The sequence below is a fragment of the Halobacillus litoralis genome (assembly GCF_009856445.1).
Classification (GTDB): Bacteria; Bacillota; Bacilli; order Bacillales; family Halobacillaceae; genus Halobacillus; species Halobacillus litoralis.
Genome location: NZ_WMFA01000002.1, coordinates 740302 through 797972, shown reverse-complemented (window position 1 = coordinate 797972; position 57671 = coordinate 740302). Strand labels below are relative to the sequence as shown.

The 57671-nt window shown below is 43.5% G+C and carries 55 protein-coding genes (2 of these 55 only partly in view); all 55 read right to left on the bottom strand.

Annotation, left to right across the window (positions count from 1 at the left end):
- A protein-coding gene (gene recA, locus GLW00_RS09275) for a recombinase RecA (protein WP_160913310.1) crosses the window boundary here: on the bottom strand, positions 1 to 738 show its 5' portion. Its footprint begins 306 nt before the window's first position; only the first 738 of its 1044 coding nucleotides appear in the window; its start codon is at positions 736 to 738; its stop codon lies beyond the left edge, outside the window.
- A 166-nt stretch (positions 739 to 904) separates the two neighbouring features.
- The gene (locus tag GLW00_RS09270; protein ID WP_160913308.1) at positions 905 to 2143 is read right to left on the bottom strand and encodes a competence/damage-inducible protein A; all 1239 of its coding nucleotides are present in this window, start codon (positions 2141 to 2143) and stop codon (positions 905 to 907) included.
- A complete protein-coding gene (pgsA, locus tag GLW00_RS09265) occupies positions 2140 to 2718 on the bottom strand; it encodes a CDP-diacylglycerol--glycerol-3-phosphate 3-phosphatidyltransferase (RefSeq protein ID WP_160913306.1) in 579 nt (192 codons plus the stop codon). Before pgsA ends, GLW00_RS09270 begins: the two co-directional genes overlap by 4 nt.
- Positions 2719 to 2834: 116 nt before the next feature.
- Positions 2835 to 3755: a helix-turn-helix domain-containing protein gene (locus tag GLW00_RS09260; protein ID WP_160913304.1), complete on the bottom strand. Its 921-nt coding sequence runs from the start codon at positions 3753 to 3755 to the stop codon at positions 2835 to 2837.
- A gap of 18 nt (positions 3756 to 3773) precedes the next feature.
- Positions 3774 to 4565, bottom strand: a complete 792-nt coding sequence (locus GLW00_RS09255; protein ID WP_146816339.1) for a DUF3388 domain-containing protein — start codon at positions 4563 to 4565, stop codon at positions 3774 to 3776.
- A gap of 193 nt (positions 4566 to 4758) precedes the next feature.
- The gene (locus GLW00_RS09250) at positions 4759 to 5019 is read right to left on the bottom strand and encodes a DUF3243 domain-containing protein (protein WP_160913302.1); all 261 of its coding nucleotides are present in this window, start codon (positions 5017 to 5019) and stop codon (positions 4759 to 4761) included.
- 67 nt (positions 5020 to 5086) lie between these two features.
- Positions 5087 to 5791 carry an elongation factor P 5-aminopentanone reductase gene (gene ymfI, locus GLW00_RS09245; RefSeq protein WP_335808456.1) on the bottom strand — a complete coding sequence of 235 codons (705 nt, stop codon included), beginning with the start codon at positions 5789 to 5791 and terminating at the stop codon, positions 5087 to 5089.
- Between the two features lie 7 nt (positions 5792 to 5798).
- Positions 5799 to 7091, bottom strand: a complete 1293-nt coding sequence (gene yfmH, locus GLW00_RS09240; protein WP_160913298.1) for an EF-P 5-aminopentanol modification-associated protein YfmH — start codon at positions 7089 to 7091, stop codon at positions 5799 to 5801.
- Positions 7091 to 8377: an EF-P 5-aminopentanol modification-associated protein YfmF gene (gene yfmF / locus GLW00_RS09235; protein ID WP_160913296.1), complete on the bottom strand. Its 1287-nt coding sequence runs from the start codon at positions 8375 to 8377 to the stop codon at positions 7091 to 7093. The genes yfmH and yfmF overlap by 1 nt, the downstream gene beginning before the upstream one ends.
- 140 nt (positions 8378 to 8517) lie before the next feature.
- Positions 8518 to 9477 carry an ABC transporter permease gene (locus tag GLW00_RS09230; RefSeq protein ID WP_202412419.1) on the bottom strand — a complete coding sequence of 320 codons (960 nt, stop codon included), beginning with the start codon at positions 9475 to 9477 and terminating at the stop codon, positions 8518 to 8520.
- Entirely contained in the window at positions 9478 to 10524 is a 1047-nt protein-coding gene (locus GLW00_RS09225) for an ABC transporter permease (RefSeq protein WP_202412418.1), read from the bottom strand.
- On the bottom strand, positions 10524 to 12050 hold the full coding sequence (locus GLW00_RS09220) for an ABC transporter ATP-binding protein (protein ID WP_160913293.1): 1527 nt from the start codon (positions 12048 to 12050) through the stop codon (positions 10524 to 10526). The genes GLW00_RS09225 and GLW00_RS09220 overlap by 1 nt, the downstream gene beginning before the upstream one ends.
- A 128-nt stretch (positions 12051 to 12178) precedes the next feature.
- Positions 12179 to 13294, bottom strand: coding sequence for a BMP family lipoprotein (locus GLW00_RS09215; protein WP_160913802.1), 1116 nt, complete (start codon positions 13292 to 13294; stop codon positions 12179 to 12181).
- Positions 13295 to 13409: 115 nt separating this feature from the next.
- Positions 13410 to 14135, bottom strand: a complete 726-nt coding sequence (locus tag GLW00_RS09210; protein WP_160913291.1) for a GntR family transcriptional regulator — start codon at positions 14133 to 14135, stop codon at positions 13410 to 13412.
- 672 nt (positions 14136 to 14807) lie between these two features.
- The gene (locus GLW00_RS09205; RefSeq protein ID WP_160913289.1) at positions 14808 to 17105 is read right to left on the bottom strand and encodes a DNA translocase FtsK; all 2298 of its coding nucleotides are present in this window, start codon (positions 17103 to 17105) and stop codon (positions 14808 to 14810) included.
- A 127-nt stretch (positions 17106 to 17232) separates the two neighbouring features.
- On the bottom strand, positions 17233 to 17439 hold the full coding sequence (locus tag GLW00_RS09200; RefSeq protein ID WP_160913287.1) for a YlzJ-like family protein: 207 nt from the start codon (positions 17437 to 17439) through the stop codon (positions 17233 to 17235).
- Positions 17436 to 18155 (bottom strand): ClpP family protease, encoded by a 720-nt coding sequence (locus GLW00_RS09195; RefSeq protein WP_160913285.1) that lies wholly within the window; start codon positions 18153 to 18155, stop codon positions 17436 to 17438. The genes GLW00_RS09200 and GLW00_RS09195 overlap by 4 nt, the downstream gene beginning before the upstream one ends.
- 226 nt (positions 18156 to 18381) lie before the next feature.
- Complete coding sequence (dapA, locus tag GLW00_RS09190) at positions 18382 to 19254, bottom strand: 4-hydroxy-tetrahydrodipicolinate synthase (protein ID WP_160913284.1); 873 nt, start codon at positions 19252 to 19254, stop codon at positions 18382 to 18384.
- Positions 19251 to 20492 carry an aspartate kinase gene (dapG, locus tag GLW00_RS09185; protein WP_160913282.1) on the bottom strand — a complete coding sequence of 414 codons (1242 nt, stop codon included), beginning with the start codon at positions 20490 to 20492 and terminating at the stop codon, positions 19251 to 19253. Before dapG ends, dapA begins: the two co-directional genes overlap by 4 nt.
- 25 nt (positions 20493 to 20517) lie before the next feature.
- Positions 20518 to 21564, bottom strand: coding sequence for an aspartate-semialdehyde dehydrogenase (asd, locus tag GLW00_RS09180; RefSeq protein ID WP_160913280.1), 1047 nt, complete (start codon positions 21562 to 21564; stop codon positions 20518 to 20520).
- 104 nt (positions 21565 to 21668) lie between these two features.
- Positions 21669 to 22268: a dipicolinate synthase subunit B gene (locus tag GLW00_RS09175; protein ID WP_160913278.1), complete on the bottom strand. Its 600-nt coding sequence runs from the start codon at positions 22266 to 22268 to the stop codon at positions 21669 to 21671.
- Positions 22265 to 23158, bottom strand: coding sequence for a dipicolinic acid synthetase subunit A (dpaA, locus tag GLW00_RS09170; protein WP_160913276.1), 894 nt, complete (start codon positions 23156 to 23158; stop codon positions 22265 to 22267). The genes GLW00_RS09175 and dpaA overlap by 4 nt, the downstream gene beginning before the upstream one ends.
- Positions 23159 to 23269: 111 nt before the next feature.
- Positions 23270 to 23497 (bottom strand): YlmC/YmxH family sporulation protein, encoded by a 228-nt coding sequence (locus tag GLW00_RS09165; protein WP_202412449.1) that lies wholly within the window; start codon positions 23495 to 23497, stop codon positions 23270 to 23272.
- A 27-nt stretch (positions 23498 to 23524) separates the two neighbouring features.
- Positions 23525 to 24445 (bottom strand): polysaccharide deacetylase family protein, encoded by a 921-nt coding sequence (locus tag GLW00_RS09160; protein ID WP_160913272.1) that lies wholly within the window; start codon positions 24443 to 24445, stop codon positions 23525 to 23527.
- Positions 24446 to 24607: 162 nt separating this feature from the next.
- Entirely contained in the window at positions 24608 to 26731 is a 2124-nt protein-coding gene (gene pnp / locus GLW00_RS09155; protein ID WP_160913271.1) for a polyribonucleotide nucleotidyltransferase, read from the bottom strand.
- Positions 26732 to 26853: 122 nt separating this feature from the next.
- Positions 26854 to 27123 carry a 30S ribosomal protein S15 gene (gene rpsO / locus GLW00_RS09150; RefSeq protein ID WP_128522718.1) on the bottom strand — a complete coding sequence of 90 codons (270 nt, stop codon included), beginning with the start codon at positions 27121 to 27123 and terminating at the stop codon, positions 26854 to 26856.
- A 198-nt stretch (positions 27124 to 27321) separates the two neighbouring features.
- A complete protein-coding gene (truB, locus tag GLW00_RS09145; RefSeq protein WP_160913269.1) occupies positions 27322 to 28218 on the bottom strand; it encodes a tRNA pseudouridine(55) synthase TruB in 897 nt (298 codons plus the stop codon).
- A 69-nt stretch (positions 28219 to 28287) separates the two neighbouring features.
- Positions 28288 to 28638, bottom strand: a complete 351-nt coding sequence (gene rbfA, locus GLW00_RS09140) for a 30S ribosome-binding factor RbfA (RefSeq protein ID WP_075037583.1) — start codon at positions 28636 to 28638, stop codon at positions 28288 to 28290.
- 26 nt (positions 28639 to 28664) lie between these two features.
- Positions 28665 to 28943 (bottom strand): DUF503 domain-containing protein, encoded by a 279-nt coding sequence (locus tag GLW00_RS09135; RefSeq protein ID WP_089652373.1) that lies wholly within the window; start codon positions 28941 to 28943, stop codon positions 28665 to 28667.
- The gene (infB, locus tag GLW00_RS09130; RefSeq protein ID WP_160913267.1) at positions 28940 to 31000 is read right to left on the bottom strand and encodes a translation initiation factor IF-2; all 2061 of its coding nucleotides are present in this window, start codon (positions 30998 to 31000) and stop codon (positions 28940 to 28942) included. Before infB ends, GLW00_RS09135 begins: the two co-directional genes overlap by 4 nt.
- A gap of 7 nt (positions 31001 to 31007) precedes the next feature.
- On the bottom strand, positions 31008 to 31322 hold the full coding sequence (locus GLW00_RS09125) for a YlxQ family RNA-binding protein (protein WP_160913265.1): 315 nt from the start codon (positions 31320 to 31322) through the stop codon (positions 31008 to 31010).
- Complete coding sequence (gene rnpM / locus GLW00_RS09120) at positions 31319 to 31594, bottom strand: RNase P modulator RnpM (RefSeq protein ID WP_160913263.1); 276 nt, start codon at positions 31592 to 31594, stop codon at positions 31319 to 31321. Before rnpM ends, GLW00_RS09125 begins: the two co-directional genes overlap by 4 nt.
- Before the next feature lie 14 nt (positions 31595 to 31608).
- Positions 31609 to 32718 (bottom strand): transcription termination factor NusA, encoded by a 1110-nt coding sequence (gene nusA, locus GLW00_RS09115; RefSeq protein WP_160913261.1) that lies wholly within the window; start codon positions 32716 to 32718, stop codon positions 31609 to 31611.
- Between the two features lie 14 nt (positions 32719 to 32732).
- The gene (gene rimP, locus GLW00_RS09110; protein ID WP_160913259.1) at positions 32733 to 33206 is read right to left on the bottom strand and encodes a ribosome maturation factor RimP; all 474 of its coding nucleotides are present in this window, start codon (positions 33204 to 33206) and stop codon (positions 32733 to 32735) included.
- Between the two features lie 535 nt (positions 33207 to 33741).
- Positions 33742 to 38034 carry a PolC-type DNA polymerase III gene (locus tag GLW00_RS09105; RefSeq protein WP_160913257.1) on the bottom strand — a complete coding sequence of 1431 codons (4293 nt, stop codon included), beginning with the start codon at positions 38032 to 38034 and terminating at the stop codon, positions 33742 to 33744.
- Between the two features lie 89 nt (positions 38035 to 38123).
- On the bottom strand, positions 38124 to 39827 hold the full coding sequence (locus GLW00_RS09100) for a proline--tRNA ligase (protein WP_160913255.1): 1704 nt from the start codon (positions 39825 to 39827) through the stop codon (positions 38124 to 38126).
- Between the two features lie 145 nt (positions 39828 to 39972).
- A complete protein-coding gene (rseP, locus tag GLW00_RS09095) occupies positions 39973 to 41229 on the bottom strand; it encodes an RIP metalloprotease RseP (protein ID WP_160913253.1) in 1257 nt (418 codons plus the stop codon).
- A 106-nt stretch (positions 41230 to 41335) separates the two neighbouring features.
- On the bottom strand, positions 41336 to 42481 hold the full coding sequence (gene dxr, locus GLW00_RS09090) for a 1-deoxy-D-xylulose-5-phosphate reductoisomerase (protein WP_160913252.1): 1146 nt from the start codon (positions 42479 to 42481) through the stop codon (positions 41336 to 41338).
- Between the two features lie 20 nt (positions 42482 to 42501).
- Positions 42502 to 43299 carry a phosphatidate cytidylyltransferase gene (locus GLW00_RS09085; RefSeq protein WP_160913250.1) on the bottom strand — a complete coding sequence of 266 codons (798 nt, stop codon included), beginning with the start codon at positions 43297 to 43299 and terminating at the stop codon, positions 42502 to 42504.
- 16 nt (positions 43300 to 43315) lie between these two features.
- The gene (uppS, locus tag GLW00_RS09080; protein ID WP_160913248.1) at positions 43316 to 44083 is read right to left on the bottom strand and encodes an undecaprenyl pyrophosphate synthase; all 768 of its coding nucleotides are present in this window, start codon (positions 44081 to 44083) and stop codon (positions 43316 to 43318) included.
- Between the two features lie 270 nt (positions 44084 to 44353).
- Positions 44354 to 44911 carry a ribosome recycling factor gene (gene frr / locus GLW00_RS09075; RefSeq protein ID WP_089652385.1) on the bottom strand — a complete coding sequence of 186 codons (558 nt, stop codon included), beginning with the start codon at positions 44909 to 44911 and terminating at the stop codon, positions 44354 to 44356.
- A gap of 2 nt (positions 44912 to 44913) precedes the next feature.
- Entirely contained in the window at positions 44914 to 45636 is a 723-nt protein-coding gene (gene pyrH, locus GLW00_RS09070; RefSeq protein WP_089652386.1) for a UMP kinase, read from the bottom strand.
- A 116-nt stretch (positions 45637 to 45752) separates the two neighbouring features.
- A complete protein-coding gene (gene tsf / locus GLW00_RS09065; protein WP_160913246.1) occupies positions 45753 to 46637 on the bottom strand; it encodes a translation elongation factor Ts in 885 nt (294 codons plus the stop codon).
- A gap of 121 nt (positions 46638 to 46758) precedes the next feature.
- Positions 46759 to 47496 carry a 30S ribosomal protein S2 gene (rpsB, locus tag GLW00_RS09060; protein WP_074734064.1) on the bottom strand — a complete coding sequence of 246 codons (738 nt, stop codon included), beginning with the start codon at positions 47494 to 47496 and terminating at the stop codon, positions 46759 to 46761.
- 145 nt (positions 47497 to 47641) lie between these two features.
- A complete protein-coding gene (locus GLW00_RS09055; RefSeq protein WP_160913244.1) occupies positions 47642 to 48130 on the bottom strand; it encodes a DUF6115 domain-containing protein in 489 nt (162 codons plus the stop codon).
- An 87-nt stretch (positions 48131 to 48217) separates the two neighbouring features.
- Complete coding sequence (locus tag GLW00_RS09050; RefSeq protein ID WP_160913243.1) at positions 48218 to 48994, bottom strand: FliA/WhiG family RNA polymerase sigma factor; 777 nt, start codon at positions 48992 to 48994, stop codon at positions 48218 to 48220.
- A 43-nt stretch (positions 48995 to 49037) separates the two neighbouring features.
- The gene (locus GLW00_RS09045; RefSeq protein WP_160913241.1) at positions 49038 to 49328 is read right to left on the bottom strand and encodes a hypothetical protein; all 291 of its coding nucleotides are present in this window, start codon (positions 49326 to 49328) and stop codon (positions 49038 to 49040) included.
- The gene (locus GLW00_RS09040; protein ID WP_160913239.1) at positions 49325 to 49828 is read right to left on the bottom strand and encodes a chemotaxis protein CheD; all 504 of its coding nucleotides are present in this window, start codon (positions 49826 to 49828) and stop codon (positions 49325 to 49327) included. Before GLW00_RS09040 ends, GLW00_RS09045 begins: the two co-directional genes overlap by 4 nt.
- Positions 49815 to 50459, bottom strand: a complete 645-nt coding sequence (locus GLW00_RS09035) for a chemotaxis protein CheC (protein ID WP_160913237.1) — start codon at positions 50457 to 50459, stop codon at positions 49815 to 49817. Before GLW00_RS09035 ends, GLW00_RS09040 begins: the two co-directional genes overlap by 14 nt.
- Positions 50452 to 50919: a chemotaxis protein CheW gene (locus GLW00_RS09030; RefSeq protein ID WP_160913235.1), complete on the bottom strand. Its 468-nt coding sequence runs from the start codon at positions 50917 to 50919 to the stop codon at positions 50452 to 50454. Before GLW00_RS09030 ends, GLW00_RS09035 begins: the two co-directional genes overlap by 8 nt.
- Positions 50920 to 50937: 18 nt before the next feature.
- Complete coding sequence (locus GLW00_RS09025; protein ID WP_160913233.1) at positions 50938 to 52944, bottom strand: chemotaxis protein CheA; 2007 nt, start codon at positions 52942 to 52944, stop codon at positions 50938 to 50940.
- Positions 52945 to 52948: 4 nt separating this feature from the next.
- Positions 52949 to 54001: a protein-glutamate methylesterase/protein-glutamine glutaminase gene (locus GLW00_RS09020; protein WP_160913232.1), complete on the bottom strand. Its 1053-nt coding sequence runs from the start codon at positions 53999 to 54001 to the stop codon at positions 52949 to 52951.
- 4 nt (positions 54002 to 54005) lie between these two features.
- Positions 54006 to 54866, bottom strand: coding sequence for a MinD/ParA family protein (locus GLW00_RS09015; protein ID WP_160913230.1), 861 nt, complete (start codon positions 54864 to 54866; stop codon positions 54006 to 54008).
- A complete protein-coding gene (flhF, locus tag GLW00_RS09010; protein WP_160913228.1) occupies positions 54850 to 55956 on the bottom strand; it encodes a flagellar biosynthesis GTPase FlhF in 1107 nt (368 codons plus the stop codon). Before flhF ends, GLW00_RS09015 begins: the two co-directional genes overlap by 17 nt.
- On the bottom strand, positions 55953 to 57671 hold the 3' portion of the coding sequence (gene flhA, locus GLW00_RS09005) for a flagellar biosynthesis protein FlhA (RefSeq protein WP_160913226.1). Its footprint extends 312 nt past the window's final position; the window shows 1719 of its 2031 coding nt (coding positions 313-2031); its start codon lies beyond the right edge, outside the window; it ends in the stop codon at positions 55953 to 55955. Before flhA ends, flhF begins: the two co-directional genes overlap by 4 nt.

Genomic DNA, 57671 nt, shown 5'->3' with positions numbered 1-57671 from the left:
TTTGACCACTTTCAAACGGGTTTTGTTTCCGACCATTTCGTTTCCTTGTTTCAAAGTCTCCGCACGACGGACTTCCAGACGAACAGAAGAATAGAACTTCAAGGCACGTCCACCAGGGGTTGTTTCAGGGTTACCGAACATTACTCCCACTTTTTCACGAATTTGGTTAATAAAGATGGCCGTCGTTTTCGATTTGTTGATAGCTCCGGAAAGCTTACGAAGCGCCTGAGACATCAAACGGGCCTGCAAACCGACGTGGGCGTCACCCATTTCCCCTTCAATCTCAGCTTTTGGTACAAGTGCTGCTACAGAGTCGATGACAACCATATCTACTGCACCACTACGGACTAGGGCCTCTGCAATTTCAAGCGCCTGCTCTCCCGTATCCGGTTGAGATAGTAGAAGCTCTTCAATATCTACGCCCAACGCTCTTGCATAGACAGGGTCTAAGGCATGCTCCGCATCGATGAAGGCCGCCTGGCCGCCTTTTCTTTGAGCTTCAGCAATCGCGTGAAGCGCGACTGTTGTTTTACCAGAGGATTCTGGTCCATAAATTTCTACAATTCTACCTCGCGGGTATCCTCCTACTCCAAGTGCCACATCAAGAGCAAGGGATCCACTTGGGACCGTGTTCACTCTCTGCTCAGCACTTTCACCAAGCTTCATAATGGAGCCTTTTCCGAATTGTTTTTCTATTTGACGCAATGCCATATCTAACGCTTGTTTACGATCGCTCATTATATACCGCCTTTCAATATTTCTAACCCTATCATAACTTGTTTTGGATCGTTTGCCAACTAAAAAGCGAATAAATGTTCCCTTTTTTTATAAAGAAGAAAAGGTGCAATTTTTTTATTTCTCCTACGTGAAATTATCAAAACTGCACCTTTTTATCAATGAAAAATCATTTTTTCAATCTTAGGAAAATCATTTCGTACGCCTTTTTCACAGCTCTCACTCTCACTTGTTCCCGTCCACCGTCGAAATGAAATTTATGAACTTCAGGTTTCCTCTCCCCTATTTGAAGACCGATGAAGACAGTGCCTGGTTCATGTCCTTCACTGGCATCCGGACCTGCAACACCCGTGAAACTGACCACCACATCTACATCTAAGTTCGCTTGGGCATTCAAAGCCATCATTTCCGCACATTCATGACTGATGGTTCCATATTTCTTTATGAGGAATTTGGGAACCTGAAGTATTCTTTCTTTCATCTCAGGAGTATAGACGGTATAGCCACCCTGACAGACGGATGAAGCACCAGGAAGTGCGATCAGACGTTCCAAGAACCTCCCACCGGTAAAGCTTTCTGCCGATCCGATTTTGAGACTCTTTTCTTTAAGAAGATCTCTAACCTTCTCTTCAATGGTAATCGCATCACTGCCGTAATAATATTTGCCGACATGGGTTAGAATTTCAGTTTTAAGCGAAAGGATTTTTTCCTTCGCCTGCTCAGTGGATTCCCCTGTCGCCGTCAGCCTTAGACCCACTTCTCCCTCAGATGCAAGCGGGGCAATGGTTGGATTGGTTTGAGATTTAATGAAAGACTGAAGCTTCGTTTCTAAATCCGATTCACCGATCCCGATAAAACGCATCATTTCTGACACGATTTGGGATTCAATATGGTAATTATTCTGTAAGTAAGGAATGATATACTCATCCATTATATACTTCATTTCTCTAGGGACACCTGGCAGGAAGACCCACACGGTATCCTCATGCTTTACCAGTTGACCAGGAGCCATCCCCTCTAAATTTTGAAAGACGGAAGCACTCTCAAACACACGCGCCTGTTTACGATTGTTCTCTGACATAAACTTTTGATTTCGTTGATAATAGCTCTTGATCTTCTCCATAGAATCTTCATGTTCGACCAATTCCTGATCAAAAACGAGTTGAGCGGCATCCAGTGTCAAGTCATCTTCGGTAGGGCCGAGCCCGCCTGTGACAATAACAAGATCAGCCCTTTTTTCCGCCAATGCGAAAGAATCAGTTACCCTCTTCAGGTTATCTCCAACAACAGTGTGATGATAAACGGAATGCCCAAGTGTCGCAAGCCGGCTTGAGATCCACTGAGCATTTGTATTCGCAATTTGACCTAATAGTAATTCTGTACCGACGCCTATTATTTCTGCTCTCATTTAGAATCCCTCATTACATGCCAATTTTTTTTGAAGTAATCGTAACCAGAGTACACGGTAATTATTAAAGCCAAGTATAGCGCGATCATTCCCAGAGGGAACCCGATGAAAGCGAAAGGCCAATTATGCAGGAGCAGAAGGGAAATAGCGATGATTTGGATCCATGTCTTCAGTTTTCCCATTTGGCTTGCTGCAAGGACACTGCCCTCTCCTGCGGCCACCAGACGAAGCCCCGTCACTGCGAACTCACGACTGATAATCAATATGACGATCCAGGCGGGTGCAAGACCGATCTCAACTAGTAAGATGAGGGCTGCACTGACTAATAGCTTGTCAGCTAAAGGATCTAGAAACTTTCCTAAGTTAGTGACAAGGTTATACTTCCTTGCAATATACCCGTCAATCCAGTCAGTTGTAGAAGCTATAATAAATAGCAAAGCACCTGCTAAGTGGGCGACGGGTAACTCACGCCCTTCCATTTGGAAGGTACCCCAGTCAAATGGAACACTCATAAGGATGATAAAAATTGGAATAAGGAAAATTCTTGATAAAGTAATTTTGTTTGGTAAATTCATACGTTCACTCTCCTAACAGTCATTTCAATACATCAAAGGCTGCCCGTCCAAGAAGAATGGTTTTCATTCTTCAAATGAAACGCAGGGGCAGCCTAGTCATGATTATATTCAGTTTCTTAGTTGAATTGCAACAATAGTTTCTGCGTGGATACTTCCGGGTTAGGATAAGGGACTTTCTTACCGCCGATCGTAACGATAGTTCCCGGTGCATTTCCAGTCTTAATGTACAATTCAGCTTTGTCTCCTAAATCAAGGGTGATAGGCGAATCCTCGGCGGTGTATTCCTTTGCTGTCACAAGGTCTTCACCACTCTTAGGAGCTTGTACTTCCATGTAGGCTCTCCCTGTCAACTCGATGTTAACGGTACGTTCAGTCGTGCCGCTGACATCGTAGGTGTGCTCCGGAAAAGAACCTGTCCCTTCCTGAACCAATTGAATATCTACCTCTTCTTCTTCTTCCTCTACAGGAGTTTCCTCATCTTCTTCAGCTGATGTTTCTTCTTCAGCTGATTCTGTAGATTCACTTCCATCCTCAGTGTCTTTCGCTTCTTCCTGATCGGCGGAAGTCTCGCTCTCAGAATTCTCAGGCACACTGATTTCATTGTTGGAACCATTGTCTGTTGCTGGATTTTCACCTTCAGCCCCGCTCATATTCTGCCATACGAGCCACACGACAAAGATTAAACCAATGATTAAGCCAACGGTTAAAATCGTAGGCAGAACACGGGAGGATGGCCCACTTTTCTGTGTCGCTTCCTTTTTAGTCCTCTGGACACGGCTGTATTGTACCGAACTCTCCTCATCGAAGGTCGGAAGCTCCCCTTTGTGTTCTTCCATGACCACTTCTGGATCTAATCCGACCGCAGAGGCATACTCCCTGATAAACGCCCGAGTATAGAATTTTCCAGGCAGCACTTGAAACTCATTCTTTTCAATTGCCTGTAGGTAGCGTTTTTGTATTTTTGTCGTCTCTTGCAGCGATTCTAAAGAAAGGCCCTTCGATTCACGGGCTTCCCTTAGTCTTTCTCCAATCTCCATGTTAACACCATCCAATTTCTAAAAATCGAACATGGAAAAACCTTCATTCATAGACATCTCTTGTTTTTCCACAGGTTCATAAGTAATTTCTTCATCTTCGTTATTCCGAAGTTCGATAATATAATCAAAGTCATCCATCGTATATTCTGTTTCCTGAACAAAAATGTCCGGATGTTCAATGACTTTCGTTGCGGGAAGTCTCATGATCTCGCGCACAAGCTGCCAGTGTTTTTCATTCGCTCTTTTAGCAGATACAATCCCATCGATGATGTATAGGTTGTCTTCACTGTACTCTTCGTCGATCAATTGGTTACGTACGGTCTGCTTTAAAAGCGTACTGGAAACGAATAACCATCGTTTGTTTGCACATACACTCGCTGCCACGACAGACTCCGTTTTTCCTACTCGGGGCATCCCACGGATCCCAATCAGTTTATGCCCATCTTTCATAAAGAGCTCTGCCATGAAATCAACCAGTAACCCCAGGTCCTCCCGGTTGAAACGGAATGTTTTACGATCATCCACATCGCTATGTATATAACGTCCATGCCTCACTGCCAAACGATCTCTCAATTTCGGCCGGCGTAACTTTGTCACCTTAATTGTATCCATTGTATTTAAAATCGATCTCAACCGTGTGATTTGTTCTTCATCTTTACATAAGAGCAGCATGCCACGGTGTGAATTTTCTACACCATTGATGGTAACGATGTTAATCGCCATCATCCCAAGCAATGAGGAGATGTCCCCAAGCAATCCTGGGCGGTTATATTGGATTTCATATTCTAAGTACCATTCTTTTTTTTCCATAATACAACTCCTCTGAGAAATTGTCGTTATTTGTCAAAGTCGAGTGATTTATGGAATTTTTCACTCTCTATCTATCATAAAGGATTTTTTCTAAATAGGAAAGGACGATCCCCCATAAACATACAAAAATTGAAAAAGCTTGGGTTCACCAAAAAAAAATCCGCACAGACATCTGTGCGGATTGATGACGAGGTTAAGCTTGGTTTCCTTCGTTTTGGACCATCTTCACCATCATATTAGCGATGGCGTGTTGCTCTTTTTCATCTGCTACGTTCCAAAGATCACGCAAGACAGCTTCCTGCTCATTCTTCGCATCAACGGAGTTGGCTAAATAACCACCAATTTCATAAGCAAGTTCAGAAACCGCTTGTTCTTGCATCCCTTGACCTTTCGCCTGATGTAAGCGATCCCCCAAGAAATCCTTCCAAGAATCGAAATTATCGAGAACAGACATGATGTAACCTCCTCTGAATTTTTTCATGCTTAGTATGAGAAGGAAACAGGGATCTTATGCAACAGAATTAAGTCCAACCACCATCGACTTGGATCACTTGCCCCGTTATATAACTGGATTTGTCACTCAACAAAAAGCCAGCCAGGTCTGCGACTTCCTCAGGTGTTCCGGATCGTCCAAGAGGAATGTCGTCCTCAAGGAAGTCCAATTCTTCCTGATTAAGATGTGCGTTCATCTTTGTCGCAATTAAGCCTGGGGCAATACTGTTGACTCGAATTCCACTTGGGGCCACTTCCTTTGCAAGACCTTTCACAAAGCTGTTCTGCGCACCTTTTACAGAGCTGTAAATAACCTCCATACTGGCACCTTCAAGACCGAAAATCGAACTGATGACAAGAATATTGCCCTTCTTCTTTCGAATCATATATGGAATTACTTTGTGAGCAATCATCCACAAAGATTTAACGTGAACCAAATAAAGTTCGTCCATCTCACTGGATTTCATATCCTGGAACAAACCACTGTACATTTGACCACCAGCAAAGATCATAGCGTCCCAATCTTCATCAATTTGATCTAAAAGTACATGAATACCTTCTAAGGTAGAGAGGTCTGCTCCATATGCCCCGGCCCACTGAGCATCAGGGATCTGCTTTTTGCTTTCTTTAATGGTTTTTTCACTATGATTGTAGTGCAGACCAACGGAATAGCCCTGCTCAACCACACGTTGCACGATTGCCTGACCAATTCCTCCGCTGGCCCCAATGATCAAGCACCTCTTAAGCATCAGCTTGAGGTTTGATTTGGAAGACAGTGATGGCGTCTTCTTTCAGCCAGTGTTGCAGATATTCTTCCGCATCATCAGCGGTCAAGGATTCAATGATCGGCAGTACTTCGAATAAGTCTGTACCAAGTGTATGGTAGTGAGTAAACTGATTAGCAATAAACTCCAAGGAGTTCATAGCTCTCATAAACTGACCGATTTTTTTCCTTTTCATCCTTGTGAAATCTTCATCAGAAATCCTTTGTTCCTTTAATTCATGCAACATTTCCTTAATTCGAGAAGCCATTTCGTCAGGCTTTCTGGAGTCCCCGCCTAGAATAGTGAAGCCAAATTGGCGATCAAGCTCCGTTTCAAACTGGAAACTGTCATCAATGAGGTCGTTTTTGTACAGTTCTTCGTAGAAAACGCCGCTTCTTGAAAAGTAATAATCAAGAATCATACCGGAGAGAAGTTCTCCACGTACCAATTCTTCACCTGTTAACCCATCCACATTTTCCTTGACCCCGACCATAGCCTTTGCTGTGGTCACAGGCATCGTAATGGAGTGTTCTTTTTTAGAAGCAGAAGGCGGTTCTTCAGGATAAGAACGATTGATTTCAGGTGCCTCAGGGAATTCTTTTTTCGCTTGATTGTCCCTGATCATTGTCATCATTGATTCAGGTTCAATATTTCCAGCTACGAACAAGACCATGTTTGATGGATGATAAAACGTCTCATAACAGGTATAAAGATCATCTTTGGTTATTTTCTGTATGCTCTCAACTGTCCCTGCGATGTCTACTTTCACAGGATGGTCGTGGTACAAACTTTGGATGGTTCCGAAAAAGGAACGCCAATCAGGCTGATCATCGTACATGCGGATTTCCTGAGCGATGATTCCTTTTTCTTTCTCCACAGACTCTTCTGAGAAATAAGGGTCCTGAACAAAATCAAGAAGCGTCTTTACGTTCTTATCTATTTGACTGGTTGCAGAAAACAAATAAGCCGTTTTGGTAAAGGAGGTAAAGGCGTTTGCCGAGGCGCCGAGTTTAGTGAAATCCTGAAACACATCACGATCTTCTTTCTCAAACAATTTATGTTCCAGAAAGTGTGCAATCCCTTCTGGTACCGTCACTTTCTCATTTTTCCTGATAGGTGTGAACGTTTGGTCGATCGATCCATAATTTGTTGTAAAGATCCCAAATGTTTTAGCCATTTCAGGCTTAGCAAGTAAAAACACTTTCAATCCGTTATCCAATGTCTCCTGATATACTGTTTCATTCAGTTGAGTATAGACCAGTTCCTCCATTAAGATTCCCCTCCTTCTTTGCTCGTCAAAAAGTAAATCGTGTCCAATTCAATCTTTTTAGCCATCTGGACAACTTGTTCTTTCGTAACTTTTCGGATATTATCGATCAACTCATTCGCAGGCATTTCTGCACCTGATAACATTTGATGATAAAGGACTTCAATCATCCCATTCGCATTATCCATCGTTTCTTGAAGTTGGTGAATAACCTGTTCTTTCGTTTCTTCGACTTGCTCCTCTGTAAAATCCCCGTTTTTCATAGCATCCATCTGCTCCAGGATGATTGATTTCGCCTGATCAAAATCTTTAGGATCAACGCCACTGAAGACAAGCAGAAGCCCTTTATGACTCTCGAACCTTGAAGCGGCATAATAGGCTAAACTGTGTTTTTCACGAACGTTCATAAACAATTTGGAACTAGGGAATCCTCCAAAAATGCCATTAAAGATTTGGAGTGCATAATAATCATCATCACCGAATTTCGTGTATGTCCGATAGCCAAGATGAAGTTTACCCTGGTTCACTTCTTCCCTTTCGACAACTTCTTTTGCTTCCTTGACTTCTTTCGTCACAGCTACCTGATCGTCATCCGCATTTGTGCTTCCTTTTCTAGCGAAATACTGATCTGTAAGCTTTTCAATTGCTTTTTGATCCATATCACCAATCACATATACGTCAAGCATATCCTTGGAAATCATTTCCTTATAATAAGCGTACAGCTTTTCAGATGTAATGGTTTTAAGATCCTCGAGGTATCCATGGACATGCAGAGCATAAGGTTCGTCTTTACACATATGATCCATGAGCCTCATATTGGCATAACTCATTTTGTCATCTTTGATGCTGGTGATTTTTTGCTCAAGTGTCTGCTTTTCACGCTCGACGATGGAGGGATCAAAACCTTCTCCTTCTGTCTTCGGATCAAACAAGACTTCGTTAAACAATTGGACGGCTTCCTCAAGAATCGGTTCCTGGTCATTTAAGTACGCCTCGTTGACAACTTCCATGCGGAAGCTGATCACATGGTTCTCACCTTTCTTTGAGCCATCGCTAGAAAGAGCGGTTCCATAAAGGTTTTCAAAAGCAGACTGCAGCGAGCGTACATTAGGATGGTTATTCGTGGCTTTTTGCAGGACATGAGGTAATAGCGCCCGTTCTGTAATCCCTTCTCTCTTTAAAGGGGCTTTGAATTTTGCAACAATCGTAATGGTTTTGTATTTTTTACTTGGTAAAATATGTAGACGATACCCTTCTTTTTCGAGTAACGTTTCTTCAGTTATTTTCATATTCATCCTCCTTATCATTCTCTTCTATTATAGACCTACATGTCCATATTCATCCATTCGAACTAAGTCTTATGCTAAGGTATATGTATGAAAAAGTAAAAAAATTAAGCCCGGCACGTTTGTGCCGGACTTTAAAACCCTTAACGATTCCCTTTTACATAAGCTTCTCCTAAAGACTTTGGTGCTTCTGCTCTTCCGATAAAGCCTGCCAAAGCAAGGATTGTCAGGACATATGGAGCGATAAGCATAAAGACAGAAGGAACATTTTCCAAAAAGGTGATATCTGATGAAACAATACTTAAACTTTGAGCGAATCCGAAGAAAATAGCTGCGCCGAGTGCTCCCAGCGGGTGCCATTTCCCGAAGATGACTGCTGCCAATGCAATAAACCCCTGACCTACGATCGTACCATGAGAGAAATTATGTGTGACTGTTAAAGCATAGACAGCACCACCAAGGCCACCGAAGGCTCCAGAGAGCATCACTCCGATGTATCTCATCTTGTATACATTAATTCCGTTGGTATCTGCAGCCATTGGATGCTCACCTACCGAACGTAAACGAAGTCCAAATGGTGTTTTGAAAATAATGAACCATACAAGAAAAGCCATAGCAATCGCTAAGTAAGAAGTCCAGTACCACCCGGTGAAAAACATGTCCCCAATAATAGGGATCTTATTAAGTAATGGGACATTTGAAGAATAGATCGGACTTTCGATGAAATCTGTCTGCCCCTTGTCGTACCATTGCTTAGTAAGAAATAGACCGATTCCTAAAGCTAGAAAGTTTATAGCTACTCCACTCACCACTTGATCTGCCCGGAATGTAATGGAAGCGACCGCATGCACGAGTGCAAAGATAGCGGATACGACCATAGCGATAATCAGCGATACAACCGGAGTCGCGGCACCGAAAACACTATAAAAAGTCAAATTAGAAACAATCGCAACGAAAGCTCCCATAATCATTAAGCCCTCAAGACCAATGTTGATGACTCCAGACCGTTCACTGAACACTCCCCCTAAAGCGGTAAAAATAAGAGGGGTTGCGAATACAACAGATGCGCCGAGAATACGGCTGATCAGTTCAATAATCTCCATTTACTTCCCCTCCTTTTTAAACCGAAGAATGACCCAGCGGATCATATAACTGGAAGCTACGAAAAATATAATCAAAGCAATAATGATTTCTACTAGTTCAGTCGGAACACCCGCAGCTGTGGGCATATTTAACGCCCCTATTTTCAGGATACCGAAAAGGAAAGCTGCAAGAATTACCCCAAAAGCTGTATTCGCACCGAGTAAAGCAACGGCGATCCCGTCAAACCCGATATTGGTAAAGCCAGACTTGATCGACATAAAACCAAATGTTCCGAGACCTTCCATCGCACCTGCAAGACCTGCAAAAGCACCGGAAATGACCATTGCTAGGATGATGTTTTTACTAACATTCATGCCGGCATACTTGGATGCATGCTGGTTAAACCCTACAGATCTCAATTCAAATCCAGTTGTCGTCCGGTTAATGATGAACCACATAATGAGTGCCATAAGTAACGCGACAATAAAACCGTAGTGGATCCTTGAATAAAAGGTCATTTCTGCAAGCCAGGTAGATTGTAAAGATGCCGTTTCAGCAACGTTTTCTGTTCGATCCGCACCGTCGCTTAGTAAATTACGGACGATAGAATTACTTAAATACAAGGCAATGTAGTTCATCATGATGGTGACGATAACTTCATGGACCCCTAATTTCGCTTTCAAAAGGCCCGGAATAAAGCCCCAGAAGGCACCCGCAACAGCCGCAGCTAATATAGCTAAAGGCAAATGAAGGATCATCGGCAGTTCAAAAGAAATACCGATCCAGACCGAAGCCAGCCACCCCATAAATACCTGGCCTTCCACTCCAATGTTCAACAGCCCAGACCGAAGAGCAAATGCAACTGCAAGACCTGAAAGAATATAGGGAGTCACCTGCCTGATCGTCTCTCCAAAGAAGTAAGCATCACCAAACGCCCCATTCCAAAGGGCAGCAAAGCCTGCAATCGGATTATAGCCGAAGATCAGCATAATGATGGCACCGGAAATCAGACCGAGCAAAACAGAAATGATCGGTACTAATATATTAAAAAGTCGATTGGAAAACATCATTGCTCACCTGCTTTCTCTGTGGAATTACCAGCCATCAGCAGCCCTAGCTTCTGCTCATTCGTTTCTTCCGGTTGGACATCAGCAATGATCCGTCCGTCGAACATGACGGCAATCCGGTCACTTAAGTTCATGATTTCATCAAGTTCAAATGACAGAAGAAGAACGGCGCGCCCTTTGTCTCTCTCTTCAATCAATTTTTTATGGATAAATTCAATGGCACCTACATCCAAGCCACGTGTGGGTTGAGCAGCAATAATCAAATCCGGGGATCTGTCCACTTCGCGGCCAATGATGGCTTTTTGCTGGTTTCCACCTGATAAGGCTCTGGCTGGAGTATAAGCATCTGGAGTACGGACATCATACTCCGCAATTAAATCTTTGGCCTTTTGATAAATATTCTTAAAGTTCATGACACCTTTTTTTGAATATGGTTTTTGATGGTAACTTTGCAGCACCATATTTTCACCAATAGGAAAATCAAGTACAAGACCGAATTTATGACGATCTTGAGGGATGTGTGAAACACCGGATTGAGTGACTTTACGAGGCGTCAAATTAGTAATTTCCTTATCATGAAGACGGATGGTTCCCGACTCACTTCTCCTTAGGCCTGTAATAGCTTCGATTAACTCGGACTGACCATTTCCATCAACACCCGCAATTCCAACAATTTCGCCAGCACGAACTTGCAAGTTCAACCCTTTGACCATTTCGACACCGCGGACATCCTTCACCCGTAAGTCCTTTATAGAAAGATAGGATTCTTTCGGTTCAGCTTTTGTTTTCTCTGTTGAAAAATTGACATCACGACCCACCATTAAAGAAGCAAGCTCTGTAGGGTTGGTTTCAGACACATCTACAGTTCCGATCCCCTGCCCTTTCCTTATGACGGTACAGCGGTCACAGACTTCCATAATCTCCTTCAACTTGTGAGTAATCAGGATTATTGATTTCCCTTCTTTTACAAGGCTTTGCATAATATCAATCAGTTCTTTAATTTCCTGAGGAGTAAGAACCGCTGTAGGCTCGTCAAAAATCAAGATTTCCGCACCACGATAAAGCGTTTTCAGGATCTCGACACGCTGCTGCATACCTACGGATATATCTCGGATTTTCGCTTTTGGATCGACATTTAGACCGTATCTTTCCGAAAGCTCTCTCACCTGCTCTTCTGCATGTTTTAAGTTCACGGTTCCCGCCTTCTTCGGTTCGCTTCCTAAAACAATATTTTCAGTAACTGTAAACGTGTCCACGAGCATAAAGTGCTGGTGGACCATCCCGATCCCCTGTGCGTTCGCCACGTTGGGATCTGTGATGTTGACTTTCTCTCCACGCACCCTGATTTCTCCTCTTTCCGGCTGATAGAGGCCAAACAGGACGTTCATCAGTGTAGATTTACCCGCTCCATTTTCCCCAAGAAGAGCGTGGATTTCTCCTTTTTTCACCTGCAAATTAATATTGTCATTCGCTACAATACCCGGGAATTCTTTTCTAATGTTCAACATTTCAATAACATAGTCCATTCGTCTCTCTCCCTCCCCCGTTCACCTTAAAAAATCACCAAAGGAAAAGGGCCGGAACAATCTTTTCATTTGATGACTTTCCTTGACAGAAGAAAAGGCCGGCTCTCACCAGCCCTTTCTGACAATTGTTACATTGAATCTAAGAATGTTTGAAGATCTTCACGTGTGCTTGGCACTTCAACGTCACCGTTGACGATCTTCTCTTTCCACTCTTCAACAGCAGAAACGATTTCTTCTGTCATCGCTTCTTCGTTTGTGCGGGCAATGCTGATGGCATCATCAGCAAGACCAAACTCAAGAACTTCCCCTCCAGGGAACTCTCCGTTCATCGCTTGGTTTGCTACTTCTTGAACAGCAATATCTACACGTTTAACCATGGAAGTCAGTGTGACGTTGGAGTCACCGATCTGACCTTCTTCATGTTGGTCACGGTCTACACCAATGACCCATACCTCTTCATCAGGGTTACTGTTCTTGATATCTTTCGCCTGAGCGAATACACCGTTACCTGTACCACCAGAAGCATGGTAAATGACATCGATATCTTTGGAGTACATGTTGGACGCGATCGCTTGTCCCTTTTGGGAATCATTGAAACTCTCTGCATACTCTACTTCTACTTCAATTTCAGGGTTCACAGATTTAACACCTGCAACGAATCCTGCTTCGAACTTGTTGATCAAGCTTCCATCAACGCCACCAATAAAGCCGACTTTATCCGTGTTTGTCTTGTTGGCTGCAGCTACACCTGCAAGGAAAGAACCCTGGTGCTCTTTAAACACGATACTCGCGACGTTATCGCCTTCTTGGACGGAGTCTACAAGCGCGAAGTTTGTGTCTGGATATTGTTCAGAAACTTCAGCGATTGCCGGTTGAAGAAGGTATCCGATTCCATAAATCAAATCATAATCCTGACGAACAAGACGGTTCAGGTTTGTCGCGTAATCGGCATCACTCTCAGATTGAGCGTAATCAATCCCTTCCCCTTTGCTCATGTCATTTTCTTCACCGAAAGCCTGTAAGCCTTCCCACGCGGATTGGTTGAATGACTTATCATCAACCCCACCCACATCTGTAACCATAGCTACAGAGAAATCGCTGTTTTCTTCTCCAGAAGATTCCTCACTGCCAGAATCATCACTGCTGCCACTGGACTCACCCTCTTCTTCTGAAGAACCACAAGCGGCTAAAAATACACCAAAAGTTAAAAGAAATACTAGAACCATAAGAAAACGACTTTTCAACAAAACGATTACCCCCTAATTGTTTAGTATGACGTTAATCAAAATCCAGCAGATTTCTAGAATCTATGACCAGCCTCACCTCCCTAAAATGAATCTGTCACACTTTTGTAAGCCCTTACACTCTTTTTCTTAGTACGTGAAAGCTGAACTTGTCAGCTCGGAAGTAATTGGAGGAAAGTAACATTGGAACATCGTCCTGAGAGTAATGCATTTGTCTTAAAAGTAAGAGCGCCTGGTCGGGTTCACAATTCAAAATCGGAGAAATCCTTTCATGAAAGCCAATCGGTTCAATATGTGTCACCGCATAGCCAATCGTTTTCCCTGTATAGCGCTCTAAAACGTTAAATAAGGAATCGGATTCCCTGATTTGATCGATGGGGAGTAAACCTTCAGGGATTTTATCTGTACAATAAACCACTGGCTGGTCGTCAGCCGTCCGAACACGTTCGACCTTCGCAATACTATGTACTTCCAGTGGAGAGAATCGTTTCCGATCTTCTTCTGTCGGTTCGATGAGCTCTGCAGACAAATACTGAGATCCCGGGGTCATTCCTGACTTTGCAATCATACCTGTCACACTATCTAATTCCTCAATTCCGGACGTGAACAGGGGTTTCGGATTAACAAAAGTACCCACCCCATGCCTTCGAGTAACCACACCTTCTTCTTCTAAAATTCTTAGTGCTTCCCTCAACGTCGCCCTTGAAACCCCGAGCGATTTGGAAAGTTGGAATTCGGAAGGCAATTTTTGCTTTTCTAAAAAGATACCGTTTTCAATATCGCGTTTAATCTGCTCGATCACCTGTAAATAAAGATGTCGAGTATCTTGTCTGATGGACATCACTTTCACCCCAAGTCTATTGAACTATACGTCCAGAGATCTGACCTCTGACGTTCGACACATCACATTTTGACAATAATATAACACTATTCGATAAATAAATAAATAGAATTAGGACATTTTTATGAATTTTGACTCATTTCCGTGTAAGCGTTTGATAGATTTAGATCAGCATTCCATTATTGTTAAATATATACATTTATAATAGAAACGCTCCCTTTAGTGGAAGACTCAGTTTCGAGACTTTTGTTGGGTAGATAGGGCTGCGGGGAAGAAATTCTCGAAACTACCTTCCAGCAAGAGGAGCTTTTATGGTTGAGAATCCTATAACAATGCGGTTTAAGGAGGATTTATAACAGTTTTAGGCAAGGTAATATAAGAGGGATTTCGAGAACCTCATATGTCCAAGGGGCGGAGGGAAACGGTGAGACTCCTGTGGGAAGTGCGTGGTAGATGAGACTCCGCAGAGCGTTAGCTCGAGGAGGCTCATCACTCGCCCACGGAAAGCGAACCTTTTCCCGGAGCCCCTAAACTCCAACGAAAGTCTCGAAATCAAGTATCCCACAATCCTGCCAGTTTGTTTAATAAGTAAATAGGGAAGCGTTGGTCATGTCGTTAATGAAGCACACGAAAAAAAAGATCCAACCTAATTAGGTTGGATCCTTTTAAGATTTATGAAGTATGTTGTTCTTCTGCTTGCTGTGAAACAAGGACAGCACGTGGTTTACTGCCTTCATAAGGTCCTACGATGCCGTTGTCTTCCATAGCATCGATCAAGCGGGCTGCTCTTGTATATCCGACACGAAAACGTCTTTGAATCATAGAGACACTAGCGCTCTGCATTTCGATGACCATCTGAACAGCTTCCGGATAAAGATCATCATCTACTTCCTGTTTAACTTCACTTTCTTCTTCCGGAATCATCTCTTCCTGATACTGCGCTTTTTGCTGCTCTACACAGAAGTTAACGATCCTCTCCACTTCTTCATCAGATAAAAAGGCACCTTGCACCCGTGTCGGCTTGTTGGATCCGACAGGCGTAAACAGCATGTCCCCTCTTCCCAGTAGCTTTTCTGCTCCCCCGGAATCCAAAATCGTTCTCGAATCCGTTTGTGAAGATACACTGAAAGCAATTCTGGAAGGAATATTAGCCTTGATGACACCAGTGATGACGTCTACCGAAGGACGCTGAGTGGCGATAATTAAATGAATACCTGCTGCACGGGCCATTTGGGCAAGACGGGTGATGGCGTCTTCCACTTCATTTGAGGCAACCATCATTAAGTCTGCAAGCTCGTCTACAAGGACAACGATGTATGGAAGTTGAGGCTGTTCGTCTTCATTTTCCTTGTTATGCTTTTTAATATATTCATTGTAGCTTTCAATATTTCTTGTGCCTGTATCTGAAAAAAGATCATACCTTCGTTCCATTTCAGACACTACTTTCTTCAAGGCGCGTGAAGCTTTCTTAGGGTCTGTGACAACCGGAGCTAGAAGGTGTGGAATCCCATTATAGACATTCAATTCCACCTTCTTCGGATCGATCATCATCATTTTCACTTCATGGGGCTTTGCTCTCATCAAGATACTTGTGATGATTCCATTAATACAAACACTCTTACCACTACCAGTAGCACCTGCGACAAGCAAGTGTGGCATTTTATTCAATTCTGACATGACTGCTTCACCCGAGATGTCTCTTCCAAGGGCAAAGCTTAACTTCGCATCTGGTTTTGATTTACCCGTTTCTAATACTTCACGTAAGGAAACCATGGAAACTTCCTGGTTCGGCACTTCAATTCCAACCGCTGATTTTCCTGGAATCGGGGCTTCAATCCGAATATCTTTCGCCGCTAAGGCAAGGGCAAGATCATCGTTCAGGTTTACGATTTTGCTTACTTTTACTCCAACATCCGGATACACTTCATACTTCGTTACAGATGGCCCCACATGAACTTTGGTTACTTTCGCTTTCACACCAAAGCTTTGAAATGTCTTTTCAAGCTTCCTTACGGTTGCCTGGATGTGCGAACGCCCCTGACTTTGTGGGGTTGAGGTAGGCTCATCCAACAATTCCAGGCTTGGTAACTGGTAATCCATGTTTTCAAGTTCAGCGGTCGGCATCGATTTTTCGATGTTTACCTCGTCGACATCCTGTTGGTCATCCGTAACATTTTCAACAGGCTTGTTCGTTTTCTCAGAAGCATAAGCAGTATCTGTGAAGTCCTGGATAATCGGCTCTTGGTCTTCTTCTTCCTGATCATTCGCCGTATCATTCAATTCATAAACCACAGTATCTTCTACCTGTTCTTCTAATGCCTGTTTTTTCTTTTCTGCTTTCTGCTCTTTTTGTTCCTTCATCTTCTGTACTTGTTCTGTGCTCATCTCTTTCACTTTTCGACCAAGCTTAGCAAAAAGCTCACCTATGGATTTTTCACTGACAAAAATCACACCAATGATAAATAGGAAAAACGACAAAATGGCTGCTCCAGCTTTAGCAAAGAGGTAATAGCTGATCGAAAGCAGGATGGCACCTGTCAATCCTCCGCCAATACTGTAAAACGGGAGTTCTCCCCTCATCATTCCGGTGATTCTGTCCCAAGTCATGGCAAAAATGGAACCTTCGCCAGAGCCAAGCTCAGCTGAAAGAGTTTCAAGGTGTGTGAATAAGAGTAAAGCCGTGACTATGGTGTACACACCCAACAGGCGTTTATGTAAAAATGCAGGCCATTTTCTTTTTACCATTAAATACACACCAACAATTAAAAAGAACAGCGAGGCAATAAAGTACCATACCCCAAACAAGAACTGCCAGAACCTCTCCAATCCTCCTGGAACCGCTCCATCACTAATAGCAGAAGCACCGCTTCCGATGACTGCAATGAAGAGGAAGAACAGCCCTAAAAGTTCAAACTTTAAATGACTTTTCATATTCGATTGCTTTTTTTTCTTTTTTCTTTTTCCAGCCATGGTCTTTCCTCCCCATATGTAAAACTAAACGAGAAAAATGCCGATGGTTCCTTCAATATTCATGAAGAAATACAGCACCGGCATCCAGTCACTCATTTATTCTATTATACCATAGCCATCTACAATGTTACGAGTCCAACCATTGTCCTGGTTGAAGATCCGGATCCATATAATGAGAGGGATCTGTCGAAAGGACTTGCATAATCTGTTTTCTACCATCTTCCGATTTGCGACACATTAATGGGCAGTTGTTATGCTCATGATACACCACAGACATTTCTTCTTCCATTGGAAAAATGTCATGTTCACTTAAGGGCGTATATAGAATGGTCATTGAACCACCTGCTGTTCAGGGCCTTTTCTTTGCTCAATAAGCTCATTCAGTTTGGACATGGCTTCTTTCACTCCACCGACAGCATCAATAAGACCGTGATCCACTGCTTGCTGACCCACAACGTTCGTTCCGATATCCCGAGTTAAATTTCCCTTATCGAACATAAGCTCCTTGAACTTATCTTCTACTACATTGGAATGCCTTGTCACAAAACTGATGACACGATCCTGCATTTTATCCATGTACTCAAATGTTTGTGGAACACCAATGACAAGCCCTGTCATACGTATCGGGTGAATCGTCATCGTCGCCGTTTCAACGATAAACGAGTAATCAGCAGAGACAGCAATTGGCACACCAATGGAGTGCCCCCCTCCTAACACAATGGATACTGTTGGTTTGGATAGGGACGAAATCATTTCAGAGATGGCAAGACCAGCCTCAACGTCTCCTCCAACTGTATTTAACAGGACGACCAAACCTTCAATTTTAGGGTTTTGTTCAATCGCAATCAATTGAGGAATTAAATGCTCATACTTCGTTGTTTTATTTTGTGATGGCAACTGAACATGTCCTTCAACCTGCCCGATAATCGGCAGCACATGAATATTGGAATCAGCAGGCTGAGGGACATTGCTTTGTCCAAGCTGCTGAATCTTGTCAACGAGAGAGGATTGCGATTTGGATTGATCTTTTTCTTTAGAGTCGTCTTTCATGGATCGATCTCCTTTCGCTCTTTTCCCGTAGTATGACTCAAACGATGTGAAACATACTTTCAACATGAAGCTGTTGTTCACATTCTTCATAAGTCCTTCATTGAATTTTTTAAAGGATGTGGCAGGATAGGGTAAGACTCCGTGTCACACCCCTAGAATCAAAAAAGTCCTGAACCGGCGCTTGTCTATAAGAGATCAATGTAAAAACCAGGGGGATGGCCCTGGTTTAGGTAATATGCTGTAAGCAGTATGCAACGGCTGCTTCTTCATCTTTAGTTAAAGGAACCAGCGGCAGCCTTACTCCACCGGTTTCAAGACCCCGAATTTTCAAAGCTGCTTTCACAGGGGCGGGAGAAGGAGCGCTGAACATCCCATTAAACACTGGCAAAAGCATTCGATGGAGTTCTCCCGCTTCTTTCCACTTTCCTTCTTCAAAAAGGGAGAGCATCGTTTGCATCTGATTTCCAATGACATGAGAGGAAACCGATATGATGCCGTTTGCACCGACAGCAAAAGCAGGAAGGGTAAGGTGATCATCTCCGCTGTAAATGGAAAAGTGCTCATCCGTGCATGCACGAATGTTGGCCATCCCTTCCAGGTCTCCAGTAGCTTCTTTTAAGGAGACAATGTTTTCAATCTTAGAAAGTTCAATAATGGTCTCTGGTTGAATTCGTACGACCGACCTTCCCGGAACATTATAAATCATCACAGGAAGCTTCACCGATCCTGCAATGGTTTTGAAATGTTGATAGAGACCTTCCTGATTCGGTTTATTGTAGTAAGGGGCAACAAGCATAATGGCATCCACGCCAGTGGCTTCCGCTCTTTTGGATAATTTTATGGATGATTCTGTACTGTTGCTTCCTGTTCCGGCGATGACTGGCGCTCGACCGTCAACGGTTTTGACGACATGCCGCCACAAGCTTACTTTTTCATCAGCTGTCAGCGTCGGGGATTCACCCGTGGTTCCGGCAATAACAAGGCCGTCGGATCCATTCTTTAATAAATATTCCACCAGGTCGGTCGTTTTATTAAAATCAATCTCACCATGTCGATCAAACGGCGTCACCATGGCAGTTAGAACCTTTCCGAAGTTCATGTCAGTTGTTCCCCTTTCTTAGGTGCTTTGCTCAATCGGAAAGTTTTATGGAGAGCGTTGACGGCTTCTATTAGGTCATCTTCCTTGACTAGGACCCAGATCGTCGTGTGGGAATCGGCGGATTGTAGAATTTGAATCCCCCGGTCAGTCAACGTCTGAACAATCTCTGCCGTTACCCCTGGAATCCCTGTTATGCCGGCTCCGACTGTGGAAACTTTGGCACAGCCTTCTCTCACTTCTGGTTCGTAGCCTAGTTCTTCAAGTATTTGGATGGCTTTGTCTGTAAAGATGTGGTTGATGGTGTAAAGGACACCGCTCGGAGATATATTGATGAAGTCTACAGAAATGTTGGCGGAAGCCATGGATTTGAATACATCCGATTGTAGTTTGGAAGGATCTTCTTTAGATTGAACTTTTATTTGTGTGAGGCCATCCATATGAGCAATTCCTGTTACGGTGCGTTCGGATATGTCTCTTCCTGTTCGATCTTCTTTCGTCCCTGTCACAAGTGTGCCAGGAAGATCAGAGTATGTGGAGCGTACACGGATGGGGACTTTTGCATACATAGCAATTTCCACAGCCCGTGGGTGGATCACTTTAGCTCCTTGATATGCCAAGTTGCATATCTCATTGTACGTAATGGTGTTTAGGGGTCTTGCTTCTTGAACAAGTCTGGGATCTGCCGTCATGATCCCTTCTACATCAGTGAAGATATCGATAAAATCAGAATGCAAAGCCGCTCCCAAGGCAGCAGCCGTTGTATCACTGCCTCCACGGCCAATCGTTGTGACTTCTCCGTGAATCGTTTGCCCCTGAAATCCTGCCACGACTACGACTTCATATGTCTTCAGTTCTTCTAATATCCTGCCAGGGTTTAATTGAGTAATTTTAGCTTTCGTAAAATCCCCATTAGTCATTATCCCTGCCTGAGCTCCTGTTAACGAAACAGCGTTTACTCCCGCCTGATTCAACTCATGTGCAAAAACGATGGAAGAAATCGTCTCCCCGCATGACATCATCAGATCCTGCTCTCTTGGCGAAACGTTTGTTTTCGGGAAGTCAATTAACCCAAGCAGTGTATCTGTGGCATATGGACTTCCTTTTCTCCCCATAGCTGAAACAGTAACGACGATTTTATATCCTTCTTTCAAGCCGTTTTTCACATGGTGGATGGCCCGGGACCGACTCTTCTGGTCCCGGACGGACGTTCCACCGAACTTTTGTACAAGTAGCTTCATTTGGCCACCTCAACTCAATAAAAGTTTACAGCCACTCATTCGCAATCAAGCGTTCTGCAATCTGCACGGAATTCCATGCTGCACCTTTTAACAAGTTATCTGATACAACCCATAAATGGAATCCTTTTTCATCATCGAGATCTTTTCTAATTCTGCCGACAAAAACATCTCGCTTTTCTGCCGCACTCAAAGGTGTCGGGTACGTTTGTGTAGCAGGATCATCCTCGAGAACGATTCCAGGCGCTTCATTCATCAACTGTTTCACTTCTTCTACCGTAACCCCTTCTTTTTCTACTTCAATATATACACTCTCCGCGTGAGATGTGAAGAAAGGAAGGCGTACACAAGTAGCAGCCACAGAAAGATCAGGAGCATGCATGATCTTCTTCGTTTCGTTGATCATTTTCATTTCCTCGAATGTGTACCCATTCTCCTGAAAAACGTCAATCTGGGGTAATGCGTTGAATGCAATGGGATAGTGCTTTTTATCCCCTTTGACAGGAAGAAGATTGGCTTCAAGCTCTTCCCCGTTCAAAAAGGATTGAGATTGTTCACGCAATTCTTCAGCTGCTTCATTTCCAGCTCCGGAAACCGCCTGGTAAGTAGAAACAATGACACGATTCATGCCAAAGGCTTTACGAACCGGCTCAAGGGCAGCAACCATTTGAATGGTCGAACAGTTCGGATTGGCAATAATTCCTTTGTGTTCCTTGATATCTGCTTCGTTCACTTCAGGTACGACGAGAGGTACATCTTCCGTCATACGGAAAGCACTCGTATTATCGATGACAACCGCTCCATGTTTCACAGCTTCAGGAGCCAGTTTCTTAGATATAGACCCTCCCGCAGAAAACAAAGCAATGTCCACTCCTTGGAAGCTTTCAGGCTTCGCTTCTTCGAGTGTATATTCCTGGCCATTAAATACCATTTTCGTTCCTGCTGATCGACTTGATGAGAGAAGCTTTAAGTTTTCAATAGGGAACTTTCGATCTTCTAACGTCTCCAGCATCTTTTGACCGACAGCACCAGTTGCTCCGACGACAGCTACATTATATTTTTTCGTTTCACTCATATTCGGCATCCTCTCTTGTATATCATTTGTAAGAATAGTAAGACATGTCACTATTTTTGTTATTTTATCATATTTACAAGAACACCTGGTATGAAAAAAAGATATTAATTCGGATACCTTTCAATTAAGACGGGCTGAAGCTGCTTTCCTTCAAGCGCTGTTTCAATCGTTTTAGGAATTAATGTCATATCTGCTACCAACGAATTCGGCTTTTTGAAAGGATGATCCTGGCCTAAAGGTACAAAGTAAATGTTCTTCGTAGCCATGAGTCGCATAATGTTCACACCATTCAATCCGAGAGCGTCATTGGTTGAAACGGCTACAACAACAGGGCTTTCATTTCTCAAAGTCGCTTTAGCAGCCATCAATACAGGGGAATCTGTTAACGCATTGGCAAATTTACTCGTCGAATTCCCCGTAAGAGGCGCAATAAGCATGCAGTCCAAAGGTCTTTTAGGTCCGAGAGGTTCCGCATCAGGAATCGTCAAAATTGGTTCTTCCCCAGTAATCTCTTTTATTTTATCTAAATGATCGGAAGCATCACCAAAGCGGGTATCGGTTTTTTGTACCGTGTAAGATAGAACAGGTACCACAGTTGCTCCAAGATCAACGAGCTCCTGCATAACAGGAAATACCTCATGGTACGTACAATGGGATCCGGTCAACCCGAACCCAATCACTTTTCCTTTTAATATAGACATCATTCATTCTCCTTTCGTGAACCTTTCTGAACGATTCGTGATACCACATCTGCTATGATTCTACCTGCCGTTTTTGGAGCTACAATCCCAGGGAGACCTGGTGCGAGTAATGCTTTGATCCCGCGTTTATCTGCATAACGGAAATCGGTCCCTCCCGGTTTTGATGCAAGATCCAAAATCATCGCATGAGAAGGCAGCTGCTTAATAACCGAAGCATCTACGACCAGATGTGGAACGGTATTCAGTAAGATATCACAGGACATATCTGCCTTCGCCATGTCCTTCATATCAATCGGTTCCAGACCCATTTCATAAACTCTTGCTGCTGCCTTTGATGAACGTACTCCAACAGATACTTTGGCACCAAGGTGGTCAAACGTGCGCGCAAGACTCATCCCTACCCTACCAAGCCCAAGCACGATAATTTTAGAGCCGTGTATCGTAAAATCGGTATGTTGAATGATCAACATGAGCGTTCCTTCTACAGTAGGAATAGAATTATAAATGGCAACATCATCCCGATCCATCAAGGGGATGAGTGTACGATTGGTTTTAGAAGCTAAATCTTTTAAATGATCATTAGCGATTCCAGAAAATACTTGGCAATGGGCAGGCGTTCGTTTCAGCCATTCTTCTGATAAGTGAATCAACTGGTTGGAAAATATCCCTTCAATCTTTCCTTCCGAGTCCGTACCCGGTACAGGAAGGATGATGGCATCTAATTTTTCCACCTGATCGCTGTCAAAATCAAGGTCGATGGCTTCTCTAAAGCTTTCATTCAATTGGTCGAACCCAGCCAAATAGACGGTGGCATCCCACTCATTCAACCTTCGAATAAGTTCGATCTGCCGGGCATCGCCCCCTATGACTGCTACATGATATCCTGTTAGCATCCCGGATGTCTCCTTTATCTAGTATCTTATCTCCTTGTATCCTATGCCGGAATGCGGAGTTAGTGATTTCGATTAGTAAACAAAAAAACACTGCAGCACAGGCTGCAGTGTTCACCGTTTTTTTAAGAGGATCGTCTCTTCACCAATGGTCTCAATTTGACTCCAATCGATTGTCATCGCCTTTTTGGAAGACCCAAATCCAATAAATCCGTGATTCATAATGACCAATGACTTGATTACTCCTGAATCTGGGTCAATGATCAAGTCTGCTTTTCCTAAAATGCCTAATTTTTCTCCATTCTCTACATCAATCACTTGTTTTTGGGCTAGAGATGTCATTCTCACAAGAGCTTCTCTCCTTCTTCTCTATCTCTCTTCACTCAATAATTTTTGCAGTGAAGTCAGTTTATACCCTTGATCTTTAATCTGCTCAATGAGTTTCGGCAGGCTTTTTACTGTCACATCGGTCGGATGCATGAGAATGGTTGCCCCATTATGGACTTTGTCCATCACCCTTGTGATTAACACATCAGATGTTGGTTTTTTCCAATCGATTGTATCCACTGTCCATAAGATGGTTTCCATATCCATTTCATCTGCGGCTTCAACAGTAGCCGTATTATAACTTCCGGATGGAGGAGCGAAATATTTCACTTTTTCCTTTGTTAAAGCGAATAAGAGCTCATCCGCCTGCTCTAGATTCGCTTTCGCTTGCTCCTTTGTCATCCTCCCCATGTCCTTATGTCTGTACCCATGACTTCCGATTGTATGTCCTTCTTCTTCAATCATCTGCACGAGGTGTGTAAAATCATTCGCAAAAGCTCCATCAATGAAAAATGTTGCTTTCACTTGATATTCATTTAAAATCTCAACCATATCCGGAATGTATTCTTCACCCCAGGAGACATTGATTAGAAAAGAAACGGCTTCTTTATCTGGATGTCCTCTATAGATTGGAGAAGCTGGTAAATCCTCTAAAGAAACTTCTGGTTTGATTAATTTATAGACATACAATTCAGGATTGTACTTCCCGTATTTTTGCATTTTTTTATAGGAAGCGTCGACATCTACTTTGCGACCAACAATCCCAGGTGTCTTTTTCCAAACAGAATCAATTTTCGCATCCTGCGCTTCCCATTCGAACTCTTCTTTTTCATCCTGGATTTTTTGGTAGATGGTATCTTCTTTATTGACGGTTACGACATGGTCTGCAGTCAAAAAAGCCATGCCAAACCCTATGAAAAAACAGAGATTGACGCTGAATAATACGATTAATCTGAAGCTCATGGACCATCACCCCTATACCATCCTATGGGACAGGTCCTACTTCTAGACCAAAATCATTCTCCATTCTACTTACCGGAAACCTCCTCACAAAACTCAGATGCTGAAATGCAGGCAAAAAAAAAAGAGACTGGCAAGCCAGTATCTCTTCTTTACGTAACCCTATTAAGATTGTTCAACATTTTCCTGTTTTTTCTTCTCATCAAGAAGGATCGCTTTTCTGGAAAGGTTGATTCTTCCCTGATTATCGATTTCTTTAACCTTAACTTTGATTGTATCGCCAAGGGAGACGATGTCTTCCACTTTACCAATGCGCTCTTCAGCCATTTCAGAAATGTGGACTAGTCCCTCTTTTCCTTTGAAAAGCTCTACAAAAGCACCGAACTTCTCGATACGTTTCACTTTACCATCGTAAACTTCGCCGACTTCTACTTCACGTACGATATCCTCAATGATTTTCTGAGCTGTTGTATTCATGCTGGCATCTGTAGAAGAAATGAACACTGTGCCATCCTGTTCGATGTCAATTTTCACACCAGTATCATCAATGATTTTATTGATTTGTTTGCCGCTTGGTCCAATGACATCACGGATTTTGTCTGGATTGATCTTCATCGTCATGATCTTCGGAGCATGGGCGGAAAGTTCTTTGCGAGTTTCAGGAATCGTTTCAAGCATGTGACCAAGGATTTCCATACGTCCTTTTTTCGCCTGAGCTAATGCTTCTTCAAGAATTTCTCTGGAAAGACCTTCAATCTTGATATCCATTTGAAGGGCTGTTACTCCCTTTTCAGTACCGGCAACTTTAAAGTCCATGTCTCCTAGAGCATCTTCCATGCCTTGGATATCTGTCAGGATTGTGTAATCATCACCTGATTTCACAAGTCCCATCGCAATTCCTGCAACTGGTGCTTTAATTGGAACACCCGCATCCATCATAGCAAGGGTACTTGCACAAATACTCGCTTGAGAAGTAGAACCATTTGATTCAAGAACCTCAGAAACTAGTCGGATGGTGTAAGGGAATTCATTCTCAGAAGGAATAACCACTTCAAGCGCACGTTCACCTAAAGCACCATGACCGATTTCACGTCGACCAGGTCCACGGATCGGGCCAGTTTCTCCAACAGAGAATTTAGGGAAGTTGTAATGGTGCATAAAACGCTTGGACTCTTCAAGATCAAGACCGTCGAGGATCTGTACATCACCAAGAGCTCCAAGGGTACATACACTAAGGGCCTGGGTTTGACCACGTGTGAACAATCCGGAACCGTGTGTACGTGGAAGCAATCCTACACGGGAAGTCAGTGGTCGAATAACGTCAACACCACGGCCATCTGGACGAATTTTATCTTTCGTAATTAGACGGCGCACTTCTGTTTTCACCATATCTTCTAATATGGAGCCTACTTGTTTAATTGTTTCTTCGTCTGCTTCCTGCTCTTCGTAAGAAGCAACCACATCAGCTTTCACTTGGGCAATGGCATCTTCACGAGCTTTCTTTTCTTCCGTTTTGATCGCCTGAACAATGGCGTCTGTTGCTTCTGCTTCGACTTTCTCTTTCAGTTCAGCATCGAGGTCGAACAACTGCACTTCCATTTTCTCACGACCTACGGCTTCAACGATTTCTTCCTGGAAGGCAACCAAGCGCTTGATTTCTTCATGTCCGAACATGATCGCTTCAAGCATGTCCTCTTCAGAAACTTCATTGGCACCGGCTTCAACCATATTAATGGCATCTTTTGTACCCGCTACTGTAAGGTCGATATCACTTTTCTCCTGTTGTTCAACGGTAGGATTGATGACAAATTCACCATCTACTCGTCCAACGATGACACCTGCAATCGGTCCTTCAAAAGGAATGTCGGAAACACCTAAAGAAATGGAAGACCCTAGCATTGCAGCCATTTCTGAAGAACAATCCTGATCCACACTCATAACAGAACTAATCACCTGTACATCGTTTCGATATCCCTCAGGGAATAATGGACGGATCGGACGGTCAATAAGACGGGAAGCAAGGACCGCCTTGTCACTTGGACGACCTTCACGTTTGATGAATCCACCTGGAATTTTACCAACAGCGTAAAGACGCTCTTCATAATTTACTGTCAAAGGGAAAAACGGCAGGTCCTTCGGCTCTTTACTTCCGGTAGCCGTGGAAAGGACAGTCGTATCTCCGTAATGAATGAGTGCTGCACCATTCGCTTGTTTCGCCAACTCGCCAATTTCCACGGAAAAAGTACGACCGGCTACGTCAATGGAAAACACTTGTTTTTCTTCTGCCATATAGAACTTAACTCCTCTCGATAACTCTTCTTATTTCATTATAAGGGTTTATTGTCAGTTTACACCCTTCTGTATGTAAACATACAGAAAAAGCGGGAATAACTCCCGCTTTTTCCCATACATTAGCGACGCAAGCCAAGGCTCTTGATTAGCTCACGGTAACGTGTAATGTCCTTATTACGAAGGTAGTTCAATAGGTTACGACGCTTACCTACCATTTTAAGCAATCCACGACGAGAGTGGTGGTCTTGCTTGTGAGCACGAAGGTGCTCGTTCAAAGTAGTGATCTGCTCTGTTAGTACAGCAATTTGTACTTCTGGAGATCCTGTGTCGTTGTCATGAGTTTTGTACTCATTGATTAGTTCTTGCTTACGTTCTTGTGTGATAGCCATTATAGCTACACCTCCTGATAAAATTTAGAATTCCCTTTCCCCGAGCGGCCGTCGGAGTTACGTTCCGCCAAGCGAAGGTTCCATATTAAAGGGTACATTTTTTTCGAATGAAATGCAAGGAAAACCAACAAACTCTGATAAAAAACTATGCTTATGCTCTTCAGTAAGTCTCATTTCAACTATTTAAAAATGAGTGCATTAAAATACACGTAGCGGCTTAATAAGACCTTCTTTTCTTGGGTGCTGCTGGTAAATGGCCAAGACCTCCCCAGCACAGGTCACTGCAAATTGCTCTTCATGAACATGAGCAGGTTTATTAAATACTTGTCCGTGTTTAATTTTATCCACCTGTTCCACATCGACTTCCCAGGAGTCCAAATGGGCAAGCCCTCTGGATAAAGGAAGCAGTAATTGTTCCCCTTTGCTTTCATCTACCACCTTTTGAATCTCATCGAAGGAATAGCAGTCTTCCTTTGTAATATCTGCTGTTTGTGTCCGTACCAAAGAGGACATGTGAGCGGCGTATCCAAAAGACTTGCCAATGTCTACACATAGGGTCCTCACATAGGTGCCTTTGGAACAGATCACACGGAAAGAAAAAGTGAAGGTGTCGCCGTCCTGCTTAGGTTCAGGTGGCATCATTTCAATGTGTTTGATGTGTACTTCCCTTGAAGGTCGCTCCACTTCCAATCCTTCACGGGCATATTCATAAAGCTTCTTTCCGTTAACTTTTACCGCAGAGTACATGGGTGGTGTCTGCGTAATCCATCCTTTAAAAGTACTAAGTACGTCGTTGATCGTTTCCAGGGAAATGCGTTCATTTACCGGAGTTGTTTCCACCGTCGTACCTGTAGCATCTTCGGTGTCTGTGGCATACCCGAGCGTAACAGAAGCTTCATACACTTTATCTGTCTCTGTTAAAAAAGGAACGATTTTCGTCGCCTTCCCTACACAAAGGGGCAGCACCCCTTCTACTTCTGGGTCAAGGGTGCCTGTATGACCGACCTTTTTCGTTTTCAACATACCACGGGCCTTACTGACACAATCATGGGAAGTAAAACCCTTTGGCTTCCATAATGGAAGAATCCCGTCCATTTACCTCTCACCTCGAAACTTCTTTAATCCTATATAAAATCCGTGCTGGATCCAGCACGGATTTTACTGTCATTCTTCCGTATCGTTTAAATCGCGAAGAATCGTTTCAATACGATTTCCTCTTTCGATCGCTTCGTCAAACTCAAACATAATTTCCGGAGTCTTACGCAGACGGATTCGCTGGCCGATCTCAGATCGGATAAACCCTTTCGCTTTCGCAAGACCTACGAGGGTATCATGTTTTTGTTTATCGTCACCCAATACAGAAATATAAACTTTTGCTTGTTGTAAATCACCTGTCACTTTCACTTCAGTAACGGTGACGAACCCTACACGTGGATCTTTGATTTTCTTACTGATGATGTCACTCATCTCTTTTTTCATCTGTTCTCCAACGCGGTTCGCTCTTAAATCGTTCATGTATTCTCACCTCTTCTAACCAGACATCACAGCCATTCCTGATGGGTCTCTGTCCGTTCAAATTCAGGAAATGAATCGATGAAAGCCAAAGCTTGCTGCATCGTTTGTTCCGCAATCACTTTATCACTAGCAATCGTGACGAGGCCGATCCGAGTTCTCTGCCATAAGTCTTGATATTCAAGTTCACTTACAGCAATGTTGAACTCATTCCTCAGCCTGGTCATGATGCGTTTCAAAACCGCACGCTTGTTTTTCAGTGACTGCGCATCATAAATGATACCATCCACTTCTGCGCTTACGATCATTTACGTTCGATTTCCTGCATTTCAAATGGTTCAATGATGTCGCCTACTTTAATGTCATTGAAGTTCTTAATTGTAATTCCACATTCGTATCCTTGTTGCACTTCTTTTGCATCATCTTTATATCGCTTCAGAGCATCGATTTCACCTTCGTAAATGACGACTCCATCGCGAATGACACGGATACCGGAATTACGACCGATTTTACCATCTGTAACGTAAGAACCGGCAATTGTACCGATCTTAGATACTTTGAAGATTTCACGGACTTCCACCTGACCGATGATTTTCTCTTCATATTCTGGATCGAGCATCCCTTTCATAGCCGCTTCGATCTCTTCCATCACCTTATAAATGATGTTATGAAGGCGGATTTCTACATCTTCTGACTCAGCTGCTTTTCTAGCATTCCCGTCAGGACGGACGTTAAAACCAATAACAATTGCATTGGAAGCAGAAGCGAGTGTAATGTCAGATTCTGTTATGGCACCGACACCTGTGTGAATAATTTTAACTTTCACACCTTCCACTTCAATCTTCTCAAGAGATCCAGCAAGGGCTTCTACTGATCCCTGCACATCGCCTTTAACAATCAGGTTGATTTCTTTAACTTCGCCTTGTTTAATTTGATCAAACAAGTCGTCTAAGCTTACTTTTGCGTTAGAGCCACGGTTTTCTTCTAATTGTTTTTGAGCACGTGCTTCCCCTACAGAGCGCGCTTTCTTTTCATCATCAAAGACTAGGAAGCGGTCGCCTGCCTGAGGAACATTGTTTAACCCTGTAATTTCTACTGGTGTGGAAGGCCCGGCAACTTTTACGCGACGGCCGATATCGTTCACCATAGCACGTACGCGCCCCCAGGTATTCCCCACTACAATGGCGTCACTTACATTTAAGGTACCGTTCTGAACCAGCAATGTGGCTACAGGACCGCGCCCTTTATCCAATTCTGCTTCAATAACCGTACCATAAGCAGCTCGCTCAGGGTTGGCTTTCAATTCTTCCATCTCGGATACAAGACCGATCATTTCAACTAGATCGTCGATACCTTCTCCGTTAACGGCGGACATTTTCACAAAGATCGTTTCTCCACCAAAGTCTTCAGCAATCAGCTCATATTCCATAAGCTCCTGCATCACACGGTCAGGATTCGCGCCTTCTTTATCCATCTTATTGACCGCAACGATAATTGGTACTTCTGCCGCTTTCGCGTGACTGATGGCTTCTTTTGTCTGGGGCATAACTCCATCATCCGCAGCAACAACAAGGATGGCGATATCAGTCACTTGAGCACCACGGGAACGCATGCTTGTAAATGCAGCGTGGCCTGGTGTATCAAGGAACGTAATTTTCTTGCCATTGTCTTCGATTTGGTAAGCACCAATATGCTGGGTGATTCCACCGGCTTCGCCTTCTGTCACTTTCGTGTTACGGATCTGGTCAAGAAGCGTCGTTTTTCCGTGGTCTACGTGACCCATGATGGTAACGACAGCAGGGCGGTCCTGCAGATCTTCAGGTTCGTCGTCGAACACCATGTTTTCAATGTCCGTCTCGTCCACAATGACCTCTTCTTCGACTTCTACACCGAATTCCTCACAGATTAATTCAATGGAATCTCCATCAAGTTCCTGGTTAATGGTAGCCATTGTGCCTAGGAACATAAGCTTTTTGATGATTTCTGAAGAGTCCTTGTTCAGTTTTTCTGCAAGCTCTCCAACCGTGAGGCTGCCTGAATAAGTGATTTTTTCAGGTGTCTGCTTTTTAGACTTTTTAGGTGCTTGCTGCGCTGCAGGTTTGTTGTTCTTCTGGTTGTTGTTTCTTTGCTTTTTGTTTGATGGCTTTTTATTATTGTTAGGCTTTTGAGCCTTTGATTTATTCTGGTTTTGAGCTTTTGGTGCTTGGCCTTTTCCAAATGCCTGGTCCAGCTTCTTCGCTGCATCCTCTTCCAAAGTGGACATATGGTTGTTCACTTCGATATTCAGATTTTGCAGTTTTTGAATCACTTGTTTACTGGATAGTTCGTTTTTCTTGGCATATTCGTATACGCGCATTTTACTCATAAAATCTTCACCCCCGAATAGATTCATCGAGTAGCGATTGCAACTTTTTCGCAAATCCTTGGTCAAGAACTGCGATCGCGACTCTCCCTGCCTTTCCGATAGCCTGTGATAATGTGTCTCGATCATCGACTTCATAGCAAGGTATTTCATAGAAGCTGCATTTATCTGTCAGCTTCTTTTTTGTTTGTTTCCCTGTATCATTGGCAATGAGGACGAGCTTAGCTTTCTGTCTTTGAATGTCTCGTACAATCGATTCTTCACCGAGCGTACACTTCCCGGCTCTAAGGGCCAGTCCCAATAGGTTCAAATAGCTGCCGCTCATGATGGGTCAGCCTTCACTTTTGCTCTCAATTCCTCGTAGATGTTTTCATCCACCTTGGTTTTAAGGTGACGGTTCAGCACCTGTTGCTTTTCAGCCTGATCAATGATTTCTAGGTTTTTCATGAGATAGGCTCCGCGTCCATTCTTTTTCCCTGTATCGTCCACAAAAACCTCTCCCTCTTTATTGCGCACTACACGGATCAATTGCTGTTTAGGAACCATTTCCTGTGTGACGACACATTTTCTTAATGGTTGTTTTTTGGAACGGGTCATCGTTCTACCCCTCCTTAATCTTCAGACACTTCTTCGTCGAAAAAGTCTTCCTCTTCAACATCAGTCTCTTCTGTAGAAAGAAGACCTTGTTCACGTGCTTCACTTTCACTCTTAATATCGATCTTCCAGCCTGTCAATTTAGCTGCAAGACGAGCGTTTTGACCACGTTTACCAATGGCAAGGGAAAGTTGATAATCAGGAACAATTACCGTTGTCGCCTTGTCTTCCTCATCTACAAGCACTTCGACGACCTTAGAAGGGCTTAACGCATTCGACACATATTCAACGGGATCTTCAGACCATTGAACAATATCAATTTTTTCACCCTTCAGTTCATTTACGATAGCCTGAACACGTTGACCTCTTTGACCTACACAAGAGCCAACTGGATCGATTTCCTGATCTTCAGCATATACAGAGATTTTTGAACGGTCGCCGGCTTCACGCGCTACAGACATGACTTCGACTGTACCGTCATAAATTTCAGGTACTTCCATCTCAAACAAGCGCTTCAAAAGCCCTGGGTGTGTACGGGACACATAGATGTGTGGCCCTTTATTGCTGTTTTCCACCTTCGTCACAAATACTTTGAGGCGATCATGAACTTCATAAGTCTCGGTCGGCATTTGCTCCCCTTCTGGAAGACGAGCTTCAATTTTCCCAAGATTTACATAGACGAAGCGGGGATCTTTCCTTTGGATGATCCCAGTCATGACGTCCTCTTCACGATCGACATATTCGCCGTAAATGATGCCGCGTTCCGCTTCACGGACACGCTGCGTAACGACTTGCTTAGCGGCTTGAGCTGCGATACGACCGAAATCCATAGGTGTCACTTCTACTTCAATGACATCTTCAACCTCATAGTTCGGATCAATGTCTTTCGCTTCTTCTAAAGAGATCTCCTGCTGCGGATCCATCACTTCGTCTACGATTTCTTTTCGCGCAAGAACTTTCATGGCACTTTCTTCTTCATTAATATCCACACGGACGTTCGTTGCGGAATTGAAGTTTTTCTTATAAGCAGAAATCAATGCTGCTTCAAGTGCTTCCAATAAAAGATTTTTGTCGATGCCTTTTTCCTTTTCTAAATAATTCATGGCATCAAATAGTTCACTACTCAACAGTCTTCTCCCCCTTAATTAAACGTGACAGCTAAATTGGCTTTAGCAATCTTTTGATATGGTACTTCCAGTTGTTTCTTACGTGTTTTAATACGAATTTCTACAGTTGCCACGGAATTTTCAAAGGACTTAAGTGTGCCTTCAAACTCCTTCTCCCCATCAATCGGTTCATAGAGTTTCATATACACATACTCACCAACAAACTTCTTAAAGTCTGCTTCTGTCTTTAAAGGACGTTCTGCCCCTGGTGATGCAACTTCAAGAAAATACGGAATTTCAATGGGATCTTCTTCATCTAATTTTTCACTCAATTGTTCAGATACTTGTCCGCATTCTTCTATGTCCACACCGCCTTCTTTATCGATGAAAACGCGAAGGTACCAGTTTTGACCTTCTTTCTTGTACTCAATATCGACAAGTTCGAGGTTCATATCCTCAAGGATCGGCTGGACAAGACGTTCTGTAACGGATGTAACATGATTGCTCATGCTCTTCCCTCCTTCGAACACAATGTAATGGTTAGTACTTATTATTATGGGATGTATTCGCTCATTTCATTAAGTAATGGGGGCCGTATATGCAAGTACCATGAGAAACCGCTATGACATAAGATCATAGCGGTTCGTCTCGCGGGTACTAAAACCCCTCATGCATCGAAGTTTCTCCACAAGCAAGAGGCTGGAATATGACGAAAGAGTGGGTTGCCCCACTCTTTCGTCGTTCGTATCACTCTTCTCACCATAAAAAATATATCATAGATGCGTATTCTATGCAACAAAGGAAGAAACCAACAGCTTTTCCTATACCCTCAAATGACGTTATTTCATAAAACTCCTGCTTTTGTAAGACTGGATTTCGAGAAGTATGTGACCAGAGGCGAGGAGTGCGGGGGATGAGTGGCTCCCCAACCACCTCTGGCTGTTATTTAAAAATGAACCTTGAAAAATCTCGAAGCTGAGCCTCAAACTATGCTATTTCCTATAACAATGGAACGGTATTGTTATTTGTCACAGAGTTGAGAAGTTAGAAAAGGGACAGTTGGTTTTCATCAGGCATTCCCTCTAAACATCCGAAGTTATCCAGATACTCGAGAACTGTTTTGGAAATACGACTCCGCTCTCTCAAGTCCTGCTTGGATAAGAATTCGCCTTCTTTTCGTGCATTGACGATATTGATGGCAGCGTTCGTGCCTAATCCATCGACGGCATTAAATGGTGGAATCAATTCATTACCTTCGACCAGGAAGTCCGTCGCACTGGATTGATACAGATCCACGTTTTTAAATCCATATCCTCTTTCACACATTTCAAGAGAAAGTTCAAGAACAGTCATCAAACTTTTTTCTTTCGGAGTAGCATCGAAGCCTTTCTCCTGAATCTCTTTCATACGCTTACGGATGGCTTCGGAGCCTTTCATCATGGTTTCCAATTCAAAATCGCTGGCCCTGACGGTGAAATAAGCCGCATAGAAATAGATCGGGTAGTGGACTTTGAAGTAGGCAATCCTTACAGCCATCAGTACATAGGCGGCGGCGTGGGCTTTCGGGAACATGTATTTGATTTTCTTACAAGAATCAATGTACCAGTCCGGCACGCCATGTTTTTTCATTTCTTCAATCCACTCATCTTGAAGTCCTCGTCCTTTACGAACAAATTCCATGATCTTAAAGGCAAGGGAAGGGTCGAGACCTTTGTGCATGAGGTACACCATAATATCGTCACGACACCCGATAACCTCAGGTAGTGTACATATGCCATCATTGATCAACTGTTCGGCATTTCCAAGCCATACGTCCGTGCCGTGCGACAGTCCGGAAATGATGACAAGTTCTGCGAATGTTTTCGGCTTTGTATCTTCTAGCATCTGCCTTACAAACCTTGTACCAAACTCCGGCACTCCGAGGGTCCCTGTTTTACACATAATCTGATCCGCCGTCACTCCCAGTGCTTCAGGACCACTGAAAATCTTCATTACTTCAGGGTCATCGACAGGGATTTCCTTCTGGTCAATTCCGCTAAGATCCTGAAGCATACGGATGACGGTCGGGTCATCGTGACCAAGGATATCCAGTTTTAAAAGGTTGTCGTGGATGGAGTGGAAATCGAAGTGCGTCGTCTTCCACTCTGATTTCGTATCATCCGCCGGAAACTGGATCGGTGAGAAATCATAGATCTCCATATCATCAGGGACTACGATAATCCCTCCAGGGTGCTGTCCGCTTGTCCTTTTCACACCAGTACATCCGTGAACGAGACGGTCAATTTCAGCATTTTTATAAAGCAGCTGATGATCTCCTGCGTACCCTTTAACATACCCGTACGCAGTCTTTTCAGCAATCGTACCAATCGTTCCGGCACGGAATACACTATCTTCTCCGAACAATTCTTTCGTATAGTTGTGCGCATGTGGCTGATATTCCCCAGAAAAGTTCAAGTCGATATCCGGAACCTTATCCCCTTTAAAACCGAGGAAGGTTTCAAATGGAATGTCCTGACCGTCTTTCGTTAGAGAAGTACCACACTCCGGACAGTCTTTTTCCTCAAGGTCAAAGCCGCTTCCGACCGATCCGTCTGTAAAGAATTCATTATATTGACAAGACGGACACACGTAATGCGGTGGCAGAGGGTTCACTTCTGTAATGTCAGTCATTGTAGCAACGAAGGACGATCCGACAGAACCACGTGAACCAACGAGATAACCATCTTCCAGGGACTTGGTTACAAGTTTCTGTGAAATAAGATAAATAACCGCGAACCCGTTTCCGATGATACTGTCAAGTTCTTTTTCCAAACGTTTGACGATCAAGTCAGGAATAGGCTCTCCGTAAATGCTGCGTGCTTTGTTGTAGGACATTTCACGAATCTCCTGGTCCGCCCCTTCGATATTAGGCGTATATAGATCATCCTTCACCGGAGAAACTTCACCAATCTGTTCTGAAATTTTATGAGTGTTCGTTACGACTACCTCTGTGGCTTTGTCTTTTCCTAAGAAACCAAGTTCATCAATCATTTCATTCGTTGTTTTAAAGTGGACCTCTGGTAGTGTCTGCCTGTTCAGCGGGTTTCCATTTTGGGATGAAATAAGAATTTGACGATACTGCTTTTCATGAGGCTCTACGTAGTGAGTGTTTCCTGTAGCCACTACTGTTTTCCCCATTCGTTCAGCCATAGCGACAAGCCTTTTCAAAATATCGAGAATTTGTGCTTCCGTCTGGACTAGATCTTTTTCCACTAAGTGATAATAGTTCCCTGGGGGCTGAATTTCGATGTAATCATAAAATTCGGCGACTTTCTCTGCCTCTTCTTCTGATTTCTGCATCATCGTTTCAAACACTTCCCCTTTGTCACAGCCGGAACCGACAAGGATTCCCTCACGGTTCTTCGCGAGAAGGGAGCGTGGAACGCGTGGAACACGGTAGAAGTAATTGACATGTGCTTCTGATACGAGACGATAGATGTTTTTTAATCCCGTGCTGTTTGTCGCAAGCAGGGTACAATGGGAAGGTCGTGAACGTTGATACGCTTTCCCCTCACCCATATAATCGTTCAGGTTTTTATGGTTCGTAATCTCTTTATCCATGGCTCGTTTTACGAGTTTCCATAGTAAATAACCGGTGGCTTCAGCATCATAAATTGCCCGGTGGTGCTGGGTCAACTCAATATCGAATTTCTTACACAGCGTATTTAAACGGTGATTTTTTAATTCCGGAACGAGAAAACGGGCGAGCTCTAACGTATCGATGACCGGATTCGTGGACTTCTCTAGTCCGATTTTCTGATAACCGGCATTCAAAAAGCCCATATCGAAACTGGCGTTGTGAGCGACAAGGATGTCTTCTCCCGTCCATTCATGGAAGTCCTTGAGTACCTGTTCAATTTCCGGCGCATCCTTGACCATGTCATCCGTGATTCCCGTAAGGTCAATGGTTGTCTGAGACAAAGCTTGGTGCGGGTTGGCGAAAGATTCAAATCGATCGATGATTTCTCCACCCTGCACTTTGACCGCAGCTAGTTCGATGATCTTATCGTAAACCGCGGAGAGTCCCGTAGTCTCGACGTCAAAAACGACGTACACGGCATCCTCAAGGTCCCGGTCCTGTTCCTCATACGCAATCGGGACTCCGTCATCTACTAAGTTCGCTTCGACCCCGTAAATGATCTTCACACCATTTTTCTGGCCTGCGGCGTGAGCATCCGGATAAGCCTGGACGACTGCATGGTCTGTAATCGCAATCGCTTCGTGGCCCCAGTCTGCCGCTTGCTTGATGAGACGGGACGGGGAAACAGGTGCATCCATCGCACTCATCGTGGTATGGGCGTGCAATTCAATCCTCTTCTCCCCTTCAGGTGCTTTATCTTCTCGTAATTTTGGTTTCACTTCATTGATATCGTTGGCCATCATCGTCAATTCGTTCGTGAAGTTATCTGTCTGGATCCCCCCGCGGGCTTTAACCCACATGCCTTCTTTCACATGCTTAAAGAGTTCCGCATGATCGTCTCCGCGTGAGAACATTTTGATTGAAAAGGAATCCGTATAGTCGGTGACTTTCAATAGTAATAAATGACGTCCGGAGCGAAGTTCTTTGATTTCAACATCAAAGATATAACCCTGGACAGCAATCTTCTTCTCTTCTTCCTGAATTTCCTCCATCGGGATGATGTCATCTTGAATTTTGTAACCAATTTCAAGCGGCCCTTTTGGCTTGGAGTCGTCTTTATCTTTGACTCTTTCTTCTTGTTCTTTCACCGCTTGCTGGACAAGAATTTTATCTTCTTTTTGACGTTCTTCCTGGAAACGTTTAATCTGTTCCGTTTCTTCTTTCACACGTGTTGAAAGCATGAACGAAGGAAGGCCGCATTTGAGACAGAAACTTTTTAAAGGTTCTTCCAACTTTTTCTGTATGGCATGACTTTCAGCTAAGTTCCTGCAAGTTAACATAACCTTATTCCCGTTCACTTCAGGTTGCTGCTCCATCAATAAATCTTTGTAGCTTGGCGTTAAGTTCGTTAAAGTTTTAATGAAGCTCTGCCAGTATTCTAGGACATCATTCATGGCGAGTTCTTTTTCTGATGTCTCAATTGTCCACGTTACGTCTGCAATGGAGCGGAAAGTCGCTACAAGTTTACTTGTAAATAAGTCATAGACAGATGGCGGCAGGGGCTTTGGCATAAGAAAATGAAAATGCCATAATTTTTGTTCGCGGTAAACCACCAGTTTCTGCATGCTGCTGTCTTTAAAGTGAGGTTCTATTAGATCATGCGGGAACTGAATCTGTTCCAGCAAATAGTGCATTTTTTCCTTGTTGCTGACACTCAAACGGAATTCCTCCTCTTTCCTAACCCAACACCCGACATGGAAAAACCCTTGCTCTTTCCTTTAGCAAGGGTATAGTTTTCCAAAAAATATTAGGCTTTGTACCAGTTCTTTATATATTCTAAGACTTCACTAGTTTCTAATTCATTCTGATCGCCCGTTGCACGTTCCTTCACTTCGACAACGCCTTCACCGGCACGTTTTCCTACCGTAATCCTTACGGGTACACCGAAAAGATCGCTGTCGGCAAATTTCACACCGGCACGTTCTTTACGATCATCATATAAGACTTCGATCCCTGCATCAAGCAGTGTGTCATATAATTGATCTGCCAATTCTTTCTGTTCTTCTTTTTTAGGATTTAATGAAAGCAGATGGACTTGATATGGGGCAATATTCTTCGGCCATGTGATCCCTCTATCATCGTGGTATTGTTCCACGATTGCTGCAAGCGTACGGGATACGCCGATACCGTAGGAGCCCATGATCATGGTTTTCGCTTTTCCTTGATCATTAAGGAAAGTCGCATTCATCCGCTCGGAATAAAATTCACCCAATTTGAAGACATGTCCCACTTCAATCCCTCGGGCAAACTTGATGACTCCCTCTCCATCCGGTGATGGATCTCCTTCTTCAATAAATCGTAAGTCGGCATATGACTTGACTTCAAAGTCTCTTTCAGGTGTCGCATTCTTAAAGTGATAGCCTTCTTCATTAGCTCCACATGATACGTTAACCAAGGCTTCTACAGCATGATCGGCAACAACTTCCACTTCTTCAGGTACTCCAATTGGTCCAAGGGAACCAAACCCTGATCCGAGGAGGCGTTTAGTATCTTCTTCTGAAGCCAGTTCAACGATATCGGCATCATATAGATTCTTCAACTTGACATCATTCACTTCATGATCCCCACGAGTAAGGGCAAGCACAAATTTCTCATCCACTTGGAAAAGAATCGACTTGATGCCTTCCTGTACATCATGTACCAGGAATTCGGCTACATCCTTCATTGTCTTTTGACCCGGTGTTTCGACTTTTTCCAACGTTTCAGGAGCCGCTGAGGACTTTTCATACGTTGCAACAACCGGGGCCATTTCAATGTTTGCTGCATAACGGGAAGTATCGGAATAGGCAATGACATCCTCACCTACTTCAGATAAAACCATAAACTCATGGGTATCTTTCCCGCCCATGGCTCCGGAGTCCGCGATGACAGCACGGAAGTTCAAACCGCAGCGTCTGAATACATTCGAATAGGCTTCGAACATTTTGTCATAGGTTTCGTCAAGGCTTTCATAGGATTCATTGAAAGAATAGGCGTCCTTCATTAAAAATTCTCTTCCACGTAAAAGACCGAAGCGAGGACGTGCTTCATCACGGAATTTATTTTGAATTTGGAAAACCGTCAAAGGAAGCTGCTTATAACTTTTCACTTCATGTCTTACAAGACTTGTGATGACTTCTTCGTGTGTCGCACCAAGGGCGAACTCCCGATTGTGGCGGTCGTTCAAACGCATCAGTTCCGAACCGAAGGTCGTCCAACGTCCCGTTTCCTTCCAGAGTTCGGAAGGCTCAAGAGCGGGCATGGCCATTTCATGGGCACCGATTTTTTCCATCTCTTCCCTAACGATATTTTCAACCTTGCTTAATACACGGCGGCCGATCGGAAGGAAGCTGTAGATGCCTGATGCGATCTGGCGTATGTAACCAGCGCGAACGAGGAGCTGGTGGCTCTTGATTTCAGCATCCGCAGGGTTTTCTTTAAGGGTAGGTATTAACATATGACTTTGTCTCATAAATGCACCTCAGTTCTATTTAATCAAAATGTATAAAAGGGGGAATTCACTAGTCTCAAAGATTCCCTATCTTTTTGAAGTTAATAAAAAGAAGCCGGAAGCCTGGGAATCTCCGATCACCTCAGGACTTCCAGCTATAAATCAATCACAAGAATAAACGTTGGATATCGTTCCATGTGACTACGAGCATCAATAACATGAGTAATGCAAACCCTATGAAATGTACGATCCCTTCTTTTTGAGGATCAATCGGCTTTCCTCTAAGCCCTTCAAGACCTACGAACAACAGACGTCCTCCATCCAAAGCAGGGAGTGGAAGAAGGTTCACAATCCCGAGGTTAATACTTAAGATAGATGTCCACATGACGAAATTCGTAAATCCTGTGCGGACGACCTGGTCAGTGGCATCATATATGCCGACAGGTCCTGACAACATATCTAATGAAAACTGTCCGGTCACTAATTTACCAAGATTCGTTAATATCAATGCTGACCACTCATAGGTCTGTGTAAATCCAAACGTTAATTTTTTCGCAAATGATTCTTCAAAAGCCCGGGCGACACCTACTTGGCCGATGGTCGCTTCTCTACTTTCAACAGCGGCCGGAGTGACGCTCAACTGATTCGTTGCTCCTTCTCGATTGACCGTCAATGTCACTTCTTCCTCTGGATGAGCACGGATGATGGTGGTGAACTCTTCCCATGTACTTACGGATTCACCGTCCACTGCAACGATTTCATCACCAGCATGCAAACCAGCCTGTGATGCAGGCGAGTTGTCCTGGATTTCTCCTAGCTTGGCTTCGTTTGAAGGGACACCTTGAATGAAACCAAGGATCATGAACAATACAATAGCCAATACGAAGTTCATCATGGGCCCTGCGAAAAGCTGCATCGCACGCTGCGGGACAGATTTGGATGCGAATTGTCGGTTGTAAGGAGCAATTTGCGTTTCCTTTTCATCCATGACGAACATTGCTTTTTGGTCTACTTCAAAGAAGAGTTTTTCATCTTCATCGATTTCATAACCTTCAATGACAAGGCGATGATCTAGATCCGCTCGTTCGACTTCAATCACACGTGCGTGAGGATGCTTGTCTTTATTGTTTACGATGATTTTATTTACTTTCCCCGCTTCATTGAATTCAAGACCAATATGATGGCCTGCTTTCAATTCTACGATTTCTGGATCTTCACCTGCAACTCGAACATAACCGCCAATGGGAAGAAGACGGATTGTATAAAGAGTTTCATTTCGAGTGAATGCAAAAATCTTAGGTCCAAATCCTATCGCAAATTCCCTTGCGAGCATTCCCGACCGTTTGGCAAATATGAGATGCCCCCACTCATGCACGAACACCAAAAGTCCGAACATAAGAATAAATGCAACCACTGTAGTCAAATGAAGCACCTTCCTTTTTAGCTCTCATTGTTCTATGGATGTGAATAGCGGAAGTGAACCATCAACGTTTAGACGGCCGCATGAACTTCTCCAACAACCAGAGCTCTTAATTTATTTGGAAACGAACTCTTTCCCTCGTTTCCTTATCTATAGAAATTATGGTAGACAAGTCAGGGTTATGAATCCTGTCATGGTTTTCTAATGCTTGACCGATGTATTTTTCAATGTCAAGAAAGGAAATTCTGCCTTCGAGGAACTGCTGCACAGCTTCTTCGTTAGCCGCATTCAAGACTGTCGGCATGGATCCGCCTGCTCTTCCTGCTTCAAATGCCATTCTCAAGCAAGGAAAACGATCCATGTCCATCTTTTGAAAATTCAACGTTGCGATCTCTTCCAAATTCAAGTTTTTGGTGATCGGAAGTTCTTTCCTTTCAGGGTAGGTCAATGCGTATTGGATAGGAACTTTCATATCCGGTGTTCCTAATTGTGCAATGACATTCCTGTCCACATATTCAACCATGGAATGGATGACACTTTCTCTATGAAGAATAACATGAATCTGGTCATAAGGTACATCAAAAAGCCAGTGCGCCTCAATAACTTCTAATCCTTTGTTCATCATAGATGCAGAATCAATGGTGATTTTCGCCCCCATCTTCCAGTTTGGATGATTCAATGCATCATCCACTGTCACTCCGACAAGTTCTTCCCTTGTTTGATCTCTGAAGCTTCCACCAGATGCGGTAATGATAAGTTTATTGATGTCTTTCCTCTGCTCACCGTTCAATGCCTGAAAAATTGCCGAATGTTCACTGTCTACAGGGAGAAGGTTGACCTCATGTTTTTTAGCTTCTTCCATGACGAGATGCCCTGCTGTCACGAGGGTTTCCTTGTTCGCAATCGCGATTTGTTTTTTGGATTGAATCGCTTTTAAAGTCGCTGGTAATCCGATACTCCCCATGACTGCGTTTACGACTACATCTACAGGTTCGGCTACACTTGCCTCAATTAAACCTTCTCCACCACAAAGAATTTGTGAGTGAGTCACTTCTTTTTCCAGTTTTCTCTTCGTTTCTTCATCTTGAACGACAATCATGGCAGGTTTGAACTCTCGAATCAAAGGAAGAGCTTTTTCGACGTTTCTCCCAAACCCCATGGCATATAAAGAAAATTGATCTGGGTGCAACCGAAGTACATCAAGGGTTTGAATTCCAATTGAACCCGTTGCCCCAAGTAACGATACTTGCTTCATTGTTCCATGGCCCCTCTCTCCTATGAAATAAAGTTAATCAAATGCAGGATCGGTAAAATGAAAATCAGACTGTCAAACCGATCCAATACACCCCCGTGTCCGGGCAGGATTTTCCCTGAATCTTTCACTGCATAGTGCCGTTTGAATGCCGATTCCACAAGGTCCCCTATTTGTCCGGCAATCGAAACAAGTACAGTGACTAGTAACACGATAATCATCGAATGTTCAAGAGGATAAACCAATTGGAAAATCAGTGCGACTACACAGGCAAGGATGATCCCACCAACGGAGCCCTCGATGGTCTTCTTCGGACTGATTTGAGGCCAAAGCTTATGTTTACCTAACGCACGACCGAACAGGTAAGCACCTGTGTCTGTTGCCCATACGACAAACAATGCAAAGAAGATATATTCCAGTCCCTCTTGCCGTGTCTCCATTAGATAATTGAATCCCATTCCAATATAGATGGCTGATAATAAAAGAAAACCAGCATCATCAAAAGTGAAACGGTTTTTGACAAGCACTGTGTAACTTAACAGTACAAGTACCGCCAGTAGTGTAATTTCGGATTTGGTAATGAGGTCCTCTGAGGTGATGGTTTCATCGAATACCTCATACGGGAACATCAAGGCCCACATCAGAAGCAACCCAAGTCCAGAGGCTACCGAATAGCGGGCTATTTTTTTCATACGTACCAATTCAAGCAATGCGATGCTTGCAATGATATACACAAACGCCTTAAAAGGCCATCCTCCCAACATAACAATGGGAAGGAAAATAAGTGCTGCAACGATAGCTGTAATTGTTCTTTGTTTCATAAGTCTTTTTCACACCTTATACTCCGCCGAAACGACGTTTACGATTTTGGAAGTCATAAAGAGCTTTTTCAAAATGACTTTCATCAAAGTCCGGCCAATAAACCTCTGTAAACCAAAATTCAGCATAGGCCAACTGCCATAATAAGAAGTTTGACAACCTTTGTTCTCCACTCGTCCGGATAAGCAGATCAGGTTCAATCAACTCTGACGTGTACAATTCTTGAGAGAACATGGATTCGTCAATGTCTGAAATGTCCATTTCTCCTTTTTGTACTTTAGAAGCAATTTGCTTGACTGCATGCACCATCTCATAACGACTTCCATAATTCAGCGCAAAATTGAGAATCAGCCCATTATTGTTCTTCGTTTTTTCCATCGCTTCTTTGACGGCCTTTTGAGTATGGTCAGGCAGGACGTCGAAATCACCGATGGTCCGGACTTGGACATTTCGCTCGATCAGTTCAGGCAAATATGTACTTAGAAAATCGACAGGAAGCTTCATAAGAAAGTCTACCTCATTTTTCGGGCGTTTCCAATTTTCCGTAGAAAAAGCATAAAGGGTAAGTACCTTCACACCGACATCTGAAGCATATCGAACGATTCTCTTCACGACGCCCATGCCCTCTTTATGTCCGGCAATCCGAGGCATTCCTCTATTCTTCGCCCATCTTCCATTTCCGTCCATAATGATCGCAACATGTTGAGGAATATGGTTTTCTTCAAGGCCTAATGGCTCGGTGCGGGGCTGCTTTTTATCTTTTTTGAATGGAAACTTGATAGGCATGTTCAATCCTCCAGTCCAATTGTTCCATCTATTTATTATATACTAAATTCAAATATCATGCCGAAATCCTTAAAGAGACTCAAGGAACACACGTATCTACACGAATCGTGTAACATCATGTCTGCGTACGCGCTCAAGCCTATTGATAAAAGTCTCTAAAGGATTTTTTCCTCCTCAAGTAAATATTTGAGGCTAAACTAAAATAAAAGCCGCGCTGCCAAACATCTACAGCGCGGCTTGATACACCTTAAGGCATATAGAATTGGAGAATCATACTTCCATGATTTCCTCTTCTTTTGTTTTTGCAAGTTGATCGATTTTCTCAACGTGCTGGTCTGTGACCTTCTGAACGTCATCCTGGTAAGAACGAAGGTCATCTTCCGTTAGCTCGCCATCTTTTTCAAGCTTTTTAAGACGGTCATTGGAGTCACGGCGAATGTTACGGATTTGCACCTTCGCTTCCTCCGAATACTTTCCTACAACTTTAGCAAGGTCTTTACGACGTTCTTCAGTCAGTGCAGGAATGTTGATTCGTACAACATTTCCGTCACTAGAAGGAGACAAGCCAAGGTCTGCTTTCTGGATCGCTTTTTCAATTTCTGCAATCGCACTCTTATCATATGGTGTAATGACAAGTAAACGCGGTTCAGGTGCAGAGACTTGTGCCAGTTGGTTCAATGGAGTCGCAGCTCCGTAGTAATCCACGTACACGTTATCAAGAATTGAAGGATTCGCACGTCCTGCACGGACCGTTGCAAGCTGACGAGAGAACGCTTGTGTCGCTTGTTCCATTTGTTGCTTCGTTTCATTAATTACTGCATCAGACATAATTATTTCCCCCTCACAATAGTTCCAATATTTTCGCCCATTACGGCTTTCTTGATGTTTCCGTCTTCTGTTATTGAGAATACCAATAAATCGATATCGTTGTCCATACATAATGATGAAGCTGTAGAATCCATGACCCCAAGACCCTCATTCAAAACGTCCATGTAAGAGAGCTGATCGTACTTCACAGCATCTTCATTGGTTTTAGGATCATCTGTATAAACACCGTCTACATTGTTCTTCGCCATTAAGATTACATCCGCTTCCACTTCTGCAGCTCTTAGAGCAGCTGTTGTGTCAGTAGAGAAGTATGGGTTCCCTGTCCCAGCCGCAAAAATGACGACGCGTTTCTTTTCCAGATGACGAATCGCTTTTCTGCGGATGTATGGTTCCGCTACTTGTCTCATTTCAATGGAAGTTTGGACACGGGTCGGAATCCCTAAGTTTTCCAGACTATCCTGAAGGGCAAGAGAGTTCATGACCGTTGCAAGCATCCCCATATAATCAGCGTTTGCACGATCCATTCCCATCTCGGCTCCTACTTTACCGCGCCAGATGTTTCCACCTCCGACGACGACAGCGACTTCCACACCGAGTTCAGCCACTTCTTTGACCTGACGGGAGACTGATTTGATGATGCTGGGTTCTAGTCCAAACCCTGCTTCTCCACTTAAAGCCTCTCCACTTAGTTTTAATACGATACGACGATAGCGAGCAGTAGTCATAGTTACCTCCCGTGTTTTAACTGTATTCCTCTACATTTTTTTGCACATCGTTCTGCAATTATGTAGCATGTTTGAAAATAGGGAACACCGGAAGTGTCCCCTATTTTCCATGTTCATTATTTTTTAACCTGGTTCATAACCTCATCTGCGAAGTTTTCTTCGCGTTTCTCCATACCTTCACCAACTTCGAAGCGATCGAAACCAGTGATTTGGCCACCAGTAGATGCTACGAACTGTTTTACTTTCTGGTCTGGATCTTTAACAAAGCTTTGATCAAGCAGGCAGATTTCTTCGAAGAACTTGTTCAAACGGCCTTCGACCATTTTTTCAACGATGTTTTCAGGCTTGCCTTCATTCATCGCTTGCGTTTTAAGCATTTCACGCTCTTTGTCTGCTTCTTCTGCAGGAATTTCTTCACGGGAAACATAACGAGGGTTTACAGCTGCTACGTGCATCGCAACGTCTTTCGCTGCAGACTCATCTGTAGAACCTTCAAGGACAGTCAACACACCGATGTTTCCGCCCATGTGAAGGTAAGCACCGAATGCATCGTTATCCGTTTTCTCTTTGATAACGAAACGACGAAGGGAGATCTTTTCACCGATTTTCGCTACGCGTTCTGTGATATAGCTGCTAAGTACTTCTCCATCACCGTGAAGCTTCTGTTCTAGTGCTTCTTCAACTGTTGCAGGCTTTTGAGAAAGCAAGTGCTGACCCAAGTCTTTAAGCAGGTCCTTGAACTGGTCGTTCTTCGTTACGAAGTCCGTTTCACAGTTTACTTCGAAAAGTACAGCTGTGTTGCCGGAAATTTCAATTGCAGCAGAACCTTCCGCAGCAATACGGTCAGCTTTCTTAGCTGCTTTGGAAATTCCCTTCTCACGCAACCATTCCATTGCTTTGTCCATGTCACCATCAGTTTCAGTGAGTGCTTTCTTACAGTCCATCATTCCAGCACCCGTTTTTTCACGAAGTTCTTTTACCATTTTAGCATTTACAGCCATTGTAAAGCCTCCTTATTAGTTGCATATAAGTATAGCTCTTGCGTTTTGAAACGCTTGAGCTGTTACGGATTCTTTAAAAAAGGTGATAAAGGTATACCCCCTTATCACCTTTTGACCCATCTTACTCTTGAGCAGCTTCTACAGCAGCTTCAGTTTCTTCCGTTGTTTCTGTTTCTTCCCCTTGCTTAGCTTCAAGAACAGCGTCTGCCATCTTAGAAGTCAACAATTTAACGGCACGGATTGCATCATCGTTTGCAGGGATGACATAATCGATTTCGTCTGGGTCACAGTTCGTATCAACGATACCTACAACTGGAATATTCAATTTGTGAGCTTCAGCAATCGCGATGCGCTCTTTACGAGGGTCGATCACGAACATTGCGTCCGGAAGGCTCTTCATTTCTTTAATACCGCCTAGGAATTTAACAAGACGATCTTTTTCTTTAAGCATGTCGACGACTTCTTTTTTAGGAAGTACATCGAATGTACCGTCTTCTTCCATGCGCTCAATGTCTTTAAGACGGTTGATACGCTTACGGATGGTTTCAAAGTTTGTCAGGGTACCACCCAACCAACGTTGGTTGATGTAATACATGCCACAACGAGTCGCCTCGTCGCGAACTGTATCCTGAGCTTGTTTTTTAGTACCTACGAAAAGAATGTTACCGCCGTCAGCAGCGACCTCTTTTACATAGTTGAATGCTTCATCAACTTTCTTGACCGTTTTTTGCAGGTCGATGATGTAGATCCCGTTACGCTCCGTGAAGATGTATTTTTTCATCTTCGGATTCCAGCGGCGGGTTTGGTGTCCAAAGTGAACACCAGCTTCAAGTAGCTGTTTCATAGAAATTACAGACATGATAGTTCCTCCTGTTTGGTTTTTTTAGTATCCTCCGCCTCTTTCATCTTCTCTAGTGAACTCTATAAAAGAGCAACCTCACTTGAGAATCCAAAGGCGTGCGTATTGACACCGTCAGTAAATATATCACAACAGAACGGGGCATTCAAGTTTTTTTCATAGGTTTTTGATGAAATTTGAGGAGTAATTCGATTTCTGTCTTTCCTTTATCCATTATTTTTGCAATTTCCTCTATACTATAACCTTTTTCTTTCAAATCCAATACCTGTGAATGAAAAGAGGGCTGATAGCTTTCCGTTTCTTCCAACTCAGGCGGGGTATAGGTAGAGGAAATCTGTTTCTTTGTGATGACTTCTTTATCCAGATGATTTTTTCCCCTTTCCCCTCTGTCTTCTGTTTGAGAATCATGAAAGTCAGAGGAGTGACTGTTCTTCCTGACAAGGCTTTCCATTCTTTTGTTTTCTTCTTTTATTTCCATTAAATACGAAGTGAAAAGATCCTCTATTTCTGCTGCCACTTGTTTTTGTCTAAGTTCAAGTTCTTCGGTTCTGCGGACCTTCTTCATTATAATGAAGAGTGAAAAGAGCAGAACGCCATCAATAATAAAACTGAAAATCAATAAAAATCCTGTCATTTCTATTCACACCATTCATTTCTGTTCCATTTATGTAGGGGGGGCACAATCACCGCTTCACTGCCTTCTGTTTCATCCCCTGGTCTTCTATACGGTTACAATTTCCCGCAAAGACCCTTTTAGCTTATAGATTGCTTTCGCATGGATTTGGGAGATCCGGGAGGTTGTCAATTCCAGAACCTGACCAATTTCCGTCAAAGTAAGCTCTTCATGATAGAAAAGACTGATAACCAGTTGCTCCTTCTCGTTTAACCGACCGATTTCTCTCGCCAATTCTTCATAGTTTTCTTTTTTAATGACCGATTCTGAGGGTGTAAATGCTCGATCATCCGGAATCGAATATCCAATTCCTTCTTTATGATCTTCGCTTCCATCATTTGTTTTTTCTTCCATGGAGAGAACATTTGCAAAAAGAGAGTCCTTGACAGTCTCTTCCACTTCTTCCGGAGACATACTTAGAGCTTCGGCAATCTCGTGGGAACTTACCGGGCGTTGCCATTCCTGCTCCAGCTTTTCTGTCATCTGTTCGATTTTTTTAGATCGGTCCCTCACAGATCTCGGGAGCCAGTCTTCTTTTCGTAAACCGTCCATGATTGACCCTCTGATACGGAAGGAAGCATACGTATCAAACTTCAAATCCCTTGTTCTATCAAACTTTTTCAATGCATCATAAAGCCCCAACAATCCTAAACTTCTCACATCATCTTTGCTGACGCTCTTCGGTAAATGAGCAGAGATCCGCTGAACATGGTAGCTCACTAAATAGTCGTATTGCTGGACCAATTGATTTGCAGCTTCTCCATCCTGCTCGTGTGTCCACATATTCCACCACTGTTGTTCTTGAGGAGATAAACAGCTGGTCATTCCAATCCTCCCCGTCCTTTAATTGGTTAATTACTAAAACCTTTTATGAATCTTCATTCAATAACTCCCGCACCATCTTTGAAGTTTCTTCTACATCCATATCCGATGATGATGCTGTTTGAGCCGATTCATGAGTGCCTTCATTATCGGCTGGAGCTGTGACGAAACTCCAAAACGCCCGAAATACATAGGAGAGTACAAAAAAACTTAAAAAGGCGATGGTTCCCCTGTAAATCGCGGTATCAAAATTCGTCACTTGAGTGCTGATTGAAAAAACGAATAGAAACCCAAACACGGCTGTCCATAAATTCCACAAAAGCGTACCCATCATCAAATCACACTTTCTCCTTGATTCACTTTCTTTATATGCAAATTCGCTGTCTCAGGATTGAATTCAATCGTTCGTCCGCTCTTACCTCCGACATCTGCTGCCAATATCGGAATATGAAGAGATTGAAGGTTTTTTTTCACCGCCTCCACATTCCTTGGGCCTATACGCATCATGTCACTGTTGGAAGTGAATTGAAACATTTGGGCCCCACCCGCAAGCTTCGCTTTTAAACGATAGGAAGACGCTCCAGCACCTCTAAGGGCAGTAATCAGATCTTCGATCGCTGTATCTGCATATTTCGCTCTCTTCAGTCCCTGCTTTTTTGCAAGGGAAGCTTCAGGAAGCATAATATGAGCCATTCCCGCCAGTTTTTTAATATCGTCATAAAGTACGATCCCAACACATGAACCAAGCCCTGAAGTACGAATCAAATGCGGGGGATGGACAATACCCATGTCTCCGATCCCAATTCTCACGACCTGTCCTTCCTTAATCACCTTCATTCACTCCTAAGGAAGAAAAAATCTTCTGATAAGAGGGAGGATCAGGAAAGAGGAAGAAATGACCTTCCAGGAATCCACCTTCCCCTCCGTCTCGATCCGTAAGAGAAGTCTTGATCACAATGGCTGCGTCACTCACTTGCGAAAGTTCAACTAATCCCATGCTTAGAATAGCCCCCACCATATCCTGAGATATCGATGGTACCGTTGATTGAAGATCCAATTCTGTAAAATCGCAAAGTGCGGTAAGATAGGCCCCTGACAGGATATTCCCTAGTTCCTGGAGAGCAGAAACAGCCATTCCCGCATCATTATCAAAACCTTCGGAAGCATTTGTCATAAGTTCTACAAAATGATGAGCTTGGAAAGGGGGCATGAGAAAGAACATACTGCCTGGAGCCTCGCCTTCCATTCTTTGAAAAATACTGACGACTTCTTTATCTGCTCCCCCGGCGAGATCCATCACTTGGTCAAAGTCCACCACTTCTACACCGGGGACATTCATCTCTATTTTCTTCTGAAGCAGTTTGGATAGAGATGTAGCCGCATGTCCTGAACCTATATTGCCGATTTCTTTCAAAACATCCAGCTGGATGGGACCAAATTCTTCAATGAATTTTTTTGAATTAGACATAAAGCTCATTCAACTCATGAACGTCGTCTTTGGCTAGAACTTTTTCTAAATTCAACAAAATGAACAAGCGCTGATCCAATTTGGATACCCCTTGGATATAATCCGCCTCAGCTGTTCCTATCACTTCTGGTGGAGGTTCGATGCTTTCTTCATCCAGGTCGAGGACATCGTTTGCCGCATCCACGATCAAGCCGACACTCATCTCATGGATTTTCACTGTGATGATTCTTGTAGCATCCGTATCCGCCACTTCTTCAATCCCGAATCTTTGTCTCAAATCGATGACCGGTGTGACGACCCCTCTTAAGTTCAGGACTCCTTTTACAAATGATTTTGTGCCGGGGACACGGGTGATCGGCATTAGTCGTTCGATGGAACCTACGAGATTAACAGGTACGGTGTATTCTTCATTGTTAATTTGAAAGACAATCACTTTCAATTTTTTATTTTCTTCTGCCACTTTCTTTTCCCTCCTTTGTTACTTGATTAAGGCATTGCTGTCGAGGATTAATGCGACTTGTCCATCTCCCAGAATCGTCGCACCTGAAATGGCGAAAGCTCCGGATAAGTAGTCGCCGAGCGACTTTAAGACGACCTCCTGCTGACCAATGAATGAATTAACAACGAGAGCTGCCATCTTTTCTCCTTTTCGAACAATAACAACAGAGTAGTATTCCTCTTCATCCAATTCCTGCGGTACACTCAGCACATCTTTCAAAAAAACGAGTGGTACGACTTTCCCTCGGAAGTCAATGACTTTTTTGTTATGGGCATGCATGATTTCTTCTTTTTTCACGATGGCCGTCTCAATAATTGATGAAAGAGGGACCGCGTATTTTTCTTTTTGTACTTCCACCAGCATTACGGAAATAATGGAAAGGGTGAGCGGCAGCTGGATGGAGAATATACTCCCCTCATCAAGTACCGAGTCTACGGAAATACTCCCGCCAAGAGATTCGATTGTGTTTTTCACAACATCAAGTCCTACACCTCTACCTGATACGTCAGAAATAGTGTCTGCCGTTGAAAAACCGCTTTCCATGATCAAATCGAACACTTGAGAGTCTGTCATAGCCGCTGCCTGTTCTTCTGTGACCACGCGATTGCTCACAGCTTTTCGGACAACTTTGTCACGGTTTATGCCGCCTCCATCATCAGAAATTTCAATGAAAACATGATTACCACTGTGGTAGGCTTTCAATTCAAGCTTTCCTGTGGCAGGTTTCCCTTTGGCTTCTCTTTCTACTGGACCCTCAATTCCATGATCGATCGCGTTACGAATAAGATGCACAAGTGGATCACCGATTTCATCAATGACGGTACGATCCAGTTCTGTTTCAGCTCCTACTACACTTAAATCAATCTTCTTATTCAAATCTTTTGAAAGCTGGCGGACCATCCTGGGAAATCGATTGAACACCTGCTCGACTGGTACCATACGCATGTTTAAGATGATGCTTTGCAAATCCCCAGAGATTCGTGTCATACGTTCGACTGTTTCACGTAGTTCCGTGTGCTTTAAATCATCTGATATTTGTTCAAGACGACCCCGATCAATCACAAGCTCTTCAAATAAGTTCATAAGAGCGTCCAATCGATCAATGTTGATGCGGATAGTTTTACTCCCTACCTGTTTCCCTTCTTTCTCTTCTTTTTGGACAGGCGCCTTTTCTTGACCATCCCTTTCTTTTTGTGGAGACTGCGAATCTGCTTCTTCTCTCGTCTCTTCAGAAATTTGATAGACAGTGACATGTACATTTTCTATTTCGGATACTTTTTTAATTTGACCTTCTATGTCCTCCGGAGAATCCTCTGTAACGAGCAAAACCTGGAAACTCGTTTCAAAATCTTCATTCTCCAAGGCTTCTACAGAAGGAGAGGACTTGATGACATCCCCTGACTGCTCTAAGATTTCAAAAACCATATAGACACGGGCGGCTTTCAAAAGACAATCTTCTCTTAATGTAACTTCAATCTGGTAATTGCTTTTTCCCAGTTCACTAGATTGTTCCAGAGCTGCTTTGGTGTATTCATCAATAGAAAGTAAAGAGGCAGTTTCCGTCTTCTTTGATGTAGACGCCGCAGCAGGCTCCGCTGCCCCTCCTTCACCGTTTTCGATGTTTTTTAATAACTCGACGACTCTTTCGACATTTCTTTCACCCGAGCCGCCTTCCGCTATATCAATGACCATTGCTTCCAAGTCATCTACAGAATCAAAAACGACATCCAAGATGCCTTCATCTACCAACACTTTTTCATTCCTTACAGCATCAAGGACATTCTCCATCTTGTGTGTCAAATTGGATAGATCCTGATATCCCATTGTTGCTGACATGCCTTTCAATGTATGGGCCGACCTGAAGATTTCATTGACGATGGTAAGGTCCTGAGGATTTTTTTCCAACTGTAAAAGTTGGTCATTGATGGATTGCAAATGCTCTTTACTTTCATCAATAAAAACTTCCAAGTATTGATTGGTTTCCATAGCTCTACCTCCTTTTATTTTGAAGAGATTCTACAATACTGCGACTGATTTCATTTAATTTCCTGACATCATCAGCAAGACCAGATTTCACGATTGCCTTTGGCATTCCGTATACAACACAGGTACTTTCATCTTCTGCGATCGTGAAGACGTTCCTTCCCTGCTCTTTCATCGCAAGAATACCTTCTAAGCCATCGGCCCCCATCCCTGTCATGATGACAGTGGTTGTGGAGAACCCCGGTAGATTCGCAATGGAAGAGAACATCACATTCACTGAAGGTCTATGACCATTTAGAGGACTGGATTCATGTAAATGAATCCTGAGACGCTGGTTATCCTTTACCACTTCCATGTGGTACCCGCCTGGGGCGATATAAGCAACGCCCTTATGTATTTCCTCCATATGTTCCGCTTCCTTCACTGAAATTTCAGACAGCCTGTCGAGGCGTTCAGCCAAAGATTTCGTGAATCCTTTGGGCATGTGTTGAACGACTAAGATCGGGGCAGGAAGGTTTCCAGGAAGAGAGGTCAAAACCTCCTGCAACGCTCTGGGTCCTCCGGTGGAGGTGCCTACGGCAATCAGATGCCCTTCCTCTTTCATATCGTCAGGGGCACGGACTTTTTTACTAGAGATTATCGTAGATGGTGGCTTTACTTTGGCCTCTCCTGCAATAAGAACTTTGCGGACAACATCTTTGTCTACCTTTTCCATATCAAGAGAAATAGAGCCCGATGGTTTTTGTATAAAATCCACAGCTCCAAGACTCATGGCTTTCATCGTGCTTTCCGCCCCCTCCTGTGTCAAACTTGAAACCATTACTACAGGGAGCGGAGAACTTTCCATGATCTTTTGTAATGCCTCTAAACCATCCATGACTGGCATTTCTATGTCCATTGTTACGACGTCCGGTCGTAAGGTGTCCAACTTATCCAGACAATCTTTGCCATTCCTAGCGGTGCCAACAACCATGATTCGATAGTCTTTTTCTAATATATCCGTCAAAATTCGCCTCATAAAGGCGGAATCATCGACGATCAGTACCCTCAACTGTTTCATTTCTCTACCTCTCAAAAACAAATCTCCTTAATTTATCCACGAACGAAAAGGATGATGATGCCTGAGTACGGCTCTCGTTCAAATAACCAAGCACCAGCTCCTCAAGGGATCGGCTCACTCTGCTTTTAGGTCTGTCAATCACAAATGGACGCTGTTTATTGACGGCTTCAAGGACAGATCTGTCATCAGGTAAAACGCCTAATAAAGTCACTTCTGATGCTAAGAACCTCTTGACTACAACCGCTAGTCGTTCAAAAGTCTCTCTGCCACTCTTTTCATTAAACGAACGGTTCACGAGAATTTTAATCGGAAGTCTGTTGTCTTTATGTACAAGATGCTTAATCATCGCGTAACCATCCGTAATTGAAGTGGGTTCGGGAGTAGTCACTACGATCACCTCGTGGGCTGAACTAATAAAGTGCAAACTGTCTTGAGTTGCCCCTGCCCCCATGTCGAAGAGGATATAATCGAATGACTTGATCAACTGTTCAAATTCTTTTTGAAAATAGTTGAATTTCGCGTCGTCAAGTTCAAAGATGCGAGTGAGTCCTGAACCGCCGGCAATATAGGACAGGGATTCTGGTCCTCGTTCAATAATATCCTGAATCGATATATCTTCCTTAAATAAGTCCACAAATGTCCTTTTGGGTGATTTCCCCATTAAAATATCGATGTTTCCCATACCGATATCCAAATCAAAGATCAAAACCTTCCGGCCTTGCCTCATGAGCTGCAACGCAAAGTTGACGCAAAAATTCGACTTGCCCACCCCACCTTTCCCGCTGGCAACAGCTATGGTTTTCGCCTGTTTGTTTCCTTCCATCTCCTGCATACGCATACGAAGAACTTCAGCTTGATCTTTCATGTGCAAAACCCTCTACAACTTCTCTAGCAAGGACCATGGCGGACGCTGTCTTAATGTCATCCGGTACATTCTGACCATCCGTCAAATAAGCGACCCCGACATCATGAGTAAGGACCATGTTTACGGCATTGCCTTTTCTTGCGGTTTCATCGGCTTTAGTGAAAATCAGCTGGTGGATGGGAATATCTTTGAATTGCATAAGGATCTCACTCATATCGGTGAACTTGCTCGTCAATCCTAGTACAAGGAAGTTATCCGAATCCTCATGAAAGTCGATCACCTTCTGCAGTTCACGGATGAACAATGAATCCCTGAAGTTCCTTCCTGCCGTATCAACAAGTACGAGGTCGAAATCTTGAAAACGTTCCTTCGCCTTCTTGTAATCCTCCATGCTATAAGCAACTTCTAGAGGGATATCCAAAATTTTTGCATATGTTTTCAACTGATCGATCGCGGCAATCCGATACGTGTCTGTTGTAATAAAACCCACGTTCAACTGGTGATTTAAAGCGGCATCCGCCGCAAGTTTCGCAAGCGTGGTCGTTTTTCCCACGCCCGTAGGTCCGACTAAGTGGATGAATTTCTTATCGAAAGCAGGTTTCCCAAATTTCATCTGCTTCATAGATTCATGCAATTCCAGTCTCAGGTGGTTTTCAAGCTCGGTTAAATCTTTGAAACTTTTTCTTTTTTCCAATAGACGATCAATCACATTTCCTGCTACATCTTCCGTGACTTCACGCCCTAAGAGAAACTGATAAGCCATTTCAAGCGGTTCAGGATAAGCTTCTTTTCGATTTTGAATGATGGACCTAAGCTCTTTCAATTCCTCCATAATTTCACGATTCGGGTGGACGTGGGATGGTTGTTCTACCATTTTATCAACCCGTCTCGTTGGATCAGGTGTCCTCTCGTGCTCATCAGAAGGGTCAATGGCAGCAATGACTTCTGTGATCTCTTTTTGGAACAGACCTAAAAATCCATTCGATTTCTTCACTTTGGAATTTAGGATCACAGCATCCGCCCCTAATTCCGCTCTCACTTTCTTGATGACTTCCGGCATTGTAGCCGCTTGAAATTTTTTCACTCTCACGCTACATTCACCACCCCTACACTCTGGACTTCTACCGTTGGATCTAATTCGTTATAAGATAATACAACGACTTGAGGTAAGAAACGATCCAGCAGTTGTTTTACATACATCCGTACCGCTGGTGAACATAGAAGGATGGCTGTTTCTTCCTGTAAGGACATTTGCTCCACCTGTTCTGCAATCGCAGCAATAATGGTCTGCTGATTTTCAGGATCCAGGGCTAAATAACTTCCATGCTCTGTCTGCTGGATATGATCGGCAAGGATCTTTTCCACTTTTCCAGAAACGGTAATGACTTTCACTAATTGATTGTCTTTTTTATACTGGTTCGTAATTTGCGCGGACAGAGATTGCCTCACGTATTCAGCCAGCAACTCCGTATCATTGGTCATTCTTGCGAAATCAGCGAGCGTTTCAAAAATAACAGGCAGGTTTTTCACAGAGACATTCTCTCGTAATAATTTCGCAAGGACTTTTTGTACATCACCTACACGAAGCGGCTCTGGTGTAACTTCTTCTACAAGGATCGGGTAAGATTCTTTCAGATGATCGATCAGCTGCTGTGTTTCCTGCCTTCCGAGCAACGCATGAGCCTGCTGTTTTATAACTTCGGTAATATGTGTTGACACAACAGATGGAGGATCCACCACTGTATAACCGGATAGTTCTGCTTCATCCTTCTGTTCTTCCGTAATCCATTTTGCAGGAAGGCCAAACGCAGGTTCCCGGGTATCGATCCCTTCGATTCCATCATCATCTCCTGGGCTCATCGCTAAGTAATGATCCAATAAAAGCTCCCCATGAGCCACTTCGTTCCCTTTCACTTTAAGACGGTACTCGTTAGGGTTCAGCTGTATGTTATCTCTGATTCTTACAACAGGGATGACGATTCCAAGTTCAATCGCCAACTGTCTTCTGATCATGACGATACGGTCCAGGAGGTCTCCTCCCTGGTTCGTATCCGCAATCGGGATCAAGGCATACCCAAACTCAAACTCAATCGGGTCCATACTTATCAAGTTTACAACGCTTTCTGGGGATTTCATTTGATCGCTCTCCGCTTCATCCATCTCTTCCGGTTCATCAAATTCCGGTTCTTTCTCCTCTCGGGATAACCAATACCCACCAAAGGCAAGAACAGCCGCAATGAGTGTAGTCAGGAAGATCGGAATCGGTGTCAAACCAAGAAGGAAGATGGTCACAGCAGCAATGTAAAGCAGCTTCGGATAGCGAAGCAGCTGACTGGTGACATCTGTACTCAAATTTCCTTCAGAAGCCACCCTCGTTACAACAATTCCCGTCGCTGTTGAGATGAGAAGGGCAGGAATTTGACTGACAAGGCCGTCCCCTACCGTCAAGCGCATGTACGTATCTATCGCTTCGCTGAAAGACATGCCCATCTGAACCATACCGATGATCAGTCCAAAGATAATGTTGATCAAGACGATGATGATCCCAGCAATGGCATCTCCTTTAACGAATTTACTCGCCCCGTCCATCGCTCCATAAAAGTCCGCTTCATTTTCAATTTTTCCCCTGCGTTCTTTTGCCTGGTGTTCATTGATCATTCCTGCATTAAGGTCTGCATCAATGCTCATCTGTTTCCCTGGCATCGCATCCAGTGTGAAACGTGCGGCCACTTCAGAGACTCTTTCCGCCCCTTTTGTGATGACGAGAAATTGAATGATGACCAAAATGACGAACACCACAAAACC

What these genes read in the sequence shown, in the direction of transcription:
- GLW00_RS09165 (WP_202412449.1), bottom strand. Translation starts at nt 23,497, where the DNA reads ATGACATCTCTAGCCCAAAAACAAGTGATTGATGTAGAGAATGGAGAA.
- GLW00_RS09025 (WP_160913233.1), bottom strand. Translation starts at nt 52,944, where the DNA reads ATGGAAACCAATCAATACTTGGAAGTTTTTATTGATGAAAGTAAAGAG.
- GLW00_RS09125 (WP_160913265.1), bottom strand. Translation starts at nt 31,322, where the DNA reads ATGAGCGGCAGCTATTTGAACCTATTGGGACTGGCCCTTAGAGCCGGG.
- GLW00_RS09055 (WP_160913244.1), bottom strand. Translation starts at nt 48,130, where the DNA reads ATGACAGGATTTTTATTGATTTTCAGTTTTATTATTGATGGCGTTCTG.
- dxr (WP_160913252.1), bottom strand. Translation starts at nt 42,481, where the DNA reads ATGAAGCAAGTATCGTTACTTGGGGCAACGGGTTCAATTGGAATTCAA.
- pyrH (WP_089652386.1), bottom strand. Translation starts at nt 45,636, where the DNA reads ATGACTACTGCTCGCTATCGTCGTATCGTATTAAAACTAAGTGGAGAG.
- GLW00_RS09205 (WP_160913289.1), bottom strand. Translation starts at nt 17,105, where the DNA reads ATGGCTGGAAAAAGAAAAAAGAAAAAAAAGCAATCGAATATGAAAAGT.
- GLW00_RS09270 (WP_160913308.1), bottom strand. Translation starts at nt 2,143, where the DNA reads ATGAGAGCAGAAATAATAGGCGTCGGTACAGAATTACTATTAGGTCAA.
- GLW00_RS09195 (WP_160913285.1), bottom strand. Translation starts at nt 18,155, where the DNA reads ATGAAAGACGACTCTAAAGAAAAAGATCAATCCAAATCGCAATCCTCT.
- GLW00_RS09085 (WP_160913250.1), bottom strand. Translation starts at nt 43,299, where the DNA reads ATGAAACAAAGAACAATTACAGCTATCGTTGCAGCACTTATTTTCCTT.
- GLW00_RS09175 (WP_160913278.1), bottom strand. Translation starts at nt 22,268, where the DNA reads ATGATGTCTATATTAAAAGGAAAAGTGATTGGGTTCGGGTTGACCGGA.
- GLW00_RS09200 (WP_160913287.1), bottom strand. Translation starts at nt 17,439, where the DNA reads ATGACCATTCTATATACGCCCTTAAGTGAACATGACATTTTTCCAATG.
- infB (WP_160913267.1), bottom strand. Translation starts at nt 31,000, where the DNA reads ATGAGTAAAATGCGCGTATACGAATATGCCAAGAAAAACGAACTATCC.
- GLW00_RS09255 (WP_146816339.1), bottom strand. Translation starts at nt 4,565, where the DNA reads ATGGAAAAAAAAGAATGGTACTTAGAATATGAAATCCAATATAACCGC.
- rpsB (WP_074734064.1), bottom strand. Translation starts at nt 47,496, where the DNA reads ATGTCTGTAATTTCTATGAAACAGCTACTTGAAGCTGGTGTTCACTTT.
- rpsO (WP_128522718.1), bottom strand. Translation starts at nt 27,123, where the DNA reads ATGGCTATCACACAAGAACGTAAGCAAGAACTAATCAATGAGTACAAA.
- rnpM (WP_160913263.1), bottom strand. Translation starts at nt 31,594, where the DNA reads ATGACCCGTTCCAAAAAACAACCATTAAGAAAATGTGTCGTCACACAG.
- GLW00_RS09050 (WP_160913243.1), bottom strand. Translation starts at nt 48,994, where the DNA reads ATGACCAGCTGTTTATCTCCTCAAGAACAACAGTGGTGGAATATGTGG.
- GLW00_RS09260 (WP_160913304.1), bottom strand. Translation starts at nt 3,755, where the DNA reads ATGGAGATTGGAGAAAGACTAAGGGAAGCCCGTGAATCGAAGGGCCTT.
- yfmF (WP_160913296.1), bottom strand. Translation starts at nt 8,377, where the DNA reads ATGAAAATAACTGAAGAAACGTTACTCGAAAAAGAAGGGTATCGTCTA.
- uppS (WP_160913248.1), bottom strand. Translation starts at nt 44,083, where the DNA reads ATGCCTATCAAGTTTCCATTCAAAAAAGATAAAAAGCAGCCCCGCACC.
- rimP (WP_160913259.1), bottom strand. Translation starts at nt 33,206, where the DNA reads ATGAGCAATCATGTTACATCCGTTACAGAACGTCTTGTCCAGCCGATC.
- GLW00_RS09020 (WP_160913232.1), bottom strand. Translation starts at nt 54,001, where the DNA reads ATGAAACAGTTGAGGGTACTGATCGTCGATGATTCCGCCTTTATGAGG.
- tsf (WP_160913246.1), bottom strand. Translation starts at nt 46,637, where the DNA reads ATGGCTGTAAATGCTAAAATGGTAAAAGAACTTCGTGAAAAAACGGGT.
- GLW00_RS09015 (WP_160913230.1), bottom strand. Translation starts at nt 54,866, where the DNA reads ATGAAAGATCAAGCTGAAGTTCTTCGTATGCGTATGCAGGAGATGGAA.
- GLW00_RS09160 (WP_160913272.1), bottom strand. Translation starts at nt 24,445, where the DNA reads ATGAGCTTCAGATTAATCGTATTATTCAGCGTCAATCTCTGTTTTTTC.
- truB (WP_160913269.1), bottom strand. Translation starts at nt 28,218, where the DNA reads ATGGACGGGATTCTTCCATTATGGAAGCCAAAGGGTTTTACTTCCCAT.
- pnp (WP_160913271.1), bottom strand. Translation starts at nt 26,731, where the DNA reads ATGGCAGAAGAAAAACAAGTGTTTTCCATTGACGTAGCCGGTCGTACT.
- dpaA (WP_160913276.1), bottom strand. Translation starts at nt 23,158, where the DNA reads ATGCTAACAGGATATCATGTAGCAGTCATAGGGGGCGATGCCCGGCAG.
- GLW00_RS09225 (WP_202412418.1), bottom strand. Translation starts at nt 10,524, where the DNA reads ATGTTTTCCAATCGACTTTTTAATATATTAGTACCGATCATTTCTGTT.
- pgsA (WP_160913306.1), bottom strand. Translation starts at nt 2,718, where the DNA reads ATGAATTTACCAAACAAAATTACTTTATCAAGAATTTTCCTTATTCCA.
- GLW00_RS09250 (WP_160913302.1), bottom strand. Translation starts at nt 5,019, where the DNA reads ATGTCTGTTCTCGATAATTTCGATTCTTGGAAGGATTTCTTGGGGGAT.
- dapG (WP_160913282.1), bottom strand. Translation starts at nt 20,492, where the DNA reads ATGAAGCTACTTGTACAAAAGTTCGGTGGAACGTCCGTCCGGGACCAG.
- asd (WP_160913280.1), bottom strand. Translation starts at nt 21,564, where the DNA reads ATGAGTGAAACGAAAAAATATAATGTAGCTGTCGTCGGAGCAACTGGT.
- frr (WP_089652385.1), bottom strand. Translation starts at nt 44,911, where the DNA reads ATGTCTGATGCAGTAATTAATGAAACGAAGCAACAAATGGAACAAGCG.
- GLW00_RS09100 (WP_160913255.1), bottom strand. Translation starts at nt 39,827, where the DNA reads ATGAGACAAAGTCATATGTTAATACCTACCCTTAAAGAAAACCCTGCG.
- rbfA (WP_075037583.1), bottom strand. Translation starts at nt 28,638, where the DNA reads ATGAACGATTTAAGAGCGAACCGCGTTGGAGAACAGATGAAAAAAGAG.
- GLW00_RS09230 (WP_202412419.1), bottom strand. Translation starts at nt 9,477, where the DNA reads ATGGAGATTATTGAACTGATCAGCCGTATTCTCGGCGCATCTGTTGTA.
- GLW00_RS09220 (WP_160913293.1), bottom strand. Translation starts at nt 12,050, where the DNA reads ATGGACTATGTTATTGAAATGTTGAACATTAGAAAAGAATTCCCGGGT.
- GLW00_RS09040 (WP_160913239.1), bottom strand. Translation starts at nt 49,828, where the DNA reads ATGAAGGTGATTAAGGAAGGACAGGTCGTGAGAATTGGGATCGGAGAC.
- GLW00_RS09035 (WP_160913237.1), bottom strand. Translation starts at nt 50,459, where the DNA reads ATGTCTAATTCAAAAAAATTCATTGAAGAATTTGGTCCCATCCAGCTG.
- dapA (WP_160913284.1), bottom strand. Translation starts at nt 19,254, where the DNA reads ATGAACTTCGGAAAGGTTCTAACTGCCATGGTGACGCCGTTTGATCGA.
- yfmH (WP_160913298.1), bottom strand. Translation starts at nt 7,091, where the DNA reads ATGGAGGAACTGGTCTATACTCAACTGAATGAAACAGTATATCAGGAG.
- GLW00_RS09135 (WP_089652373.1), bottom strand. Translation starts at nt 28,943, where the DNA reads ATGATCGTAAGCGCAGAAGTGGATGGTATCATTTATGATGCGCAGTCA.
- GLW00_RS09210 (WP_160913291.1), bottom strand. Translation starts at nt 14,135, where the DNA reads ATGTCCATCAGACAAGATACTCGACATCTTTATTTACAGGTGATCGAG.